The organism is Kribbella sp. NPDC051952 (assembly GCF_040680855.1).
GTDB lineage: Bacteria > Actinomycetota > Actinomycetes > Propionibacteriales > Kribbellaceae > Kribbella.
In genome coordinates this window covers 56,058-113,047 of sequence record NZ_JBFAXQ010000004.1, presented here as the reverse complement: position 1 = coordinate 113,047, position 56,990 = coordinate 56,058, and the positions used below count along the sequence as shown (strand labels likewise).

Genomic DNA, 56,990 nt, shown 5'->3' with positions numbered 1-56,990 from the left:
ACGCGCTGTACTGGGCCGAGGAGTTCCACATCGACGGCCTGCGGGTCGACGCGGTCGCCTCGATGCTCTACCTGGACTACTCGCGCCAGGACGGCCAGTGGGTGCCGAATCAGTACGGCGGCCGCGAGAACCTCGAGGCCGTGTCGTTCCTGCAGGAGATGAACGCGACGCTCTACAAGCGGGTCCCCGGTGTCATCACCGTGGCCGAGGAGTCGACCTCGTGGCCGGGTGTCACCCGGGCGACGCATCTCGGCGGGCTCGGCTTCGGCTTCAAGTGGAACATGGGCTGGATGAACGACTCGCTCCGCTATCTGGAGCACGAGCCGGTCCACCGGCAGTACCACCACCACGAGCTGACGTTCTCGATGATGTACGCGTACTCGGAGAACTTCGTCCTCCCGCTGTCCCACGACGAGGTTGTGCACGGCAAGGGTTCGCTGCTGCGCAAGATGCCGGGCGACCGGTGGCAGCAGCTGGCGAACCTGCGCGCGTACCTGGCGATGATGTGGGCGCACCCGGGCAAGCAGCTGCTGTTCATGGGCTGCGAGTTCGGCCAGGAGTCGGAGTGGTCCGAGAAGGGCGAGCTCGACTGGTGGCTGCTCGACCACACCGACCACCGCGGTCTGCAGCAGCTGGTCCGCGACCTGAACGGCGTCTACAAGGACACCCCGGCGCTGTGGCGGACCGACCACGCGGCGGAGAAGTTCACCTGGATCGACGCGAACGACGCCAGCAACAACATCTTCTCGTTCATCCGGTACGGCGACGACGGCGAACCGACCGTGGCCTGCGTGGCGAACTTCTCCGCGGTCCCGCACCACGGCTACCGCCTCGGCCTCCCGTACGGCGGCCGCTGGGAGGAGGCCGTGAACACCGACGCCCACACGTACGGCGGATCCGGGGTCGGCAACTACGGTGCGGTCGAGGCCGACGGACCGGAGTGGCACGGTATGGCGACGAGCGCGGAGCTGTCCGTACCACCCCTGGCGACGGTGTACCTGCGCTTCACCGGGTAGCGTTCGCCGGGTGACCGCCGTACCTCCACTGACCGATGGTGAACTGACCCTGCAGCTGACGCGGGACGATTCCGAGGCGGTGGTCTTCGACGTCTCGAACGGCTCGCCAGTCGGTACCGTCGAGGTGCGCCGGACCACACCGGGGGTAGGCCTGGTCGTTTGGGAACTCGACGGCGGGCCGGAGATCGCCCAGCGAGCCGTCCGGTTGGTGGCCGAGCATGCGTTCGGTGAGCTCGGGCTGGAGCGGTTGCAGGTTGAGGTCGACCCGGAGCTGCATGCCTCCGCCCGGGTCGCGATCCGGTCGGGGTTCCGGCGCGAGGGCGTGCTGCGTGGCGCGGCCCTGGTCGACGGCGAGCGCCGGGACGTCGCGGTGTACGGGATGCGAGTCGACGACCCGCGCCCCGAGTCGTTGCACGGCTGGACCGCGCTGATGGACTCCACGCTGCCCAAGAAGCGAGTGATCGCCCACGTGGTCGTGCGGGACACCGCTGGTCGCGTGCTGCTGTGTCAGGTCAGCTACAAGAAGGACCTGGAGCTGCCGGGCGGCGTGGTCGAGCCGGACGAGGACCCGGCCACCGGTGCATCCCGGGAGATGCAGGAGGAGCTCGGGGTAGCGCTACCGCTGCTCGGCGTACTCGCGATCGACTGGCTCCCGCGCTGGCAGGGCTGGGGCGACGCGGTCGAGATCCTGTACGACGGGGGCGTCCACGAGCCGTCGTTGATCGACAAGCTGCAGCCGGACGGGTTCGAGATCCGCGGGCTCTCCTGGCACTCCCCCGACGAGCTGGCCGGCCTGGTCTCGCCACTGAACGTCCGCCGGCTCCCGGCGATCCTGGCGGCGCCGTCGCAGCTGCACAACCTGAGCAACGGCTCGCCGATCACCTCGTGAGCTGGGCGACGCACCAGGCGTAGTGGCCGTCTTGCGCGTCCGCGTCGTAGACGGTCGCGGTGGTGATCGCGTAGGCGTGGCGGTAGCGGCGCATGCGGTCCCGGTCGTGGCCCAGCTGCTCGAAGCGGTCCAGGAGCAGGTTGTCGAGGCGCTGGGCGTCCGGACCGTACATGTCGAAGAAGCCCGCGGCCAGTGAGGCCTCGAAGGTGTTGTCGCCGGCTGTGGTGAGAAAGCCCCAGTCCAGCAGCGCTGCGGTCCGGGAGCCGTCCATGAGCAGGTTGGGCGGGCAGATGTCGCCGTGGACCACGCACAGGCGGTCTGGCTGGAGTTGCTCGAGCTCCGTCGTGAGCTGCTCGAGCCGGTCGTCGAAGTCCGGCACATCTCGCGCCAGATGCTGGTGCGAGGCCTCTGCCCGGCGTCGCACCAGAGCCGCCAGACTCCTGCCCCAGGAGTCCTGCCAGAACGGCTGGTTGAGGACCGGGAGTGCTTTGCTCGCGGGACCGGCGGTCGTCTTCCCCAGTGCCTCGACGATCGCCACGAAGGCGTCGAGCGCCTCGTCCTCGGGGACGTTCGTTTCGCTCAGTGGTGTGCCGGTGAGCTTGTCCTCGACGCTGACGGCCAGGCCTTGGTCGTCCGCGCTGATCGTGCGGATTCTCGGCGTACGGAAGGGAAGTTCTGGGAGCTCGTCGAGGAAGGCCTGGAGTGGGCGGACGTCGTCCGGGCGGCGGTCGAACCAGGTCTTGCGGACGGTCCCGTCGCCCAGGTCGTAGACCGCGCCTTCCATGCCTTGGCCGATGAGCTCCACCGGCGCACCCTACTCAGCGGACCAGGCGGATGCACAACGGATATCGGTACTCGTTGTGAAGCACACCGATTCCTTTTCGCGGGACGGCCGGTCTTTACCGGTGAAGACCCCGACGAGAAGGGACGGCAACGATGGCAAGCACGGAGTCCGAGGCAGTCAGGCAGCACTGGGCGAGGGCTCGGGCAGGTGGCGGGCCGATGGATCAGGAGCTGGCCGATCACCGCTGGGCCGAGCTGACCACCGAGCCGCCGGACGTGGACTATCTGTCGGTCGACGACCGGCCCGCCCTGTGGATCATTCCGCACGGCGCGGTCGAGGACCGGGTGCTGTTGTGCATGCACGGGGGCGGGTTCGTCGGCGGGTCCCGGTACTCACATCGCAAGCTGTTCGGACACCTCGCCCGGGCCGTCGGCGTACGGGCGTTGCTGTTCGACTACCGCCTGGTGCCCGAGCACCTCCACCCGGCGCAGGTCGATGACGCAACCGCGACGTACCGCTGGCTGCTCGACCAGGGCATCGAGCCGTCGCACATCGCGTTCACCGGCGACTCGGTCGGCGGCGCGCTGGCGATCACGACGCAGTTGCGCGCACGCTCACTCGGGCTGCCGCTCCCGGCCGCCGCGATGCCGTTCTCCCCCGCGGTCGACCTCGAGGCGACGGGAGCGTCGTACGACGCCAATCGGGACAGCGACGAGTTCTTCCACCGGGAGTTGGTCCTCGGACTCGTCGGGATGCACCTCGGTGCTGATGGCTCACCGCGTGATCCGTTCGCGAATCCGCTGTACGGCGATCTGACCGGGCTCGGACCCATCTACATCCAGGTCGGCGGGGACGAAGTACTGCTGGACGACGCGCACCTGCTCGCGGCGGCCGCGGAGAAGGCTGGGGTCGAGGCGAAGGTCGATGTGTTCGCCGAGATGCAGCACACCTTCCAGATGGCCGCGGGTCGCGCGCCGGAGGCCGATGATGCGATCCGGCGGATGGCAGGCTGGGTACGCCCGCTGCTCGGGTTGTCGTGACTAGACAGGTTGTCGTGACCAGACAGGGAGCTGCCTTGACGAGCGAGGCCGAGTTCGCGCAGGTGACGGAGCCGTTCCGGAAGGAGCTGCTCGCGCACTGCTACCGCATGCTCGCTTCGGTGCACGAGGCCGAGGACGTGGTGCAGGAGACGTATCTGCGGGCCTGGCGTTCGTACGACGCCTTCGAGGGCCGGTCGTCCGTCCGGGTTTGGCTCTACCGGATCGCGACCAACGCCTGCCTGACGGCACTCGAGCAGCGTGGCCGGCGGGCGCTCCCGTCCGGACTGGGTGCGCCGGCCAGCGATCTCAGTCCTGGTACGGCGCCTGCCGGTGTGGAGTTTGTGGAGCCGATCGCGGAGTCGCTGATCAGTGACCCGGCGAGCATCGTGACCACTCGGGAGAGTCTGCGGCTGGCGTTGATCGCTGCGCTGCAATACCTTCCGGCGAAGCAACGCGCCGTACTGATTCTGCGGGAGGTGCTCGCGTTCCCTGCGGCCGAGGTGGCGACCATGCTCGATACGTCGGTCGCGGCGGTGAAGAGCACGCTGCAACGGGCTCGGGCCCGGCTCGACTCGGTGACTCCGGCAGCTGGTGAGGTCTCCGAACCCACCTCTGCCGAAGCCCAGGCTCTGCTGGCCGACTACATCACCGGCTTCGAGAACTCCGATACCGCTGCCCTCGAACGCGCGCTCCGCGCCGACGCCGCGATCGAGATGGTCGGCACATCCACCTGGTTCAACGGCCGGGTGATGTGCATGCGGCTGCTCGCCGACGCGGTCGGCGCACCTGGCTATTGGCGGATGATCCCGTTCATCGCCAACGGCCAGCCGGCGGTCGCCACCTACGGCAATTCGGGTGACGGTTACGCGCCGTACGGCGTTGCCGTCCTGACTCCGACTCCCACGGGGTTGACCCATATCCACGTCTTCAGCGACCCCAGCCTGGTCACGCTCTTCGGGTTTCCGCCGTCGGTGTGAACAGGTCCGCGGTGCGATCGGCCGACGCCTGCGCCCAGCGCGTCGTGCTCATCAACCCCAGTACGACGATGCCGATGCCCAGGCCGAGCACGGGCCACCAGAGCGTGTGTTCGGCGTGGGTGAACGCCTGCGGATCCGCGGCCGTCGACCCGATGATCGCGCCGGCGATGGCGACGCCGAGCGTGGTCCCGGTCTGGCGGCCGGACGACGCCACCGAGCCGGCCAGGCCGGCCATGGAGAGCGGCATCCCGGAGACGGCCGTGTTCGTGATCGGTGGGTTGACCATGCCGAGGAAGAGCCCGAAGAACACGTAGATCGCGAGTACGACCGGGAGCGGCGTGGTCGGCGTCAGCATTTGCGATCCGAACGCACCGAGCGCCAGCGCCGAGCCGGCAATCACGAGCGGGAGCCGAGGTCCGCGCGTACCGACCATCCGTCCGGCTCTCGGCGCGGTCACCATGATCACCGCGCCCACTGGAAGGAGGCAGAGCCCAGCCTCGAGCGCCGACAGGCCACGGATGTTCTGCAGGTACTGCGTGGTGACGAAGAGGAACGCGCCGAACCCGCAGAGCGCGAACAGCGCCATCAGGATCGCGGAGCTGAACGGCACACTCCGGAACAGCCGCAACTCGAGCATCGGATCCACTCTCCTCAGCTCGTAGACCAGGAGTGCCGAGGCCGCGAGTACGGCGACTCCTAGCGCTGCGAGGATCACCGGTGCGGTCCAGCCCTGCTTCTCCGACTCGATGATCGCGTAGACGACTGAGCCCAGCATCAGGATCACGAGCACCTGACCGACCGGGTCGAAGCGCCGGGCTCGGTCGGCGCGCGACTCGGGTACGAAGAGCGCCGTACAGATGATCGCGACAACGACCACCGGCACGTTGACCCAGAAGATCGCGCGCCATCCGACGCCGTCGACAAGCGCACCGCCAAGGATCGGGCCCAACGCCAGGGCCAATCCGGACATCGACCCGAAGACGCCGATGGCCCGCGCCCGCTCAGCCCGATCCGGGAACGTGGTCGCGACGATCGCCATCGCGACGGGGTTGAGCATCGTGCCGCCGATCGCCTGCAGCGCCCGCGCCGCGATCAACCAGCCGGGCGTCGGCGCCAGACTGCACAGCAGCGAACCCAGACCGAACGCGGCGAGCCCGATCTGGAACACCCGCCGTCGCCCGACCCGATCAGCCGTCGAACCAGCCAGGAGCAGCAGGCTCGCGAGCACGAGGGTGTAGGCGTCCACCGTCCACTGCAACTGGGCGACCGAGGCGCCGAGATCCGCCCGGATCGACGGCAACGCGACCGTGACGATGGAGATGTCCATCACCACGACGACGATGCTCGCGCAACAGATCGCGAGTACGCCGAGCCGGTGGCGCCGGCTGAGCTCGGTCGGGTGATTGCGCTGTACCGCTGGAGCACTCATACCGACGACGCTAGAATTTAGAGCGTGCTCGAAGTCAAACAGCCGATCGGAGCCGCCGGGCTGACCATCGCCGACGCCGCGAAGCGGACCGGTGTCAGCGTGCACACCCTGCGGTACTACGAACGCGCCGGCCTGGTCGTCACCACGGTCGACCGCACCGCCAGCGGCCGCCGCCGCTACCACCAGCTGGACCTCGACTGGATCAAGGTCTGCACCCGCCTACGAGCCACCGGCATGCCGATCCGAACCATCCGCCGGTACGCCGAACTCGTCAAAGCCGGCCGCGGCAACGAGAAACACCGCCTCGACCTGCTCGAATCCCACCGAGCCGAGGTCCTCGCCAAACTGGCCGAACTCCAAGAAAACCTCGAACTGATAGACCACAAAATAGACGTCTATCGAGGCCGCCTGGAAGCCGGCGACGCCGACCACCTCTGGGCCCCCCGCCCCGACTGAGCCGACGCCGCTGAGCTAGCGGGTCTTGGGGTGGTTGGCGTTGTAGCGGGCTTTTTTCTGGCGGTTGCCGCAGGTGTTCATGTCGCACCATTTGCGGGTGCGGCTTTGGCTGGTGTCGAAGAAGGCGGCCTGGCAGGTCGGTGATGCGCACAAGGCCAGCTTTCCGTCGCGTTCGCCGGCGATGATGCTGATCGCGTCGGCAGCGATCACGCTGAGGGCGTCTTCCACGGACGATGCCGAGCCAAGTTGCCATCGCCGCTTGCCCTCGCGAGTCAGGACAGCCGCGGCCCGGCCCTGAGCGCTGCGGTCGTTGATGACTTGGACCGCGGCCGCGGGGAGAGCGTCCTGGATCGCGGCTGCGGTCGCGGCGGCGTGAATCGACTCCCTCAGTTCTCGAGCGAGTGCGAGCTGGGTGATGGTGCAGGACGCCACGGTGAGACCGCTCACTGCCAGCCAGTCGACGAGTCGCTGCGGCGTAGGAATGCGCTCCACAGGCGTGCCACGGCGCTCCGACAGAGTCCCCGTGAAGCTGGTCGCCAGCACGGTACCGAGGCGGAAGTCAGGGAACTCAGCAGGCATGGAACCACCTTAGCCGGTTGCACACCGCCACAAGGGCCTGATAGAACCGTCTTAGACGGTTCATAACAACTCGTAGCCGATTCCACGATGGCCAAGGAGGTCTCATGCCCCGTCCGACCAGCGACGTACAAGCATTTGAAGCCCACGCGACCGACGCCGACCTCGACGAGCTGCGCGCGCGACTGGCCGCGGCGCGGCTCCCGGAGGTCGAGACGGTCTACCGCGCCGCGCCCGACCCGCGCCGATGGGACCAGGGCGTTCCGCTCGCCGACCTCGTCGATGTCGTGAACTACTGGCGCACCGGGTACGACTGGCGGCCGTTCGAAGCGCGCCTCAACCAGCTCGGCCAGTTCCGCACGACCATTGATGGTCTGGGCATCCACTTCCTGCACCGCCGATCCGCGCGGGCAGACGCCACTCCCCTGATCCTGACGCACGGCTGGCCGGGCAGCGTTGCCGAGTTCGTCGATGTGATCGACGAGCTGGCAGATCCTCGAGACGCCAACACGCCGGCGTTCCACGTCGTGGCCCCGTCGCTCCCAGGCTTCGGGTACAGCGACAAACCGGCAACGACCGGTTGGGGGACCGAAAAGATCGCGGCCGCCTGGGTGGAACTGATGGGAAGGCTCGGATACAGCAAGTTCGTGGCCCACGGCGGCGACTGGGGAGGTGTGATCACCACGGTCCTCGCCGGAAGGTTCCCGGCGCACGTTCTCGGCATCCACTCGACGCTCGCGCAAGCACCACCTGGATTGTCGACGGACGGGCTGACGGAGGTCGAGCGCCAGTGGACCGAGGAAACCCGCGAGTTCTGGACCCACCGCGCGGCGTACGCGAAGCAGCAGGCGACCAGGCCGCAGACCATCGGCTACTCGCTCGTCGACTCACCGGTCGGGCTGCTGGCCTGGATCCTGGACAAGTTCGCCGAGTGGACGGACACCGACGACAGCCCGTTCGAGCGGATCTCCAGGGACCGCATTCTTGACGACGTCACGCTGTACTGGCTGACGCGATCCGGCGCATCGGCAGCCCGCATCTACTACGAAAGCCACAATTCCCTCGACCCCGAACTGCGGGTCGACGTCCCGTCAGCGATCACCATGTATCCCCGCGACATCGAGAAGTGCCCCCGTCCCTGGGCACAACAGCGCTACCGCCAGATAGTCCGCTGGACATCACCCAAAACCGGCGGCCACTTCCCGTCCCTCGAGGTCCCCGACTACTTCACCCAAGACCTACAAGAAGCCCTGACCACAGTCCTGTCCACCACTCGCTACCCGGCTCGCCCGCTTACCGTGTGAGGTTTATCAGGCGGTTGGTCAGGAAGCGGCGTTCGGTTTCGTTGGCGGTCAGGGTTATGGCGGTTTCGTAGGCGGTGGCGGCTTCGGCCGGGCGGCCCAGGCGGGCTAGGACGTCGGCCCGGGCCGCCGGGAGGTATGCGTACGACGCCAGCGCCGGCTCCTTGCCCAGGGCATCTAGTTCGGTGAGGACCGACTCGAGGTCGGCGCCGGGGACGAGGCTGTGGGCGGCGGCTCGATTGAGGGCGACGATGGGGGTCGGCCAGCTGAGCAGCATGGCGTCGTACATCCGGACCACCTGGGTCCAGTCCGTCTTCTCCCACGACGGCGCCGTCACGTGCAGCCCCGCCACCGCCGCCTGCAGGACGAACCGGCCTTGCCCCCTCCCCAAGGCGGCTGTCGCCCGCGATACCCCCTCTGCCAGCATTCGCGGATTCCAGCGCGACCGGTCCTGATCCGCGAGCAGCACCAACTCCCCGTCGGCACTCACCCGCGCATCCCCCCGTGCCTCCGTCATCAACAGCAACCCCAGCAACGCCTGCGGCTCCGGCTCGTCCGGCATCAACCGCACGAGCAAGCGGGCCAACTCCACCGCCCGCCCGGTCAGATCCGTCCGCGTCAGCTCCGGCCCCGCCGCCACATGCCCAGCCGTATAGACCAGGTGAACAACCGTCAGTACGGCGTCCAGCCGCGCAGGCAACTCGTGATCCGCCGGGATCCGGTACGGGATCCCCGCCGCCGCGATCTTCTTCTTCGCCCGGGTGATCCGGGCCGCCGCCGTCGGCTCACCGATCAGCAGTACGGCGGCAACCTCGCGCGTCGTCAGCCCGCAGATCAGCCGCAACGTCAACGCCACCTGCGAATCCCGGCCCAACGCCGGGTGGCAGCAGGTGAAGACGAGCCGCAACGGATCCGTCGGCTGCTCCCCGTCCCCCGGATCCTCGACCAGCAGCGGCAACTTCCGCCACAGGTTCGTCTCGCGCCGCAATCGGTCGAGCGCGAGCCGGCGCGCGACCGTCGTCAGCCACCCACCCGGATTCGCCGGGATGCCGTCGGGCCAGGTCCGCAACGCCTGGACGAACGCGTCCTGCGTGCAGTCCTCGGCCAGATCCAGGTCCCTGGTCAGCCGTACGACAGACGCCAGTACGGTCGACCAGCTCTCCCGATGCGCGGCGTCGACCACCCGAGCCACCTCAACCGCCGCCACCGAGGCAGACGGTTGAGGCGGATCGGGCTGACGGGACATGATCAGGCCGCAGTCAGGCCGGCAGTCAGGCCGACGGGGCGTCGCCGGCGCCGGTCGGCATGACCGGCCGGACCTCGACGTTGCCGGACGGGCAGAGCTTGGCGAGCTCGAGCGCCTGGTCGAGGTCACGGGCCTCGATCACGTAGAACCCGCCGAGCGCCTCCTTGGTCTCGATGAACGGCCCGTCGGTGACGAGCGGCTCGGCCCCCTCGCGCTGCTTGACCGTGCTCGCCGTGCTCGACCGCTCCAGTGCCTCCCCACCGAGGATCCGCGCCCCGGCCTTCTCGACCGCCTCGGAGAAGGCGCCGTGCAGCTTCATCGCCTGCCCCCACTCCTCTGCCGTGAGGTTGTCGTACCACTCTTCGCTGTCGAACAACAGGAACATGTACTGCGCCATCGTCGGCTCCCTTGCCTAAGGCTCTTACCGGACATCTTGCTGACGAACGACGGCGAAGGGAATCGACAGCCCGCACGGAGAAGTTTTCTTGCGTACTGTTGACCATGCACTCAACAAGCCGGAGGAACGCATGGAGCACCTGGACGTCCTGATCGTCGGCGCCGGTCTGTCCGGGATCGGGGCCGCCTATCGGCTGCAGACGCGGTGCCCGGACCGGTCGTACGCGATCCTCGAAGGCCGGGACAGCCTCGGCGGGACCTGGGACCTGTTCCGCTACCCCGGCGTCCGGTCCGACTCGGACATGTTCACGCTCGGGTTCCCGTTCCACCCGTGGAAGGCGGCCAAGGCGATCGCGGACGGCCCGTCGATCCTGGAGTACCTGCACGAGACCGCGGCCACCTACGGCATCGACAAGCACATCCGGTTCGGAGAGCACGTCGTACGGGCGTCCTGGTCGTCAGCGGACGCGGTGTGGACGGTGGAGACGAGCCAGGGGTCGTACACCTGCTCCTTCTTGTATGTGTGCAGTGGGTACTACAACTACGACTCGGGCTACGTGGTCGACTTCCCGGGCCAGAGCGAGTTCCAGGGACGGGTCGTGCACCCGCAACACTGGCCCGAGGACTTGGACTACTCCGGCCAGCGCGTGATCGTCGTCGGCAGTGGCGCGACCGCGGTGACGCTCGTACCCGCCATGGCTCGGACGGCGGCGCACGTGACGATGGTGCAGCGTTCGCCGAGCTATGTGGCGTCCAGACCGGCCCACGACGCGTTCTCCGACCGGTTGCGCGCCGTACTGCCGGAGAACCTTGCACACCGGGTGATCCGCGGTAAGAACGTTGCCTTCAGCTCAGCCGTTTACAGCGCCTTCCGGAAGTGGCCGGCCCATGCTGCGTGGTTGCTGAACAGCACAGTGGCCAAGCAGTTGCCGGACTCCATTCCGGTCGACCCGCATTTCACCCCCCGCTACAAGCCCTGGGACCAGCGGCTGTGTCTGGTGCCGGACGCGGACCTGTTCGAGGTACTGCGGGACGGGTCGGCCGATGTGGTCACGGACGAGATCGAGACCTTCACGCCGACCGGTCTACGGCTGCGATCGGGTCAAGAACTCGAGGCGGACCTCATCGTCACCGCGACCGGACTCCGGATGGCTGCCCTCGGCAACATCAAGCTGACGGTCGACGGACGGGAGGTGGATCCGCACGACACCTTCGTCTACAAGCGATTGATGCTGAGCGGCGTACCGAACCTTGCCTGGTGCATCGGTTACACCAACAACTCCTGGACGCTGCGGTCGGACCTGACCTCGCAGTACGTCTGCCGGCTGCTCAACCACCTCACCGCGACCGGCACCAGCATCTGCGTCCCGGAGATCGACCCGGCCGAGTACGACGCTCCCGCCCGCCCGGTGGTCGACCTGTCCTCCGGCTACATCCAGCGCGCCGCCGCCATCCTCCCGTGCCAGGGCTCCACCGGCCCCTGGCGCTTACGGCAGAACTACCCTCGTGACCTGATCACGCTGCGGTTCGGTCCGGTCGACGACGGCACGATCCGGTTCACAGCGCCGACGGGACTGGGACCGGTGGCTGCGGACCGACGTACGTCGCGATCGGACGGATGATCTTGGGGTCGGTGGACTGCTCGAGGATGTTGGCGGACCAGCCGATCACGCGGCTGACGGCGAATGTGGGTGTGAACATCGCGCGCGGGAGGCCGCACAGTTCCATCACGACGCCGGCGTAGAACTCCACGTTGGCGTAAAGGTTGCGACCGGGCTTGAGCTCGGCCAGTACGTCGACAATCCGCTGCTCGACGGTGGTGGCGAAGTCGACCAGGTCGCCGCCGATGCCGCGAGCGATGTCGCGCAGCATCAGGGAGCGTGGGTCCTCGGTCCGGTAGACGGCGTGGCCGAAGCCCATGATCCGGTCGCCGGCGGACACCTTGGCCCGCACCCACGCGTCGATGCGATCCGGCGTACCGATCTCGTCGAGGCTGGCCAACGCCCGGTCCGGTGCGCCGCCGTGCAGCGGGCCGGAGAAGGCTCCGATCGCGCCGGCGATCGCGGAGACGACGTCCGCGCCGCTGGATGCGATCACTCGTGCGGTGAAGGTCGATGCGTTGAAACCGTGGTCCACCGTGGAGACCAGGTAGTGCTCGATCGCCGTGGCCTCGACCGCGCTCGGCACCTTGCCGGTCACCAGGTACAGCCAGTTGGCCGCTGCGGTCAGGTCCGCGCGGGGCTCCAGCGGCCCGCGGCCCTCACGAAGCCGGTACAGCGCGGCCAGGATCGTCGGCGTCACCGCACAGACGAGCATCGCGTCGGCCTTCCTGCGGTCCGGCTCGACGTCCCACAGCGGCGGGAGCTCCCGGACAGCGGCCAGCAGCGACAAGGCGGTGCGGAGACCGGCGAGCGGATTGAACTTCGGACCCGCTGCCGCGATCGCCGGCAGGACAGCCGTGACCTCATCGGGCAGCACGCGCAGCGGTGCCAGCTCCGCGATGAACCGCTCGCGCTCGGCCGCGGTCGGGAGGTGCCCCTCGAACAGCAGGAACCAGACGTCTTCGAGCGTCTTCGACTGGGCGAGATCGATCGCCGAGTACTGCCGGTAGTGGTAGAAACCCTCGTCGCCGCGCACGTCACCGAGGGTCGTCTCGGTCACCACCACGTTGCGCAGGCCCGGCGGAACATTGATTGTTGTTGACATATCTTCAGAGTTGAAGGTTGATCAACTATTGTCAATGTTGATCCAGTCAATGTAACGGCACGACGGAGCGGGGATGACCGAGCAGAGTGACGAGAATTACCTGACCACCGCCGAGGTGGCCCACCGGTTGCAGGTGAAACCGGAGACCATCTACGCGTACGTGAGCCGCGGCCTGCTGACGAGCGTTCGGGCCCGCGGCCGCCGCGGCAGCCTCTTCGCAGCCGCCGACGTGGAGCGACTGGCCGGCCGATCCATCGAGCACTCCGGCGTGGTCGAACGCATCGAGTCGAAGCTCACCCTTCTGCAAGACGACGAGCTCTACTACCGCGGCCACTCGGTCCGAGACCTCGCGACCGAGCGAACCGTCGAGGACGTCGCCCACCTGCTCTGGACCGGCGAGCTGACCGCCCAGCAACGCTTCTTCGTACAGCGTGACTCGGTCCTGCTCGCTCGATCCGCGATGGAGGTCGTCCCGGACACCGCACGCCTCACGGACCAGCTCCGCGTGGCAGTCGCCGTACTGGGAGCTGCGGACCCCCTCCGCTTCGACCTCTCCCCCGAATCGGTCACCGCGGCAGCGGGCACGCTGATCCGGACCCTCATCTCCGCACTCCCCGGCCCGACCGCCCCGGCCGCAGACACACTCGGCGCGACACTCTGGCCGAAGCTCTCGTCCCAACCACCGCGGCCGGAGCTACTCGACGCCGTACTGATCCTTCTGGCCGACCACGGTCTGGCCGTCTCCACAGTGGCAGCACGAGTGGCCGCCAGCGCCCGAGCCAACCTGTACGCGGTCGTGTCCGCAGGCCTCGGCGCCCTCGACGGGCAGTACCACGGCGCCGCGCCGACGCTCGCCTACGAGTTCCTGCAGCGAGCCCAGAAGGACCCGCTCGGCACCTTGTCGGACCAGCTGCGATCAGGCGAACCGGTCCCCGGCTTCGGCCACAGGATCTACCAGCACCACGACCCGCGCGCCGAAGTACTGCTCGGGCTGCTCGGCGACCACCCGATCGTCGAGACGGTCACCACGATCGCCGAGCGCAGGCGTGCCTTCCCCAACAGCGATCTGGCCGTGGCAGCGCTGATGCACGCCTGCGACTTCCGGCCGGATGCCGGGGACGCGTTGTTCGCGCTGGCCCGCATGATCGGCTGGACCGCGCACGCCTTGGAGGAGTACGCGGCCCCGGCCCTTCGCTTCCGCGCGATGGGCATCTACACCGGTCAGACCAACTGACCGCCTACTTCGTGGTGAGCTTGATCAGCGTCGCGGCACCAGGGGCGAGATCGAGCGGGATCGGGGCGACGCGGCGCGAGGCGTAGTTCTGATGCGCCGGCTGGAAGATCCCGACCGAGCCGACGGTCTTGTCGTTCACCGCGACGGTGGCCCGAGCGCGATCGTGGTGGGACCGGTTCGCCACCAGCACCCAGCGGGCATCCACCCCATCGTCGCGCGAGCGGAACGTGCCGACGACAACCGGACTGCCGGTGACGGACGTGACCAGATCGGTCGGCGCGAAGGCGACCGCTCCGTTCGGCAGCGGAGTCTCGTTGGCATGACCAACCGACTCGGAGACCAGCGGCTTGAGCTCACGGCCGACCTGGTGAAGCCAGGTGGTGTTGATCTGCCGAGCGGCGGCATACCGCGGGGTGCGGCGGCCGTCGACGGTGATCAATGCCGGACCGAATCCCTCGCCGCGCGCAGCCTCCGGCGTCCAGTAGGTGAAGTACTGAATGCCCTTCGCACCGTAGGCGAGGCTGATGTTGATCTGCCAGAGCAACTCGGCGGCGGTCGGCTCGCGGTGGTTGTTGCAGGCAAGCGTCTGGATGAACACCCAGGACGGGATGTCGCCATGCAGCGCGGCGTCGCGGACGATCGCCCAGTTGTGGAAGTAGTTCGCGTCCTCGCGTCCCTCCGACAGCAACGGATACCGGTCGAACGAGATCAGCGAGGGCTTCACCACGTCAACGAAGGACTGGTAGTACGCCGGGTCGTCCGACGGCAGCAGGTTGATGTACGGCAGTAGCTGCGGCGCGAGCTCACGAGAGATCGCCAGGGCCTTCGCCAGCGTGGCGAACCAGCCCGCGCCGGGTTCGTCGTAGAAGTTGAAGCCGGCCAACGACGAGTACGGCCCGTACGCGTCCCGGGCGCGGGTGTAGAGCTCGCTCGCCTCGGCCGGGGTGACGCTGAGGAAGTCCGTGGGGGTGTCGGAGATCGAGAACCAGCGGGACATGTTCCGGATCTGGATGTCGTCCGAGATCAGCATCTTCAACCCGGCCGTGCGGGCGAGGTCGAGCTGGTACTGGAAGATGTTGCCGTCACCGGCGTAGTTGCCCGAGATGACGAAGTCGAAGCCCGCGGACTTGATCTCCGCGAACCGCTCCGCCGTACTCGCGTACGGATGCGGCGGCCAGAACAACCCGATCGGGAAGTCCGGCCCACCCGTCAGCGGCAGCACATCCGGCGACGGGATCGCGGCCGCAGCAGGTACGCCGCCGGCCGCAGAAGCAACCGAAGTCGCGGCGACCGTTGAGGCGGTGGCGGCGGTCAGAGCGGTAGCACCGGCACCGAGGAGCACGGTGCGGCGGGACGGGCCAAGGACGCGGTGCGGGCTTTGCATGGTTCTCCTCGGGAGGGCGGTCAAGCGGAGACTGCTTGGGGTCAGGTACGGCGGCGATGCGTGGAAACGGCGTCGGCCGTGGCGTCGAAGGCTTGTTCGGCCAGCGGATAGTCGCGTTGGGCGACGCCGAGATAGAGGGCATCCAGGACAATCATCTGGGCGTGCCGCCCGGACAGACCGCCGGTGCGGAAGGTGATATCGCGAGCGGCCGTCACCAGGACGATGTCCGCCGCGCGGCCCAACGGCGAGCGCGGGTAGTTGGTGATGGCAACGGTCGTCGCACCCTGACGGCCGGCTCGGTCCAGGGGTTCGAGCACCTCGACGGTCTCGCCACTGTGCGAGATGCCGATCGCCACATCGCCGATACCGAGCAGTGCCGAGCTGGCCAGCGCCGTGTGCACATCGCTCCACGTGCTGGCACCCCGCCCGATCCGGTGCAGCCGGAGCCGGAGGTCCTCGGCGACCGACGCCGACCCGGCGACGGCGTACAGATCGATCCGGCGGGCGTCGGAGATTGCCTGGACCGCCCGTCCCAGCGCAGCGACATCGAGGGCCGCGACCGTGTCCTCGAGGGCGCGGGTGTCGGCGTGCAGCAGAGTCCGGAGTACGTCGTCCAGCGAGTCGGCCGGCCCGACGTCGGAGCCGGTCCCCCGCTCCCAGCTGAGGCTGGTCCGGCCACTCTCGGCAGCGAGCGCGAGCCGGAGTTCGGCGTACCCGGACAGGCCGAGCGCGAGGCAGAACCGGGTCACGCTCGGCAGTGACGTACCGCAGCGGGCCGCGAGCTGACCGATCGTCGAGCCGGCCACCGCGGCCGGGTCCCGGAGGACCTCGGTCGCGATCCGGGTCTGCGCCGGGCTGAGCGCCGGCAGCAGACCGTGGATCCGCGCTTCCAGGCTGGGCCGCGGTGACTCGGCGACGACGGTCATGTGAATTATTCTCAGAGCATCACCGACCAGATTGCAAGAGTTCACATCCGACGAATCGTGAACCCGTCCGACTGACCACCAGCGAGCAGTACGTCGATCCCGCCGCTCAGCACGTAGACACCACCCGGGGTCACGGCAGCCGTGGTCGGTCCACTGACCGGCCAGGCGATACTCGAGACGACCCGAGCGCTGCGGTAGTGGTCCGCACTGCGCAGGACCGTGACCGCCTCCTTGCCCGGAGCACCCAACTTGTTGGTGACAGCAACCAGGCGGCCATCAGCCAATCGAGCCAGACCGTCACCACCGACGAGCGCGACACCGGTCGAGACCGCGGAAATCCTTCCACGTAAGGTGATCCGGAACAGTTTCCCGGTGTCGTAGCGAACCGTCAGCAGGAAGCCGGCCGGATCCCAGACGATGCCGTTGGCACCGATCGTGTCACTGTGCAGCCGCGCATCGCGGACCAGCACCGAGGCCCGGCCCAACGGGCTGATCCGATAGATCGCGTCGGCCGCCGGATCCGTGACATAGGCGTTGCCCAGGGCATCGATCGCGAGATCGTTCACGCTGTGCCGACCGCCGGCCGGGTTCAACCGGGTCGTGTTCAGATTGACGCGCCGCTCCAACCGGCCGGTGCGCAGGTTGTAGATGGCAACCCCGGACTGCTTGTACGTCGTCGCGTCCGACGAGCGCTCACCGTTGCCGATGTCGCCGTACGTGACCAGGAAGCGGTTCCGGACCGCGTCGACATGCAGCCCGAAGGTGGAAACGCCGGGCGCCACGGCGAACGGATGCGGTACGCCGTCGCGCCCGACGACCGAGATGCGCCCGGTCGCGAGTGAGCCGATCAGGAACGCCTGCCGGGTGGGATCCCAGGCGATCCCCTCCGGATAGCGGTCAACAGTCCGGCCGTGGATCTCCACCGGCAACCCGCTCGGCGTAGCGGCTGCCGGCGCAGCGACAGCGGTCAGAGCGAACACGACCGCGGCAACCAAATGACGAAGCTTCATTGCTCAACCTCTCCAGAAGGCGGATACGAACACAGAGACTAATCAGTGCTCTGATAGTCGTCAATGCATATATCACCGACGCTGTTCGTACGATGGACCCCATGCGGATGTCCTTCGACCAGCGGCTCGGTAGTCACCTCAAGCGGGTCGAGCAAGAACTGCAGACGGTGAAGGCGGCCGCCGTGAAGCCGGCCGGCCTCACGGTGCCGCAGTACGCCGCCCTCTTCGTCCTCGACGAACAGCCGGGGATCTCAGCCGCCGAGCTGGCGCGCAGATGTGCCGTCACTCCGCAGACGATGACGACGATCCTGCGCAATCTGGAGTCGGCCGGGATGATCGAGCGCACCCCGCATCCGCTGCACAAGCATGTGATCGAGACCCGCCCGACCCCGGCCGGACGGAAGGCCCTCGATCAGGCCGACGAGCGCGCGGCCGGCGTCGAACGCAGACTGGCCGCGGCGTTCAGCGAGGAGGAACTCGACACCCTCCGAGCCCTCCTCGCCCGCGTCTCCGAGTCCCTGACCTCAGACCCGATCCTCAAGACCTAGAACAGCGCCGCCATCAGGCGGCGGCGGGCCTTCATCACCCGGTCGTCATCGGCACCGACGACCTCGAAGAGCTCGAGCAGGTGCAGCCGCACCGCGTTCCGCTCATCCCCCGCGGTCGCCTGGATCGTGCTGATCAGCCGGCTGAACGCATCGTCGATGTGCCCACCCATCAGATCGACGTCCGCGACCAGCATCTGCGCCTCGACGTCGGTCGGGTTGTCCGCGGCCCGCGTCCGTACGTCCGCCGGCACGTCCTGCGTCCGCTTCACCAACTGCACCCGCGCCAGCCCCGACTTCGCCTCGGCGTCGTTCGGCGTCTCCTTGAGCAGCTCCTCGTACGCCGCGATCGCGCCATCGAGGTCACCCGAACCGACCGCGTCCTCCGCCTTCTCGTAGCGCGGGTTCGCCGCCGGCTCCTCGTCCTCCGCCGGCTCGGCTACGGGGCCAACCGGCTCGGCGCGCCCGGTGATGCCGTTCGCGACCGCCACGGTGAGCAGCTGGTCGAGGTACTGCCGGACCTCCGGCTCACCGAGGACACCCTGGAACAGCGGGACCGGCTGACCGCGCAGGATCGCGATCACGACCGGCACACCCTGCACACCGAACGCCTGGGCCACCTGCGGGCTCGCGTCGACGTCGACCCGGGCCAGCAGGAACTTCCCGGCGTACTCGGTCGACAGCTTGGTCAGCACCGCACCGAGCTCGCTCGCGCCCTGAGCGCGCGGCGACCACAGCTCGACCACGACCGGCGCCTGGATGGAGCGCTCGATCACGTCGGTCTGGAAGTTCGCCTCGGTCACGTTCAGCACGTACGCACCGCCGGCACCGCCACCCGCGGGAGCACCGGGCGCGCTCGCACCGCCGGGAGCACCTGCAGGCTTGCGCAGGGACGACAGATCGATCGCCCCAGGACGGGAGAAGTTCGACTGGCTCACGACTGCCCTCGCATTCGGTTCACGTTCACTGGTCTATCTTCCCCGACCGGGGTCAAGAGTGGTGCGCCCGGGTCGCCAGCAGAAGCCGGGCCAGACCGCTTCGGGTGCCCGCGACCGCGATCCGGTCGCCGGCACCGACCGTGTGGCCGTACTCCGGAGTCCAGTCCCAACCGCCTTCCCCACCCTGCCACGCCAGCACCCGCAGCCCGCCGGCCTCGTCCAGCTCGCCCAGCCGCAGCCCGACCGCGACCGAACCAGGCTCGACGGTGACCTCGGTGAGCAGGAGGACACGACGACCGGCCGGAACCGTCACCTGACTGCGCCGGTTCGCCACCGCGGCGGCGATCGCCGGTGCGACCAGCATCGACACCGACCGGCTGTGCCCGAGCCCGAGCTGCCGCTCGACCCGCTGGGCCAGGTCGTGATCGAACATTCGCATCGTGATCCGCGCATCGGGGTTCAGATCGCGGACCACCATCGCCGATTCCAGGTTGGTGATGTCCCCGTTGGTGATCGCGAGCACCGACTGACACCGCTGCACACCGGCCGACCGCAGTGTCTCCTCGTTGCTGCTGTCCCCGATCACCACCGGGATCCGGAGCCGATGCGCGGTCTGTACGCCGGGAGCGTCGTCATTCTCCTCGACCCCGACCACCGCGACACCCCGCTCGGCCAGGATCTCGATGACCCGGGCGCCGACCGTACCGAGACCACAGACGATCACGTGGTTGCGCGGCCGCCCGCGAACGCCACCGATCACCCGCGACAGCCGGGCCCCGATCAGCGAGTCGACGACGACGGCGGTCAGCAACGCCATCAGCACGATGCCGGTCAACTGCACCACGACCGAGGCCACCTTCACCCAGGGCGGCGCACCGGAGAACCGGTCGTCCTCGATCCCCGCGGACGTCACCGCACCGGCCGAGAGATACACCGCGCGCCACCACTCGATGTGGCCGAGAAAGTGGATGAGCGCGGTTCCGCAGACGATCAGGATCGCCATCACCGCAGCGATCCGCCGTACCCGCCGATCGAAGATGTCGCGCATCCCCATCAGCCAACCGGCCCGGCGTACGTCCTTGGTCCGCCAGATCGACCGGACGCCGGTGCCAAGAACGATGTCGCCGTCGGGGTCCGAGCTGGACATTGGCAACAGGTCCGGCGTCGCCGACGAGGTCGTATCGGCCAGAACGGTCAGATGCGGTGCCCGGATCAGGTCGGCCTGACCCGCGACCAGGCGGCGACCGCCGATCTCGAGCCAAGTGAGCTCGTCGTCCTCCAGTGCATCCGACACGAACGCCGGCGCGGCCAACGACGGACCGGAGATCACCAGGCAATCACCCAGCAGGGTGTGCAACTGCTTGCCCAACCGCGGGTTGACCATCTGCACGATGATGCGCAGATCGGGATCCATCTCCCGAGCAGTCAGCGCGGTGTGGACGTTGTGGACGTCATCGGTGTCCAGCAGCACCAGGGCCTGCGCGGTCGACCGCTTCCCGTCGACACCGTCGATCCCGGCTCGCCGGAGCAGGCTCTCACTCACGACGCGTACGCCGATCACGTGCGCACCGAGCTCGTTGATCCGGTCGTAGTGCCGGGACCCGGGGTTGACGATCGCGGTCACCCGTTCGCCCGAGCTCACCAGTTCGGTGACGACTCGCAGCATGTTGCGGTCCGACCCGACGACCACCACGGTGCGCCCGTCGAGCGGCTCGTCGGTGGGCGGAGGCGGTGGTGGCGGATCCGTCGGCTCGTCAGAATCGGGCGGGCTCTCGGTATTCTCCCCACTGTTCCCGAAGAACGTGACAGATTTCCCCCATCGTGGCCTCCGCACGCGCTGCCTCCAGCATGGGCTCGATCAGGTTGCCAGTTCCCCTGGCTGCCTCCACCAAAGCCGCAAGCGTACGACGGACCTGGTCCTCATCGCGGTGTGTCTTGCGCGCCGCGAGTACGCGGCACTGTTCGACCTCGACCTCGTGGGACACCCGGAGGATCTCCAGCTCGCCGGAGACGGTGTCGGTCAGCGTGTTCACGCCGACGATCTTCTTCTCGCCCTTCTCCAGTTTCTGCTGGTACTCGAAGGCCGCGTCGGCGATCTCGGCCATGAACCAGCCGTCCTCGATCCCGCGCAGGATGCCGCCGGTCATGGTCTCGTCCGGGCTCATCTCCTTGATCCGGGCAAAGATCTCCTCGGCCTCCGCCTCGATCTTGTCCGTGAGCGCCTCGACGTACCAGGACCCGCCGAGCGGGTCGGCGACGTTCGTGACGCCGATCTCCTCCATCAGCACCGACTGCGTGCGCAGCGCGATCTCGGCCGACTCCTCGCTGGGCAGTGCGAGCGTCTCGTCGAGCGCATTGGTGTGCAGCGAGTTGGTACCACCGAGGATCGCGGCCAGCGCTTCGACAGCCGTCCGTACGACGTTGTTGTACGGCTGCTGCGCCGTCAGCGACACCCCGGCCGTCTGGGTGTGGAATCGCAGCCACTGTGCCTTGTCAGTCTTGGCGCCGTACACGTCGCGCAGCCAACGGGCCCAGATCCGGCGGGCGGCCCGGAACTTGGCGATCTCTTCGAAGAAGTCCAGGTGGCTGTCGAAGAAGAACGACAGGCCGGGTGCGAACACGTCGACGTCGAGTCCGCGGGACAGGCCCAACTCGACGTACCCGAAGCCGTCGGCGAGCGTGTAGGCGAGCTCCTGGCCGGCCGTCGAACCCGCCTCGCGGATGTGATAGCCGGAGACACTCAGCGGCTTGTACGCCGGGATCGTCGCGGCGCAGTACTCCATCAGGTCACCGATCAGGCGGAGATGCGGTTCCGGTGGGAACAGCCACTCCTTCTGCGCGATGTACTCCTTGAAGATGTCGGTCTGCAGGGTCCCGTTGAGCTTGCTGATGTCGGCGCCCTGCCGCTCGGCCGCGACCAGATACATCACGAAGGCCGGGACGGCCGGGCCGGAGATCGTCATCGAGGTCGTGACGTCCTGCAGCGGGATGTCCTTGAACAGCCGGTCCATGTCCGCGGCCGAGTCGATCGCGACACCACAGTGGCCGACCTCGCCGAGCGACTTGGGGTCGTCGGAGTCGCGGCCCATCAGCGTCGGCATGTCGAACGCGACGGACAGACCGCCACCGCCGCCGTTCAGGATCATCCGGTACCGCTCGTTGGTCTGCTCGGCGTTGCCGAAGCCGGCGAACTGGCGGATCGTCCAGGTCCGGCCGCGGTACCCGGTCGCGTACAGACCACGGGTGAACGGGAACTCGCCCGGCCAGCCGATCCGCTCCATCCGCGGGTCGTCCACACCCTCGGGAGGGCCGTAGGCAGGCTCGACCTCGGTGCCGGACAGCGTGGTGAAGTCCGCTTCGCGCTTGCGCGCCGCGTCGTACCGCTGCTGCCACCGGCTCCGGCCGGCGCCGATCTGCTCGGCATCCATCAGTCAGACCTCCTAGAGGGGTGGTCCCCAAAATACTAGGACGTCCAACTATTTCCAACTGCGGACATGCGGCACTCACCAACCAGCCCTGTGCAGGACTTGTAGCCGCGCGCTGAGCGTGCGGAGCCGGCGGACGGCGAGGTTGGTGAGTGCTGGGGGTCCGGGGTTACCCCGCGAGCCGCAACCCCCGCCGCCGCGCCTGCTCCCGTGGGTCGGGGACGGGCGCCGCCTCGAGGAGGCGGATCGTGTAGGGGTCCTGGGGCGAGCGGAGGACCGACTCGCGGTCGCCTTGTTCGACGAGCTTGCCCTGGCTCATGACGGCGACGCGTTCGCAGACCTGGTCGACCACGGCGAGGTCGTGGCTGATGAACAGGCAGGCGAAGTGCAGCCGGTCCTGGATCGACCGGAGCAGCTCCAACACAGTCGCCTGGACGGAGACGTCGAGCGCCGACGTGGGCTCGTCCGCGATCAGGAGGTCAGGGTCGAGCGAGATAGCACGCGCGATCGAGACGCGTTGACGTTGGCCACCGGAGAGCTCGTGGGGGTACCGCCCGGCCCAGCCCCGCGGCAGTTCGACGCTGTCCAGCAACTCCTCGACCCGCCCACGCAGCTCACCACCTCGTACGCCACGATGCACCGCCAGCGGCTCACCCACCGACTGCCCGATCGTGGCGCGCGGGTTCAGCGAGCCAGTCGGATTCTGGAACACCACGCCGATTCGCGCCCGGGTCTTCCGCAGGTCGGACGACGACGCGCTGGTGAGCGCCTGACCGGCGACCCGGACCTCGCCCGAGGTGATCGGCGCGAGCCCGAGCACGGACTTGCCGATCGTCGACTTCCCGGACCCCGACTCCCCCACCAGACCGGTGAACTCCCCCGGCTTCAGCTCCAGACTCACGTGGTCGACGGCAAGAACCGTCTTCCCCCGACGCCCGCGATACTCGACGACGAGATCCTCTACAGACAACGCCAACGGGCCTTCGGCCGACGGGATCTCAACGGTCTCCCGGATCCCGCCTCGCGGCACCGCATCCAGCAACGCCTGGGTGTAGGGCTCGGCCGGCCGGTCGAACAACGCATGCACCTCGGCCGTCTCGACCACGGATCCCTTGCGCATGACAACGACCCGGTCGGCTACGTCGGCGACCACGCCCATGTCGTGCGTGATGATCATGATCGCGCCGGAGATCTTCGACCGCATCGCCAGCAGTACGTCGAGAACCTCCTGCTGCACGGTGACATCGAGCGCGGTCGTCGGCTCGTCCGCGATCAGCAGCTCCGGATCACAGGCGACCGCGATCGCGATCATCACCCGCTGGCACTGACCGCCGGACAACTGATGCGGGTAGTACTTGAACCGCGACTCGGGAATCTCGACCATCCGCAGGAGCTCGAGCGCCCGCTCCCGCGCCTCGCCCCGGGACAGCGACGGCTGATGCGCCCGGACCATCTCGACCAGCTGCGACCCGATCGTGAACACCGGGTCGAGCGCGCCGACCGGATCCTGGAAGATCATCGCGATCCGCCCACCACGCAACGCGGTCAGTTCACCCCGCGACATCGACAGCACATCATCGCCACCGAAGCTGATCCGGCCGCCCACGGCAGCGTTCGACGGCAACAACCCGAGCGCAGCCAACGCGGTCACGCTCTTACCCGAGCCCGACTCGCCAACGACCGCAAGGACCTCACCCGGCCGGACTCCGAAGCTGACCCCGTCCACCGCGCGATGCGTCGTACCGCCGACGCTGAAGTCGACGGTCAGCTCTTCGAAGGTCAGGACTTCGTCGCTCACTCGCCCTCCCCTTTATCCGACGCAGCATCGAGTTTGTCCTTGTATTCCTGCCAATCCACCAGCATCTTCTTGTGGTACGACGCCAGCCACTCGAAGTAGTTGCGCGCGTTCCGCAGCCGCTTCCGCGGACCGGGCATCCCTTCCGGCAGCTCGGCCAGCATGTCCTCGAACACCTGCCGCTGCTTGCCCAGCGACCGCCGCTCGCCCGCGAGGAAGCTCCCCCAGACGTCGTCCTCGACCTTGAAGTAGTGGCTGCGATCCCCCGGTACGGCGTGCCGCGCGATGAACCCGAGATCGATCAGGCGACGCGTCGTACTCGAGATCGATCCGGCACTCGCGGACAGTGCCCGGGCGAGCTCGGCCGAGGAGACGTACGGTTTGTTGCTCACCATCAGATAGCCGAGCACCCGCCCCTCCATCCGGGGCGAGCCTGCCAGCTCTCTGAGCAGGGCGAACTGTTCGACGAAGTCCGCGCGGCGGGAATCCTCCTCCCACTCTTCGTCGTCCATCAGGGCCTCCTCGCCAACGCATGCACGTCGGCCTCGGCGATCTGCGCCGTACGCCGGGCCCGGAACACCTCGACCGGCCAGCGCGTGCTGCCGCCGTACCGGACCAGCGACGGCTGCCCGTCTGCGTCCCAGCTGTAGACGACCTTCTCGCCGATCGAGCCGTAGCCTGCCGTGGGTACGACGGCCAGCGTGTTCTCGTCGATGACCTGGAGCTCCTCGAAGGTGTCGACCGGGTCCGCCGCGGCCGGGAAGAACGCGATCAGGCGACCACCGAGCAGCGCGATGTTGAGCACGCCCATCATGTTCGCGAAGCTGCCGCAGAACCGGCTCGCGTCGATGTCGCTCGGCACCTGGGTGTCGGCCGGCGGCTCGGCGGCCAGGTTGAGCAGCTTGACCACGCCGGTCGCGAGCGGGCCTGCCGGTCCACCGACGCAGTTGGTGAGCACGGACACGACGATCTGGTCCGTCGGGTCGATGAAGGTCCGGGTGATGTGGCCCGGGTACCCGCCGCTGTGCCCGACCAGCCGCCGTCCGCCGATCGTGACGATGTCCATGCCCAGCCCGTACCGGCCGATTTCCTTGCCGAAGGCATTCACCAGGCTCTCGTCCCGCTGCAGCAGTCGCTTGCTGGCGTCGGAGATCAGCTCATCCGCGCCGAAGAAGTGCGCGGCGCCGTACGTCGTCAGCTCCTCGGCGGTCGAGTAGAACCCGGTGGCCGCCGCCATCGCACGGGTGTCCACATGCGGGATGACCTCGCGTACGTCGGCGCCGTCAAGCAGACCGGTGTGCCCGGCGGCGTACTCGGCGGCCCGCTGCGGATCCCATTCGGCGCCGGTCCTGGTCAGTCCCAACGGTTCCACGATGTTGGCCGCGACATAGTCGCCGTACGACGATCCGCTCGCGGACTCGATCACCAGGCCGAGCAGGGAGTAGCCGATGTTCGTGTACTTGAAGTGCTCGTTGCGCTCGAAGACCTGGCCGTCCGAGCGGCACAGGTCGATCAGCGACGCCCGGTCCGGGAACGGCTCCATCAGCTGCCAGTAGTCCTTGTCCACGCCGTCGCGGATCACGCCGCCCTGGTGGCCGAGCAGTTCGCGGACCGTCACCGGAGCCAGTGCGGTGCCGGCCAGTTCACCGACGTACTGCGCGACCGGGTCGTCGAGACGGACCTTGCCCTGCTCGACGAGCTGCATGATCGAGGTCGCGGTGAACGTCTTGCTGTGCGACGCGATCCGGAACAGGTGGTCCGTCGCCAGCGGCGTCCCGGCGACCTCGTCACCGTGGCCGAGCGCGGTCGACAGGACGAGCTCATCACCGACCCGGATCGCCGCCTGCACTCCAGGGGTGCGGAGGTAGCGGCGTTGGTAGTCGAGCCAGCTCTCGATCGCGGGAGCGGCTTCGCGGGCGGTGTTCAGGTCGTAGGACAAGGCGGGGTCCGTTCTGTTGAGGCCATGGATGGTGGATGTCATTCAGGAGCGTCCCTTCGGGTTCACCGCATCGCGAAGTACGTCCCCGAGGGTGATCAGGCTCAGTACGGTCGCGGCGAGGAAGATGCCCGGATAGATCAGGGTGTGCGGTGCCTGCTGGAACCGCGACTGCGCGGTGGCGAGCTGCAGGCCCCACGAGATCGACGGCGCCCGCAGGCCGAGGCCGAGGAAGGTCAGCGTCGACTCGGCCACGATCACGCCGCCGACTGTCAGCGTCGCGACCGCGAGGACCGGGCCGATCGAGTTCGGCAGCACGTAGTGGCTGAGGATCCGCCGGGTCGGGAATCCCATCGCCTTCGCAGCCTGGACGTACTCCGCGTCCCGCGTGGCGCGAACCGTGGTCCGAACCATCCGGGCCAGCGCCGGCCAGGAGAACACCGCGAGTACGAGCGAGACCGACAGCACGGACCGATCGCCCAGGCCGTTCAGTACGACGATCGCCCCGAGCAGGAACGGGAAGCCTAGGAACACGTCGGTCAGCCGGGCCAGCACCGAGTCCGTCCAACCACCGACGTACCCGGCGATCGTGCCGACCAGTACGGCGATCACGAGCGCGATCAGCGTGCAGACCAGCCCGACCGACAGCGACGCGCGGGCGCCGTGGACGACGTTCGCGTAGACGTCACAGCCCTGGAGATCCTGACCGAACGGGTGCCCCGGCGACGACGGATGCGCGCTGGCCGAGATGTCGCAGGCCCGCGGATCCGTGCTGGCGAACAACTGCGGGAACACCGCCAGCAGGACCAGTACGACGAGAACGCCGAGCGGCAGCCAGAACAGCACGCGGCGCCGGACGGTCGCCCAGACGCCACGACCGCCCAGCGCATCCTCTTCGACGGCTTGCGCGAGTACCTGGTCAGTCATGGCGAATCCTCGGGTCGAGGAGCGAGTTCAAGATGTCGACGATCACGCTCGTGAGCAAGAAGATCAAGATCAGAGCGGTAGCGATCCCGACCACGGTCGGTCCCTCATGCACCCGGATCGACTCGAACAACAGCTGCCCGACGCCCGGCAGGTTGAAGATCCCCTCGGTCACGACCGCGCCACCGAGCAAGGCACCTAGGTCGATCGCGAGGTAGGTCAGCACGGGGATCGACGAGTTCCGCAGCACGTGGACGCCGATCACGCGGCGCCGGGACAGGCCCTTCGCCCACAACGCGCGGACGAAGTCCGAGCTCATCGTGTCGACCACGCTGCCCCGGGTCAGCCGGGCCACGGCCGCCAGCCCGTAGATCGCCAGAACCGTTGCCGGCAGCAAGTAAGACAGCGGCCAACCGTCGGTCACGCCGGCGATCGGCAGCATCGACAGCTTCACACCGAAGACCAGCTGCGCCGTCACTGCCATCACGAAGATCGGCACCGAAGCGATCAGGATCGTGAGAATCAGTACGCCGCGATCGATCCAGGTGTTCTTCCGCAACCCGGCGATCAGGCCGAGGCCGACCCCGATCACCACCTGTATCACCCACGCGGTCAGCGCCAGCCGGATCGTCACCGGCCAACGCGTCGCCAGCCGCTCAGCCACCGACCGCCCGCGGAAGTCCACGCCGAGGTCGCCCGTAAGCAGGTGGCCGAGGTAGCGCAGGTACTGCGACCAGAGCGGATCGTTGAGGTGGTACAGCTCCCGGATCCGCTCGACGACGGCCGGCGACAACGGCTGATCTCCACCAAGACTCGAGATCGGATCGCCCGGCAGCGCGAACACGGCCGCGTAGATCGCGAACGTGACCCCGAAGAACACGAGCACGAGCTCGATCAATCGCCTGACAGTGAAGCGCAGCATCAGCCCGCCTCTCGCCGGACAGCGTCGAGGAGCGCGAAAGTGGCGGCGTACTGGACTCCGACCAGGTCCTTGATCGGGACGGCGTGCAGCTCCTGGTCGAGGCTCGCGGCCTCCTGCTGCCATTCGCCGTAGATCTCGCGGAGCCGGTGGGCCAGTGGGTGCAGTGCGGCCGCGGCGCTGCCCCGCGCGATCTCGCCGTCGAGCGCGCGCATGAGCATGCCGCCGTACCTGAGCCGGTACATGCGGTTGTTGTCCCGCAGGCCGAAGACCTCGCTGACCGTCGCGCGCCGGCCTGGATCGATCTCCGTCGCCCGCGCTCGCTCCCGACCCGGCCGCCTGAGCAGATGAGGCAGGAATGACGCGATGCCACGGACCAGCTGGGAATCGTCGGACAGGTGCGGGCGAGCCGCCTGGAAGACCTCGTCCATCACCTGCAGGTTGCCCTCGAGCTCGTCCACCACGTCGAGCAGCACCTGCTGGTACGACAGCTCGGTCTCCGCCTGGTCGTCGGCCGACGAATGCGTCCAGTAGGGCAACTCGGCGACCAGGTTCACCGTGCCGTGCCGTTCGGCGTACGCCGCTGACGAGCTGCCCGACTCGTTCGGAGTCGGCAGCCCACGCTCCTCGGCGTAGTCGTACACCGCCTGCTGCGAAATCATCCCGAAGACCGCCGGACCGATCACCTTGGCGACCGGAGTCTCGGGCTCACCGAGATCGAGCGGAAGATCGAAGGACGCGGCGATGGCGTGCAGTTCGTCGACGAAGCCCTTGAGCTTCTTGCTGACGTAGTAGTAGACGCCGCCGACCTCGGTGTTGTGCAGCGAGACCGCGATCGTCGGCTTCAGGTCGTCGATCACCCGCATCAGCGCGAGCGTCTCGGGCATCACCTGGTCGAAGTACGCGTCCTTGTACTGGAACGGGAACGACCACTCGACCTGCTCGGCCGGCGCCGGCCGGTAGAAATGGGCCGCGTAGTGGACCCGGTCGAACGGGCCGTCGAACCAGCCCTCGTTCAGCCGGGTCCCGTCGGGATCGATGCAGCCGATGACGTTCCACCGGCAGCCGGCCCGGAGGCCGGGATCGGCACACAGATCCTCGACCAGGCGGATCGCGGTCCAGAAGCCGATCGGCTCGTTCGGGTGCACCCCGGCGTACACGAGGGCCTGGTCAGGGCCCTCGCCGATCGAGTACATCGTGATCGGGTCGCCGAGTCGCGACGTACCGATCCTGCGCCGGGTGATCAGGTCCGGGTGCTTCGCGGTCAGTACGTCGAGGCGCCGGGAGATCTCGTCGACACCTGGGAAGTGGTCCAGCTCGGGGACGCGGTGAGCCCGGTCCAGATAGGTCATCAGTTGTCCGCCAGGGTGGTGTTCTCGAGCTCGAGGCCGCCGGCGCCCTCGGTCAGCTTGCCGACGCGGTCCGAGGTCGCGTACGTGTACTTCTCGAAGAACATCGGCGGGGCCGGGAAGTCCTTGATGATCGCCTTCTGCACGTCGACGTACCCGTCGATCGCCTTCTGCGGGTCGACCTGTCCGTCGGCCTTGGCGAGCAGTTGCTCGACCTGCGGGGTGTAGTACGGGATGCAGTTCACGCAGCCGCCGGCCTTGGTGTAGAAGGAGCGCAGCGTGTTCTGCTGGCTGGCGTACAGGGCACCCCAGCGGGAGAAGTACGGGCCGCTCAGGTTCTTGTCATTGCGCAGCTTCTGGAACTCGGGGAAGTCGGTGGTCGGCGTCGCGGTGACGTCCTTGAGGCCGAGGTTCTGCCGGAGCTGGTTGGCGTAGGCGTTGTAGAGGTCGTCGAGGCCGGAACCACCCGGGTACCTGATCTCCATCTTGCCGCTGAAGCCACCGGCCTCGGCCAGCAACTGCTTGGCCTTGGTCGGGTTGAACGTGCACAGCTCACCGCAGAGGTCCTTCGGCGTCCCCGGCTCACCCGGCGGGGTCAGCGCGGTGGCAGGCTCCCAGATGCCGCCGTAGATCACGTCGCTCACGGCCTTGCGGTCGATCGCCATCGAGATCGCCTGCCGGACCCGGACGTCCTGGTAGCGCTTGTCCCACAGCGGCAGCCCGAGGTAGTTCATCCCGAGGCCCTGGAAGACGTACGCGCGGTCGCCGAAGTCCTTCTTCACCTGTGTCATCCGGCTCGCCGGGACGAACAGGATGTCGGTGTTACCGGCCTGGACGTCGGTGTAGGCCGTGGTCATGTCGGTGTACGGCTTGAAGACGATCTCGTCGATGCTGGGCTTCGGGCCCTGGTAGTCGGCGTACGCCTTGACCGCCATCGGCTCGTTCTCGGTGTAGGTGCCCTCCATCTCGAACGGCCCGTTGCCGATCGGCTTCTTCGCGAACGCGTCGAGATCCTTGTACGCCGCCTCGGGCAGCGGGAAGAACCCGCTCTGCGCCTGCGACAACTGCACCGGGAACTGCCCGTCGGGGCTCTTCAGCGTGACGGTGAACGTCAGGTCGTCGACGACCTTGAGGCCGGACAGCTGGGTGGTCGTCGGCTTGCCCTTGGCCGGGTTGAGGGCGTCGTACCCGGCGATGTTGACCAGCTGGCCGCTGTTCTCCCAGGCGTTCGGGCCGTAGGCGACCGTGTTCCACGCCTTCACGTAACTCTCGGCCGTGACCTTCTCACCGTTGTGGAAGGTCCAGCCCGGGCGCAGCTTGATGGTCCAGTGCAGGGCGTCGGTGGACTTCACCGACTCCGCGTTGCGATAGGTCAGCGTTCCGTCGGCCTTGACGAACGTGAGGCTCGAGAACAGCTCCAGGATCTGCGCGAAGGCGATCGTCTGCCGGCCAGGGTTCAGGGTCACCGGGTCGCTGACGGCGTACGAGACCGACTTCGTCCCGCTGTCGGCCGAACCGCCGGAGCCACCTCCGGAACAGCCGGCCAACGCGATGGTGCCGGCGACGAGAAGGGCAGCAGCACGCTTCATGGGATCCCTCCAGCTACTTCCCGGCCCGCAGGGGTGGGCCGGTGCATCTCTCGATGTTCGGGCCCACGAGTCTGTCTGGCAATAGGGAAGCTACGGAAGTTTCAGTACGAAATGAACTTTTAGCGTGGCCGTAACACGTGGCCGGGCCGGATTCGGGTGGACGTCAGCTGAAGTCGCCGGCGTTGTGCCGGAGCGGTTCGAGCACCGACCAGAGCATCTTGAGCTGCTCGTCGGTCAGGCCGCTGAGCGCGAAATCGGCCGCGACCAGGTCGTTCGTGGCCCGCTCGACCAGCTCCCGCCCCGCCGGCGTGATCTCGCACAGGATCGCTCGGCCGTCGTCGGGGTGCGGGGTCCGCGTGACCAGGCCGGCCGCCTCGAGCCGCCGTACGATCGAGGTCACCGAGGTGGGATGGACCTGCAGCCGCTCGCCCATCTTGCCCAGCGGCAGCGAGCCGCGGCGGGAGAACGTGAGCAGCACCAGCGCCTCGAAGCGGGCGAACGTCAGCCCGTGCTTGCGCAGGATGTCGTCCAGTTCACCGATGACGATCTGCTGGGCGCGCATCAGCGACGTGACGGCTCGCATCTGCTCGACCGCACCCCACCGCCGGCCCCACTGCCGCGAAGCCTCTTCGATGGGGTCGAACGGCAACGCCCTCTTCCTCGCCATGCGCGAAGATTAGCCCGCCGACCGGTACCAAAGTGTCCGTGCCGTCTGGGAGGGTCCCGGTATGACGTTGTCGACGGAGCAAGCCGGGTTCTATCTGGCGCACGTGCAGGCTGAGGCCGCGCGACTGGGTGAGGTCGGCCGGATGGGCCTGGAGCCCGCCGTGCCGAGCTGTCCGGGATGGACAGTGGATTCAGTACTGCGCCATGTGGCCCAGGTGTATGACCACAAGATCGAGGTGTTGCGGCTCGGCGCGCGGCCCACGGACTGGCCGCCGGACTTCAGCGGGCGGGAGACGCTCGAGTGGTTCGACGAGGCCCGGGCGGCGATCGTGGCCGCGCTGGAGAAGGTCGGGACCGCAGCCGAGACGTGGACGTTCAGCCCGCGCGACTCGACCTCCGGGTTCTGGTACCGGCGGATGGCTCACGAGAGTGTCATCCACCGGATCGACGTCGAGCAGGCCTACGACATCGTCACGCCGATCGAGGCCGAGCTGGCGCTCGACGGGATCGACGAGCTGCTCTACCCGACCCTCGGCGGGCCGTGGTGGGAAGAGGGCGACACCGAGCACCCGGTCGACGCGACTGTCCGCATCACCGCCGCCGGGCGGTCCTGGACGATCCGCTTGGACGGCACGAGTGTCGAGATCACGCAGGGCGCCGAGGGTGACGCCGCGGCCGAGATCTTCGGTGATCCCACTCCGGTTTTCCTGTGGCTCTGGGGCCGGGTCGCCGACGACGCGATCCAGATTGCCGGCGACGAGGACGTCGTACGGGCGTTCCGCGGGCGATTGGCCGAATGCACGACCTGATGTCCTTTCGCGGGTCTCGCTGTTCGTTCCCTTCCCGAGAGACCACAGTGGTCTCAGCAGAAGGAGGGCTCCGATGCCGCAGTACCTTGCACTGACCTACACCGCGGACGTGGACTGGTTTGCGCCTGAGCAGGCGGGCGAACTCGCCGAGTACCGGCAGTTCGCTCTCGACAACGCCGAGCAGATCAAGGCGAGCGCGGTCCTGCACCAGACCTCGACGGCGACCGTCGTCCGGGTCGAGGGCGCTCGCGGCGGACCGGTCGTCACGACGGACGGACCGTACGCCGAGACCAAGGAAGCGCTGACCGGGTATTACCTGATCGACGCCGAGGACCTGGAGGAGGCCGTCAAGATCGCGGCCCAGCTCCCGGCCGCGTGGAACGGTGCGGTCGAGGTCCGCCCGGTGATCCTGGCCAGGTAGTGGCTCAGCAGTACGACGCGGTCGCCGAGACGATCCGGATCGAGGGGACCCGCATCCTCGCGACCCTGATCCGGACCGTCGGCGACGTCCAGCTGGCCGAGGACGCCGTCCAGGAGGCAGCCCTGGCGGCCCTCGGCGCCTGGCCGGTCACCGGCGTACCGCCCGAGCCCCGGGCCTGGCTCACGGTCACCGCCCGCCGCAAGGCGATCGACATCATCCGCCGGGAGCAGGCCCGGGTCGGCAAGGAGCGGGACGCGTCCGAGCTGATCGAGCTCACCCAGCCCGTCGAGACCGACCTGCTCCGGCTCATATTCACCTGCTGCCACCCGACCCTCTCACCGCCGACCCGGGTCGCGCTCGCCCTGCGAACGCTGTGCGGCCTCTCCCCTGCCCAGATCGCCGGCGTACTCCTCACCACCGAGGTCGCGACCACCAAACGCCTGACCCGCGCCCGGCAGAAGATCGCCGCCGCCCGGATTCCGTACCGCGTACCGCCCGACGACGAACTCCCGGACCGCCTCCCAGCGGTCTGCGCGGTGATCCACAGCCTCTACACCGCGGGCCACGCTCCCGTTGAAGGCGAAACGGCGTACGACGTGGATCTCTGCGCGGAGGGGATCCGGCTCGGCGAGCTGCTGCACCGCCTGCTGCCCGATCAGCCGACGCCGACCGCGATCCTCGCCCTCCTGCTCCTGACCGAAGCCCGCCGACCCGCCCGGGTCGACGCGGCCGGCGAGGTGGTCACGCTCGGCCAGCAGGACCGGACCCGCTGGGACGCCGAGCTGATTGCCCGCGGTATCGCCCTGCTCAACGACTCACTCGAGCGCTCACAGCGCCAGGCGGACGCGTACCAGCTGCAGGCCGCCATCGCCGCCGAACACGCCCGCGTATCGAGCTACGCCACGACCGACTGGACGGAGATCGTCCGCCTGTACGGCCTCCTCCTGGCCGTCGCGCCCAGTCCGGCAGCCCAGCTCGGCCAGGTCGTCGCGACCGCCGAGACCGGCGACCTGACGTCGGCGGTGGCGTTGCTGGACGCCGTACCCCGGAGTCCTCGCTGGCACGCCATCCGTGCAGAGCTGTTGGCCCGACAGTCCCGCTATGCCGAGGCGGTCGCGGAACTCGACGAAGCCCTGACAACCGCTGCGGCGAACCACCCGGAGCGTGCCTATCGGGAGCGCCGCCGCGCCCTCTTCCAGCAGTACGCCGAGGGTTAGTCGGGGTCCTCGGTCCAGTTGCCGCGGTCGCTGTTGAAGATCGACCGCGGACCCGAGGACGTCGGGGCCGGACGGGCATGGCTGGTGTTCGGCGCCGAGGTGGTCGTGGCGACCTCCTGGGCGGAGTCCATCCCGATCGGTCCGGTGCCGTCGTCATCGGAGTCGTCGTCGCCCTGCACGACGTCAACGCTCGCCGACGCACGCAGACCGGTGCGCTGGATGACCCGTTGGATGGTCAGGTCGCGGTCGTCCGGACGGCTGACCCACTTGATCTCACGGAAGCCCTGGTCCTGCGCGGCCGACTCGAAGACGAAGTGGCCGTAGCCGAAGAGCCGACCGACGATCGGTTTCTGCAGCGTGATGTCCAGGATTCGGGCGATCGGGGTGGTCGCCACGGTCTGGGAGAAGACACCCCGGATCCGCATGACTCGCATGTTCGTGACCACGAATCGGTCTCGATGCTGGGTCAGGAACTGCCAGAAGGCGTGCGCGAGCAGCACCAGCACGATGACCAGCAGCACCTGGGCGCCGCCGATGTTGGTCGTGACGAGCGCGAACAGCAGGGCGGTGGCCAGGATGACCTCGAGCACGGGCACGGTGAACACCACCCAGTGGTGCCGCACCTCGTCGATGACGACTTCGCCCTCGTCCGAGATCAGATGGCGCCGGACCTTCGGGTCGAAGATCCGGAACAGGCCTATTCCGGCCATCCACTCACTCCCCTGTCACGCCCTGTCGCGCTGCTGTGTGACCCCGTACAGCCAAGTGTCCCGCACGATCGCTCGTCACGGGACACTTTGGCAGCAGATCAGTTGAACAGCGCGGTCAGGAACGTGATCACACTCCCGAACGCGTCGCCGACGGCGGAGAACGCTCCGCCTACCGCATCGGCCGCGTTCGTCGGCTGAGTGAACAGATAGAAGCCGGCAAAGGCGATGACCGACCAGATCAACAGCTTCTTCGGCATGTCACCACTCCTCGTATCGCTTGCACTCGGTCGACTGTGTTTGAATTTGTATCACGGACTGTCACCAATTGTCACTGACTGAACACAGCCCATCGCACAATGGTCACCAGCTACAAGGTCCATTCTGTAACGGATTCGGGGGCATGGCACCCATCGGCGCGCCGCCGTGAGACGCCGATCGTGCCACCGACCGTAAATCATCCCGCATTTGCCCGAATTCGGCACAACATTCGATGAACGAAAAGCAACGACACGATGTGACACTACGTGGTCGAGTGTCACAAGGCGGCGATCAATTCGTCCGCGGCCGAATACGGATCGGTGCCCCCGTCGGCGACCTTCGCCGCCAGCACGTCCAGCCGGGCGTCACCGTGCAGGTGCGCGAACCGGGACCGCAGCGCGGTCATCGCGATCGCCTCGATCTCGTCCCGGGCCCGGCTCCGCCGCCGCTCGGTCAGTACGCCGTTCGCCCGCATCCAGTCCAGTCGTTCGTCGATCGCCGCGACCACCTCGGCGACCCCTTCATTGCGTGAGGCAACCGTCTTCAGGATCGGCGGCGACCAGGCGCCCTCGGACCGTTCGGCCAGCGCGAGCATCGCCCGCAGGTCACGGGTGACGTTCTGGACGCCGTCGCGATCCGCCTTGTTCACAACGTAAATGTCGCCGACCTCGAGGATGCCGGCCTTGGCCGCCTGGATCCCGTCCCCCATCCCGGGCGCGAGCAGGATGAGCGTCGTGTCCGCCATACCGGCGATCTCGACCTCGGACTGACCGACGCCGACCGTCTCCACGAGCACGACGTCGAAACCGGCCGCATCCAGCACCCGCAACGCCTGCGGCGTGGTCCACGCCAGCCCGCCGAGATGCCCGCGCGACGCCATCGACCGGATGAACACCCCGGTATCGGTGGCGTGATCCTGCATCCGCACCCGGTCCCCCAGCAACGCTCCACCGGAGAACGGCGACGACGGGTCCACCGCGAGTACGCCGACCCGCTTCCCGGTCTCCCGGTACGCCGAAACCAGCGCCGACGTCGACGTGGACTTGCCAACGCCCGGCGAACCCGTGATGCCGACGATGTGCGCGTGCCCGGCGTGCGGCGAGAGCGCGGCCATCACCTCACGCAGCAGCGGGGACTCGTCCTCGACCAGCGAGATCAGCCGAGCGACCGCCCGGGAGTCACCCTCCCGGGCCCGCTCGACCAGCTCACCGACAGGTGCGGTGCGACGTGGCATCTAGTTGGCTACGCGGACGATCAGCGCGTCACCCTGACCGCCGCCTCCACACAAAGCCGCGGCACCGACGCCGCCGCCGCGACGCTTCAGCTCCAGCGCGAGGTGCAGCACCAGGCGGGCGCCGGACATGCCGATCGGGTGGCCGAGCGCGATCGCGCCGCCGTTCACGTTGACCTTCTCGGCGTCGACGCCGAGCTCACGGGTGGACGCGATCCCGACCGTGGCAAAGGCCTCGTTGATCTCGATCAGGTCGAGGGCGCTCGGCTCGATGCCCTCCTTCTGACAAGCCTTGACGATCGCGTTGGCCGGCTGGCTCTGCAGCGTCGAGTCCGGCCCGGCGACCGAGCCGTGCGCGCCGATCTCAGCGATCCAGGTCAGCCCGAGCTCCTCGGCCTTCCCCTTGCTCATCACGACGACCGCACAACCGCCGTCGGAGATCTGCGAGGCCGAACCGGCCGTGATCGTGCCGTCCTTGCCGAACGCCGGCCGCAGCTTCGCCAGCGACTCGACCGACGTGTCACCGCGGATGCCTTCGTCGCTGTCGACCACGATCGGGTCGCCCTTGCGCTGCGGCACCTCGACCGGGATCACCTCGTCGGCGAACACGCCGTTCTTCCAGGCAGCCGCGGCGTTCTGGTGCGAGCGGGCGCTGAACTCGTCCTGCTCCTCGCGGGTCAGCTTGAGGCCGGTGTTGTTGGCCTGGTCGGTCAGCGCACCCATCGCCTGGTCGGTGAACGCGTCCCACAACCCGTCGAACGCCATCGAGTCCACCATCGTCACATCGCCGTACTTGAAGCCCTCGCGGGACTTCGGCAGCAGGTGCGGCGCGTTCGTCATCGACTCCATCCCGCCGGCCACGACGACGTCGTACTCACCGGCGCGGATCAGCTGGTCGGCGAGCGCGATCGCGTTCAGGCCGGACAGGCAGACCTTGTTGATCGTGATGGCCGGGACGCTCATCGGGATGCCGCCCTTGGCCGCGGCCTGGCGGGCGGTGATCTGACCGCCGCCGGCCTGCAGCACCTGGCCCATGATCACGTACTCGACCTGGTCCGGTGCGACCCCGGCCTTCTCCAGCGCACCCTTGATCGCGAACCCACCGAGCTCGGCGCCGGTGAAGCCCTTGAGACCGCCCAGCAGCCGCCCGATCGGGGTGCGTGCGCCGGCGACGATGACGGATTGGTTCCGGGTGTCAGACATGTGGTCACGATACCTGCGGGGACACTGGTACGACCCGGGTCGAGCGCTGTTGATCGGGTCACACGGGCCGCGGATCGCGGGCTCGGACCCCTAGGCTGACAGCATGGATGGGCACCTTTTCGAGGCGATCGACCACGTCGGCATCGCCGTCGCCGACTTCGACGAGGCGGTCCGTCATTACGCCGAGGTGTTCGGCATGACGGTCGCGCACGAAGAGATCAACGAGGAGCAGGGCGTCCGCGAGGCGATGCTCTCGGTGGGCGACTCGGGCTCGTCGATCCAGCTGCTCGCGCCGCTGTCGGACGCGTCGCCGATCGCGAAGTTCCTGGACCAGCGCGGCCCGGGAATCCAGCAGCTCGCCTACCGGGTCCGCGACATCGAAGCCGTCTCCGCGACCTTGAGTGAGCGCGGCGCGCAACTCCTGTACGACACCCCGAAGCGCGGCACCGGTGGATCGCGCGTGAACTTCATCCACCCGAAATCGGCCGGCGGAGTCCTCGTCGAACTCGTCGAACCGCCTGCTCCGACGGCCTGAGTGTTACGGCTCGCCGACAGGGTGTGACGGCGCGCGTAATCGGACTGCTGGCTTGGTCCGGGCGGACTACTCTGATCGAGTGCTGAAGGACAGCGCCACCGATTCTCTGCACGGGGTGCCGGCCGGGTTCCAGCACGATGCCTTCGTCTACACGTCGGACGAAGGGTTCGTGCGACGCGCGGCCTCATTTGTGCACGAGGGTCTGGCGGCGGGGGAAAAGATCGTGGCTGTATTGCCACCTGACCGGCTCGCGGTACTCCGCGAGCGACTCGGTCCGGCCCACGACCAGGTGCGTTTTATCGATATGTCTGTTGCCGGGGGCAACCCTGCGCGGCTGATCCCGCTCTGGCGCGAACAGCTCGGACACGGCCCGGTCCGCGGACTCACCGAAGCCGCGTTCGCCGGCCGGAGTTCCGCCGAGTACGACGAGGTCGTACTGCACGAGGCGCTCACCGGCATCGCGTTCGCCGACGACCACTCGTTCCAGCTGCTGTGCGCCTATGAGGCGTCCGTCGGCATCGACCCGACGGCAACCCACTCCGGCGCGGAAGCCCTTGCGGACAAGACATTCCGTACGCCGCTGCCCGACGTACCGGATCGCGCCGAGCGACTCGAGTTCAGGCTGGCCGATCTCGGGCACGTGCGGGTTTGGGTGAACGGACAGGCTGCGTCGTACGGCGTTTCGCGGGACCGGCTGGACGACCTGGCGCTCGCGCTGCACGAGATCTGCACGAACAGCATCCGGTTCGGCGGCGGCAGCGGGACGCTGGCCGTGTGGGTCGCGGACGGCGCGTTGATCTGCGACGTGGCCGACCGCGGCCGGATCGACGACCTCCTGGTCGGACGCGTGCTGCCACCCCTGGACGGATTCGGCGGCCGGGGCGTCTGGCTGGCGAACCAGCTGTGCGATCTGGTCCAGCTGCGATCCGGCGACGACGTCACCCAGGTCCGGTTGCACACCCGCCTGCGCTGAGCTGACCCGATAAGACCACTGACAACGGTGGACTGGAAAAGTGATGGTGGTCTCACCGGTCGCTCGCTGTGTTACAGGGCACAGCGTCACGTGCATACTCGACGGTAAGTTCCGCTCACACTGACCGCCGTAGCAGGAGGTATGACGTGAAGCAGATCCTCGATGCGATTCTCGCCGGTGACACCGCGGCCGTCGGTGAGCTCGACGTACCGGAGCACTATCGCGGGATCACCGTGCACGCCGACGACGCGGGCATGTTCGAGGGTCTGGAGAGCAAGGAGAAGGATCCGCGCAAGAGTCTGCACCTGGACGACGTGCCGACGCCCGAGCTCGGGCCGGGTGAGGCGCTGGTCGCGGTGATGGCGAGCGCGATCAACTACAACACCGTCTGGACGTCGATCTTCGAGCCGGTCTCGACCTTCTCCTTCCTGAAGCGGTACGGGAAGTTGTCGCCGCTGACCGCCCGCCACGACCTGCCGTACCACGTGGTCGGCTCCGACCTGGCCGGTGTCGTACTGCGGACCGGGCCCGGCGTGAACGCGTGGAAGCCGGGCGACGAGGTGGTCGCGCACTGTCTGTCGGTCGAGCTGGAGTCCCCGGACGGGCACAACGACACGATGCTCGACTCCGAGCAGCGGATCTGGGGTTTCGAGACGAACTTCGGCGGCCTCGCCGAGCTCGCGCTGGTGAAGTCGAACCAGCTGATGCCGAAGCCGGCCCACCTCACCTGGGAGGAGGCTGCCTCGCCCGGGTTGGTGAACAGTACGGCGTACCGGCAGCTGGTCTCGGCGAACGGCGCGAACATGAAGCAGGGCGACGTCGTACTGGTCTGGGGCGCGTCCGGCGGGCTGGGTTCCTACGCGACGCAGTTCGCGCTGAACGGCGGGGCGATCCCGGTCTGCGTGGTGTCGTCGCCGGAGAAGGCGGAGATCTGCCGGGCGATGGGGGCCTCGCTGATCATCGACCGGTCGGCCGAGGGGTACAAGTTCTGGAAGGACCCGGTGACGCAGGATCAGAAGGAGTGGAAGCGGTTCGGGGCACGGATCCGGGAGCTGACCGGCGGCGACGATCCGGACATCGTGTTCGAGCATCCGGGCCGGGAGACGTTCGGTGCGTCGGTGTACGTGGCCCGGCGTGGCGGGACGATCGTGACGTGCGCGTCGACCTCGGGGTTCATGCACGAGTACGACAACCGCTACCTGTGGATGAACCTCAAGCGAATCATCGGCTCACACTTCGCCAACTACCGCGAGGCCTGGGAGGCGAACCGGCTCATTGCCAAGGGCATGGTTCATCCCACCGTCAGCAAGGTCTACCCACTCGAGGACACCGCGCAGGCGGCGTACGACGTCCATCGCAACCTGCACCAGGGCAAGGTCGGCGTACTGACACTCGCGCCCACCGAGGGGCTCGGGGTTAAGAACACCGAGCTGCGGGAACAGCATGCGGAGGCGATTAATCGCTTCCGGAACAGGTAGTTGTCCCCAGGGCCCGATTGGCTGGTTTCGCCCGTGTTCTGACAGGCTTAAGGTGGGGGATTCACGCTGAGCCGCCAGAAGGGAATCTCGGGAATGCCTGACGAGTCGAGCCTGCCGTTCTTCGACCGTACGGCGACCGCGGCCGGGGGCTTCCCGGTCAGCCGTCGCGGGTACGACAAGCAGGCCGTGGACGACTATGTCCGCGCGCTGGAAATGCAACTCGTCGAGGCCCGCGGCCGCGCCGATCAGCTCCAAGCAAGTACGGCCCCGATGCAGCGCCAGCTCGACGAGACCCGGCGCCAGCTCGAGGCCAGTGCGAACCCGTCGTACGCCGGACTCGGCGACCGGGCCGCACAGATCCTCCGGCTCGCCCAGGACCAGGCGTCCGAGGCGCTCGAGGAGGCCCGTCGGGAGGCCGACGAGCTGCGCGCGAACGCGGCCAAGGAGGCTGCCTCCGCGCGGGCGACCGGTGATCGTGAGGCCGAGGACATTCGCTCCGTCGCGCTGAACGAGGCGGACAGCATGCGTCGGACGGCCGAGGGTGACGCGGCCGAGGTTCGCCGTACTGCCGAGACCGAGTCGGCCGAGGTGCTGGCCGCTGCCCGGCGCAAGGCGGAGACGCTGCAGCTGACCGCCGAGTCGCAGGCGAGCACGCTGAAGAACGGCGCGCTGCACGAGGCGGAGAAGATCCGGACCGCGATCCAGCGTGAGTCCGCTGCACTGCGGGCGCGGCTGGCGGACGAGCGGGAGCAGCAGGCGAAGGAGCTGGCCGACAAGCACCAGCAGATCGCCGCCGACACCGAGAACCTGACCACCCAGATGAAGGAGGCCGCGGAGGCCTCCGAGCGGCGGGTCGCCGAGGCGACCGAGCAGGCCCGGAAGATCCGCGCCGAGGCGGAGGAGTCCGCTGAGCGGACGATCTCGCGGGCGCGGCGGGAGGCAGAGCAGTTGCTCACCACCGCCCGGACGCGCTCCGACTCCGAGCTCGCGAACGCCGCCGACGAGGCCGAGCGGTCGCGGACGATCGTCGCCCGCGAGACCGAGCGCCTGGCCAAACGCCGCGACGGCATCCTCACCCAGATCGCCGGGCTGAACGAGATCGCCAGCAACATCGCCCGCCAGGCCGCGGAGCTGGACTCCGAGACGGCGGCACCGCCGTACGTGAGCCCGTTCGCCCGGTCCGAGGCTCCTGCCACGCAGGCACCCAGCTCGTTGGACGGGCCGGGCAGCTCGTTCACCGAGCCACACGGTGCATCCGGCAACGACTCGTACTCCGGGGCAGCCTCCGGCGGCGGCTGGTCCAGCGGCTCCCTCACGACACCCCCGGAGTCCCCGGCCCCCGCCGGCCCCACGTCGACTGGCCCCGCCTCAGGTGGTCCTGCCTCGAGTGGTCCCGCTTCGGGCGGTTTCGCTTCGGACAGTGCCGCTTCGGATGGCTTCGGCTCGGGTGGACCTGGCTCGGGCGGTTTCGCCTCCGGTGGACCTGGCTCGAGTAGTGCCGCTTCCGGTGGTCTCGTCTCCGACGGTCCTGGATCGGATTTTGCCTCGAGTGGAGCTGCTTCAGGGGGTCCTGCTTCGGGTGGTTTCGGCTCGGGAAGTCCGGGATCGGGTGGTGCTGGATCGGGCGGTTTCGGGTCGGGTGGGCAGTCGCCGAGTCCGTTCGGGGAGCCGCGGGGTACGGCCGCCACGGACAACCCGTTCACGGAGCCTGAGGGTGTGACGCCCTCCGGAGCTCGGTCCGGCAGCCCCTTCGCGCCTGCGAGCCCGGCGGGTTCCTCGTCCTTCGCGGAGGATGAGTCGGACGACGACGAGATCGGTCCGTTCACCGGTGCGAGCCCGTTCGTCGGGCTCGGCGCGGGCGACGCGCGGGTCGACGAGACCCGGATCGACACCGGCCTGCGGGTCGACCCTAAGGACGCCGACGACCTCGCCAGCAAGACCGCCGGCGGACCCGCCGATCCCACCGACTCTCCCTCAGCCTCGACCGACTCCGACTCCGCGGACGCCGACGCCGACGCCGACGCCGACGCCGACGCCGACGAGGATGACGACGACCCGGTGGACTCGACCAGGATCGACGAGTTGCGCCTCGATGACCTCGCGAACGAGCAGACTCCTGTCTCGGCGGAATCGAACGGTTCGGCCACGGACAAGAAGACCGACGAGGCCAAGAAGTCCGGCTCGCGATCCCCGAAGGACAAAACGACGTGACACCACCCGGCGACGAAACCTCCACAGCGGAGCCCGGCGAGGAGATCGCCGAAGCCGCAGAGGAAGCCAAAACCGCCGCCGCGAAAGCTCAGGCAGCCGCCGACAAGAGCGAAGACGCCGCCGAACAGGCCGGTGAATCCGCCGAAGAGGCCGATGACTCGGCCGACGAGGCGAAGACGGCTGCCCACAAGGCCGACGACTCGGCCGACGAAGCCGAGGAGTCGGCGGACGACGCGAAGGCGGCTGTCCACAAGGCGGCCGCCGACGAGGACAACATCGCCGACGAACTCCTGATCGAGGAGCGGCACCCGGACGTCGGCATGGGCGTACCCGGTGCGCCGCTGCGGCGGTCGAGCCCGTTCATGTTCGGTTTCTTCGCGGCTCTCGGCGTACTCGTCGCCTGGGGACTGTGGAACGCGCTCGGCCAGGCCCGCTCGGTCCTCATCCTGCTGCTGGTCTCGATGTTCATCGCCGTCGGCCTGAACCCGCTGGTCGAGTGGTTCATGCGCCGCGGCATGAAGCGCGGCCTGTCGGTCGGCGTGGTGTTCCTGCTGATGATCCTGGCGGTCGCCGGCGTCGGCTTCGCGATCGTCCCGGTCGTCTCCGACCAGATCAACAGCCTGATCAAGAACGCGCCCGACTGGCTCGACCTGCTGCAGAAGTCGAAGTCGCTCAAGGAACTCGACAACCGGTACCACTACATCCAGAAGGCCCAGGAGTACATCCAGGATCCGGCCCTGGCCCAGCGGGCGTTCGGCGGCATCCTCGGCGTCGGCAAGGTGGTGGCCGGTGCCCTGTTCAACACGTTCACGATCCTGATCCTGACGCTGTACTTCCTGGCGTCGCTGCCGTCGGTGAAGCGGGCGGCGTACAGCCTGGTCCCGCGCACCCGCCGTACCCGCGTCTCGATCCTCGGCGACGAGGTCCTGACCCGCGTCGGCGGTTACGTCAGCGGCCAGTTCATGGTCGCCCTCTGCGCCGGCGTACTGATGTTCATCTTCCTGGAGATCATCGGCCTGCGGGAGTACGCCGTGGCGCTGGCGATCGTGGTGATGTTCTGCGACTTCATCCCGATGGTCGGCGGCCTGATCGGCGTCGTGGTTGTCGCCCTGATCGGCTTCACCTCCGGTCTCTGGACCGGAGTCGCCTGCCTGATCTACGGCATCATCTACCAGCAGATCGAGAACTACGTCGTAGCCCCCCGCATCATGCGCCGGGCCGTGGACATCCCCGGCGCCGTCACCGTCATCGCCGCCCTCCTGGGCGGTGCCCTCCTTGGCGTGGTCGGCGCCCTCCTAGCCATCCCCTCCGCCGCCGCCATCCTCCTCATCATCCGGGAAGTCTGGGTCCGCAAAGCCGACGCTTCCTAAATTCTCTTCACACAGCAGCGCCGCGTGGGACTACCCCACGCGGCGCTGTTTTGCGTCCTGCTCGCCACAGCTTCTGCTCGACAGCTGAGCTTTGGCCCATCCCTCGCAGGACCACGATGGCGATGGACTCTTACAGCAAAAGGCGCGGCCGCTCGATGTGACCTTTCCCCTTGTGGATAAGGGATTTCGGTGGGGTTCCGATTTGGCGAAGATCATGATGGGACCTAGAATAGAACACATGTTCGAAGAGGAACTTACCGCGCTGTCGACGACCGACCTACTGGAGTCGGCCGCCGAACACCGGGCCGAGATCAACCGGCTCGAAGCCCGCCTCCTCGCTCATGCCCAGATATTTGCCGACCGCAACCACCCCGACAGCTCTCCACGCTGCCCCGGCCGTCGCGATGCCGATGGCCGTGAGCGTGGGGTCGTTCTCGGTGGTGACGGCTGTCCCGAGATCGCCGAGTTCGCCCCGGCCGAATTCGGCGCCGTCCTCGGGATGTCGACGTATGCGGCCGCCGCCTATATAGGCCAGGCCCAGGCACTGCAACATCGGTTCCCCCGGATCTGGGCCAAGGTCCAAGACGGCACCGCCACACCCTGGCGCGCCCGCAAGATCGCCACCGCCTGCCACGATCTCAGCGAAGAATCCGCCGTCACCATCGACGAACGCCTCGCCCGCTGCGTCGACACCGTCACCCCACAACGCCTTGAGAACATCGTCACCGCCGCCCAGGCCCACGCCGACCCCGAAACAGCCCGCGCCAAAGCTGAGCAGAAGAAGCGCGAACGCGGCGTCCACCTCGGCCGCTCCGACGAACACGGCAACAAAACCATCTACATCCGCACCGGATCCGGCCACGCCATCCGCTTCAACGCCACCATCAACAGCATCGCCGACGCCCTCAAAATCTTCGGCGACACCCGCTCAACACAATCCCGCCGCGCCGACGCCGTCGGCATCATCGCCGACTCCCCCTACACCCAAGAACTACTAACCCAAGCCCAACACCACCTCCGCACCAACCCACCCGCCCCAGACCCCGCACCGGCCGTCAACCCCGACATCGATCATGCTGCTGCGCGTGAGGTCCCGCGCAGTCGTGCCATCACCAGGGCACCGCGAACGATCCATTCGAACGACGACGAGCTGCTCACCGACTGGACGAATCACGACGCACGGACCCCGCACGTCGAGCCCAGCTCGTACGACGAACCTGGCCAGTACGACGAGTCTGGACCGTACGATGAGGCTGACCGCGACGCGCCCCACCCCAGCGAGGTCGACCTCCCCGACCCACTCGACAACCCCGGCCCGACGCCAGCCGAGTCATTCGATCCCGGCATGTGCTTCGAACCCGACGACGGCGAGCCCATGGATGCAGCCGCCCAACGAGCTCTCCACACTCGCCTCGCCCATATCAAACACACGGCACACACCAAACGCGCGAACACTGGCACTGGCACCATCCGCACAGGCGGCGCGGGCGGCACAGGCGGACAACTACGCCCCGGGCAGACCGAGCTCTACATCCACCTCACCGACCACACCCTTGCCACCGGCACCGGCGTACTCCGCGCCGAAGCCATCGGCCCCCTCCTCGCCGACCAACTCACTGAACTCATCGGCCACGGCCCCTACACCGTCAAGCCGATCATCGACCTGAACGACGCCATCAGCGTCGACGCCTACGAAACCCCCGACCGCATCCGCGAACGCACCAAGCTCACCCACCCAGTCGAACTCTTCCCCTACGGCACCCGAGAATCCCACCAAGCCATCGACCTCGACCACATCCAGCCGTACGACCCCCTCGGCCCACCTGGCCAAACCAACACCGCCAACCTCGCGCCCCTCGGTCGTCTCAGCCACCGAGTCAAGACCCACGCCCACGGCTGGTCAGTCCACCGAATCGACCATAAAACCCTCGAATGGACCACACCCCACGGATTCACCTTCCACGTCGACCCCAACGGAACCCACCGAATCACCAGCCCTCACCCCGACTGCCCAACCTGATGCAAGCCACCGACCCCGCCACCCCACTGGCTACGATCACGCCCTGCCAGGAGACCCATCGGAACCAGGAGGCGCCTGGGAACAGGAGGCTCCTCGGAAACAGGAGGCCCATCGAGGGTGTGGGCCGCTAAGCTCACGGTCGGAACGGAGCATGCGCTCGGGCGGAAATACGTAGTCCACAGCCGGTGATAGCGGCGCGCGATCGTCCGGCGCGACCTCGGCTACCCCGTCCGCGCGAGTTCAGGGGAGTTCAGGCGAGCTCGTGCCGTGGCTGCAGTGGCTGCCGTGGACCAAGCCACCTCGGCATCGGCCCGTCCGATTATGTGGCCTGGCTGGACGACCCGGAAGGAGCACCCTATGGATCATCACGGCCAAGCGGCCGATGAAGTCCCAGCTGACGGACATGCCCCGCCCGTGCAGGTCTTGATTATCAGTGGGCCGGTCGGCGTGGGCAAGACGTCCGTGGCGCACGAGATGTTCGATCAGCTGAGTGAGCGGGACATCCCGCACGCGGTCATCGACATCGATGCCCTCGGCATCAGTTGGCCGTTCGGCAACGGCGATCCCTTCAACAACCAGATGGCCATGCGCAACCTCGCCGCCATCTGGTCCAACTTCGCCGCAGCCGGCGCAACCCACGCCGTACTCCCCCGAGTCATCGAAACCGAAGCAGACCTAACCCCGTACCGCCAAGCAATCCCCAACGCCACCTTCCAAATCTGCCGCCTGACCGCCACCCCCAGCACCCTCCGCCACCGAGTCACCCAACGCGAACACGGCACCTCCCAAGAGCCCCTAATCGCCCGAGCCCTCCACCTGGCCAAATCCCTGGAACACTCTCCCACCACGTTCACAGTCGACACCACCAACCGTCCCCTCCCAGCCATAGCCCAAGAGGCCCTAACCAAAGCCGGCTGGCTCTAGCAACAGCGCTAGACGCGCTTCCACAGTGCAGCTCGGGCCGGGGCGTGCTCGTCAGGTGAGGGTCCTTCGACGAGCTGTCCGGCTTCGATCAGCAGTACGCGGTCGCGACGACGTCCGGCCGGGTCTGTGAGAACAGCCCGAATCGTCAGCTGCGCCGGAGACCAGTCCTGTACTTTGACCGGTCTCGGGTCTGTGCCGAGTGCGGTGAGGGAGATCCGGCGCGTACCGCCGAGGATGCGCGGAGCAAAGTCCAGTTTTAGTCGCTGCCCGTCGTCGCGTTCATACACGCCGGCCAGCGCGCGGTCTACCGGCTCGGCATCGCCCCGCACTCTCGGCCTGGAGCGCGTGCCCACGTCGCGGGTCAGGCTCGAACGCAGCCGACTGCCATACGTTCGAACGTGCTCCCGAGCGGCCGGGGTCAGCTGGGCCCTCTCCGACGTCGACCAACCCCAACCCCCGCCCAGGAGCATCAACAGGTTCTGCAGCGCGAAGTAGTCGGCTCGCGTGTCCTGGGAGAGGAAGAGCCCGCCCTTCTGGAAGTACCAGACTCGAAGGCTGGTGGCGAGGTTCTTCGCCTCGGTCTCGGAGAACGACGACTCCGCGGCGTACTTCGCGAGCGGTTCGAGTCTCGCCCAGAGATCGGCGTACGCCGTGACGCGTCTGCTCCGGAGGTCGGCGTCGTAGTCCACCACCATCTTGCTCCTGGTGCCGAGATACGTAAGAACCCCGGACACCACCGCCCCGACCACAAGAGTCAACGTAGACAGCAGAACCGCAGTCATCCGTGCATCACCCCGCCCCCTTCATGCGAGGCTACGCGCGCCGCACGCAAGCGAGCTAGGGTCCGGCGAGTTTGGTTACTTCGGGGGTTGGGTTGGCGTGGAAGGCGCAGGCTCGGGGGTAGCCGGCTAGGCAGCCTCGGGTGGTCATGAGGGCTGTGTAGTAGTCGATGTAGCGGAAGCCGTACGTTTCGCCGCGGGCGAAGGCCTGGTGGCGGATAGCGGAGATCCAGCGGTAGAAGGCCTCGTCGGGGATGGGGACGTACTGGGTGGGCTGGAAGCCTTCCATGTCCTCCCAGTTCTCGGCGTGGAGGAACGTTCGTACGCCGTGTCTCGGCAGCTCGTGGTCCATCGGGAGGCCGGCCAGGAAGCGGGCGCGTTCGGTCAGCCGGGCGGCGTTCTCGTGGTCGCTGTGGATCGAGTGCTTCCAGTGGGTGATGAGCGTGTCCGGTTGCTTCTCGCGGATGACCGTGGCCAGCTCGAGCGCGACCTCGTCGGTGTCGGCGAGGAAGCCGTCGCTCTGGTCGAAGACCATGAAGTCGGCGCCGATCGCGGTCGCGAACGCCTCGCCCTCGGCGATCTTCTGCTTCTTGTACTCGGCCGGCGTCAGCCGCGGGTGACCGCGCTCCCCCGGCGTCAGCGCGACGATCGTCACGCTGGCCCCCTCCAGCACCAGCTTGGCCAGGGTGGGACCGGCGGTCAGGTCCATGTCGCCGATGTGCGCTCCGACGGCGAGCACTGTTCTGGTCACAACGGTCTCCTCACTTCAGGCCACTCAGTACGACGCCGCGGACGTAGTACTTCTGGAACAGCAGGAACACGACGAGCACCGGCAAGGTGCTGATCACCAGGCCGGCCATCACGATCGGCATGGTGCGGTCGGGATCGAGGAAGCTCTGCAGCAACTGGATGCCGACCGGAAGGGTCTGCAGATCGGGATCCGAGGACGAGATCAGCAGCGTCCAGATGTACTCGTTCCACGTCCCGATGAACGTGATCAGGCCGAGCGTGATCGCCACCGGCTTGGTCTGCGGGAGCACGATCAACCGCCACGTCTGCCACTGGTTCGCGCCGTCGATCTTGGCCGCCTCGAGCATCTCGTCCGGCAGCGAGACCATGAACTGGCGCATCAGGAAGATCCCGAACCCGCTGACCGCGAACGGCAGGATCAGCGCGACCAGGCTGGTGGTGAGACCACCGTCGCCGCCCCGGCCGAGGATGTCGTTGCCGCCGGCCAACGGCCAGTTCAGCATGATCAGGAACGTCGGGATCAGCAGCAGGAACGGCGGCAACATCATCGTCGCCAGGATGAACCGGAAGATCACCGCCCGCCCGCGGAACCGCAGCTTCGCCAGCGCGTACCCGGCCATCGACGACGTCACCAGCACCGACACCGTCACGCTGATCGTGACGATCACGCTGTTCCGGAACAACCGCACGAGCTCCAGCTGCGAGAACGCCGAGCGATAGTTGTCGAAGCTGAAGGACTTCGGGAAGAGCTTGTACGGAATCACGCCGTACTCGCCCGGACCCTTGAACGAGCTCATCACCATGTCGAGGAACGGCATCACCATCGCGACGCCGCCGATGATGACGATCAGGTACGCGAACCAGGGGAACCCGCCACGACGACGCTTCACGAGGTCTCCTCTCCGCGCCGGCGAGCGATCCACAGCTGCAGCAACGTGATCACCAGGATGATCACGAACAGCACCATCGCCATCGCACTCGCCGTCCCCCAGGCGCCGAACTTGAACGCCCGCTGGTACATCTCGAACGCCGCCACGTTCGTCGCGTTGACCGGCCCGCCGTCACCGGTCATCACGATGATCAACGCGAAGGACTGCAGCCCACCGATGAACTGCGTGATCAGCACGAACAACAGCGCCGGCCGCAGCAACGGCAACGTGATCGACCAGAACATGTGCCACGCCCCGGCCCCGTCCACCTCGGCGGCCTCGTAGTACATCTCCGGGATCGCCTTCAAACCAGCGGTCAGGATCAGTACGGCACCACCGATCGAAGCCCAGGCGTGGACGACTGTCACGGAAGGCAGGGCGTACGACGCATCCGACAGGAACCCGACACTGTTGACGCCGAGCTTGTTCAGTACGCCGTTGATCAGCCCGGCCGGCTGGTACATCATCTTCCAGACGTTGCCGATAGCCACCACCGTTGCGACCACCGGCAGGAAGTACAGCACCCGCCAGAAGCCCTGGAACGACAGCCGATCGATGCAGTAGGCAACCAGCACGGATCCGAAGGTTGCCAGCAGCACCGACCCGAAGGCGAACAGCAACGTGTTCACCAGGATCGGCTTGACGAAGGACCCGTCGAAGCTCAGTACCTCGCGGAAGTTCCCGACCCCGGCCCACTGGATCGTGCCCAGGTCGAACCCGCCCCAGTTCGAGAACGCCAGCACGATCGCGAAGATGAACGGCAGGATCAGGAACACGCAGAAGAACAGCAGCACCGGCGTGAGGAACAGGTACGCCGCCCGTCCCTCCCGATGCAGCCGACCGGTCTGCCGGGCCGGCGCCGCGACGGCACCTGCCCGGCTGACGAGGGTCGTCATTGCGGTTTGACGGCCTTGGCCGCTTGCGCCAGCGCGTCGTCCGGATTCTTGCCATCAGCAAGGACCGTCATGATCGCGTTGTGCAGCGCGGTCTTCGCCTCGTACGCCCCCGGCTGGTTCGGTTCCGGCATCGCGTACGTCGTCGCGTCGTAGATCGGGGTCAGGTTCGGGTCGGTCAACGACTTCCGGTACGTCGCCTGGTCCGCCGTACGGGGCGGGATCAGTCCCTGGTCGGCCAGCCACTTGCCGGTTGCGGTGACGCCGCCGTCCGTCTTGTGCTCGTTGAGCCAGCTGAGGAACTTCCAGGCCTCGTCGGCGTGCTTGCTGCGCTGGTTCACGCCCATGAAGAACCCGTACGCCAGCGACCCCTTGCTCCCCGCGGTCGGTCCGGGGATCGCGGTCACCCCGACGTCGGAGGAGTACTTGTCCTTCATCTGGGTCTTCAGGCTGCCGATCCACCAGCCGGCCTGGATCGCCATCGCGACGCCACCGCTGCGGAACTGCTTGGTCGGCGAGATCGAGGTGTTGGACGCCTTCGCGGCCGCGAGATCGCCCTCGAACTTCAGCGCCGCCTTGCCTTCCGGGGTGTCGAACTGGGGTGCGCCGTCCGGACCGAGGAAGGTGCCACCGGCCGAGTCAAGCAGGGACAGGAACGGGTGTACGGACTTGTTGTCGCCGTCCTGGATCAGGCTCAGGCCCTCGACCTGGATGTTGCCCTTACTGTCCCGCTTGACCGTCTTGCGAGCCGCGTCCGCGAGCTCGGCCCAGGTGGTCGGCGGCTTGGTGATGCCCGCCGCGGCGAGGATCTTCTTGTTGTAGAAGAGCACGTAGGTGTTCAGCTCGGTCGGGTACCCGAGCAACATGTCGCCGGTGGTGACCGCGCCCTGCGCAGCCGGGCTGTAGTCGGCCTTGATCTTCTTGGCGATGTCGTCCGGCACCTTCGCCACGACGTTGGCCTTCTGGAGCTGCCCGCCCCACAGGCCGTACGCACTGACGATGTCCGCACCGCGGCCACCGGTCTGCCGGACCGTCAGCGTCGTCAGCAGGTCGTCGAACTTGACGACCTCTGCCTTGACCTGGATGTTCGGGTTGTCCTTGTTCCACTCGGTGATCATCTTGTCGAGCCCGTCCTTCGACGGCCCGTCGCTGTAGTGGCTCAGCAGCGTGAGCTGGACCTTGCCGTCGCCACTGCCCGAGCCACTGCCCGAGCCGCTGCCGCCACCGCAGGCCGCGGCGGTCGCCAGCAAGCTCGCTACCACAGCCAGTCGGAGTCCACGTGAGATGCGCATTTAATCCCCTACCTTCGCCCGGAGGATGGTGAATGTGCGGGTGATGCTGAACCCCGTCTTGAGATAGAGCTGCCCGGCCGCCGACTGCTCGCCGGTCCACAGGAACCAGGCACTGTGCGCGCCGAGGGCAACCATCCGCTCGAGCGTCAGGTGCAGCAGCACCTTGCCGAGCCCGGTGCCACGCGACGCGGGCAGGACGCCGAACGGCCCGAAGCGATCGATCACACCCTCGTAGGTGCCGTGCATCGCCCAGCCGAGGATCCCGCGGCCCGGATCACGGGCCACCACGATGCGATCCACGGGCATCCCCGCGACGACGGCCTCGCGGATCGCGCGGGCCCAGTCCGGGTTGAAGTCGTCACCGGCGATCGTGATCAGCGACGTCAGCTCGTCGCCGGTCGGTGTGCCGAAGGTGTAGCCCTCGGCCGTCAAAGCCTGGATCCGGTCCCGCACCTCGGCCGGGATCTCGTACCCGACCAGGCTCCGGTCCATCGCGACCGCGTCGTACTGGCGCTGGAAGCCGAGGTCCGGGAGCAGTCGCGCGGCCGCCGGATACCGGTCGGTGTCGAGTCCGGGGAGGAAGTAGTTCGGTGTGTACGACGAGAAGAAGACCTCGGACCGTCCGCACGAACGCAGCCAATCCATTGCCGCGGTCAACAATTCCCGGCCGAGTCCGCGACCCCGGTGGGCCGGGTGCACGAAGAAGAACGGGATCCAGCCGCTCGCCGGTTCCAGGTCGTCGGAGTCGACGGCGATCAGACGTCGTACGGCGTACGCGGCACCGACAATCTGATCGTCGACGATCGCGACCTTGAGGCCGGCGGCGTCGAAGTTGCGGTCGAGCAGGAACAGGTCCCGGAAGCGCTGATAGCCGATCGGATCCGTCGGCGCCGCCGCGGTCCACACCTCCGCCAGCCGGGGACCATCGCCGACCTCGAACGAGCGAATCATCACAAGCTCCCGTCATAGAGCAGTACGCCGGGCCGCACCCAGCCCGCCGGCGTGGTTGCCGCAGGCAAGAGATCCAGCGGATCGTCGCCCGCCTCGAGCGCCTTGCGGAGTGAGTCCGAACCCCACAACTTGTCGAGCGACGGGAGCAGACCGAAGTCGTCCGGATAGAGCTCCCGCAGTGTCCGCAGCATCACCAAGGCAGTGCGGACCGGCTCGTAAACCGACTGGTCAACCACGTGCAGCTGTACGCCGGACACCGCCTGACCCGCGTACTTGCTGAAGACCGGCTCGAACCAGGTACGCCGGAACACGACGCCCGGCAACTCCCCCAGCGCCGGGATGAACCGGTCGTCGACGTACGGCGCCCCGATCGTCTCGAACGGCCGCGTCGTACCGCGGCCCTCGCTGAGATTGGTGCCCTCGAAGAGGCCGGTGCCCGGGTAAACGAGGGCGGTGTCGCGCGTCGGCATGTTCGGCGACGGAGGCACCCAGGGCACCCCGACCGCGCCGGCGCGGGTCCACCCCTCCATCTCGACAACCGTTGCCGTGCCCAACTGAAGTGCGAGCTCACCGATGGTCAGACCATGCCGGAGCGGGATCGGCGCGCGACCCACGAAGCTCTCGAAGCCCGGCTCGAGCACCGGCCCTTCGACGCGTACGCCGCCCAGTGGGTTCGGCCGGTCGAGGACGATGAACGGCTTGCCGAGGCGGGCAGCCGCCTGCTGGCAGTCGTACATCGTCCAGATGTAGGTGTAGAACCGCGTCCCGATGTCCTGGATGTCGAAGAGCAGCGCGTCGACACCGGAGAACAGGTCGTCGAGCTCACGGCCCTTACGGCGATACGTGTCGAAGACCGGCAGCTCGGTGTCCGGGTCGACGCCCTCGGCCTCACTCGCGCCGGCTTGTGCAGTACCGCGAAGGCCGTGCTCGGGTCCGAACAGCGCGGTCAACTGCAGACCCGCGTCGAGAAGTCCGACCGAGGCCGGCGTGAGGTCCGGCAGGACGCCGGTGAAATTAGTGATCAACCCGAGCCGGCCGTCGCCCACAAGCCCCGGCTCTGCGATCAATCGCTCCACGCCAGTCCGCACCGCCATGGGTGGAAAACTTACCGACGTGCTCCGATGAAGGTCAATGGATTACGGACAAACGTTTTCCTGAATGAGACAATGGCGAGTGCTCAGGGCAGGAACGGCGTCAGCACGGCGAGGAAGTCGTCGAGGCGCTCGGCGTGGACCCAGTGGCCGGCTTCGGCGACCTCGGCGTACTGGACGTGCGGGAAGTACGTCGCGATCGTCGCGCGATGGTCCTGCTGGACGTAGTCGGACTTGCCGCCGTAGACGAAGAGCGTCGGGCCGTCGTACTGCCGGCCTTCGAGGCCGGACGGCCAGCCGGAGATGGCCGGGAGAGCAGCCTCGATGACCGGGAGGTTCGGCCGCCAGCGGGCGCCGTCGGCATCGAGGATGAGGTTCTGTAGGAGGAAGGCGCGGGTGCCGGGATTGGGGACGGCGGCAACCAACTGCGCGTCGACGTCGGCACGCCGGGCAATCGAGGAGAGATCAGCGGTCCGCATTGCCTGCGCGTACTCGACGAAGGCCGGCGGGTAGGCAACTGGCGCGGCATCGACGACCACCAGTCGCTCGACCACGGCCGGGTACTGCAGCGCGGTCAGCATCGCGGTCTTGCCGCCCATCGAGTGACCGACCAGCGCGACCGGCCCGACCCCGAGCGACTCGATCGTCTCGCGGACGTCGTCGGCCATCTCCGGGTAGCTCATCGTGTCCGTGTGCGGCGACGTGCCGTGGTTGCGCAGGTCGAACGCGAAGACCCGGTGCTGGCCGGAGAGCCGCCGGGCCGCGGTCATCCAGTTGCGGCCGGAGCCGAACAGCCCGTGCATGACCACGACCGGCGTACCAGTCGCGCCGTACGACGTCACCGGAAGCTTCATCAGGCAAACCTTTCAGCGGCGGCGTTGCCAGCAGGCGGTGTGCCAGTGGCGTCGCTCGTCGAGGGACTGGGCGCCGCCGAGCGCGGCGAGCAGGCTGGGGTTGTCCGGCCAGACGACGACATGCGGCGTCGCGGGCCGGATCTGCTGGTCGCAGCCGGGGCAGCGGTACGGCTTCGACGACGCGGAGCCGGACACGCGGCGGACGTTCCACTCGCCGTCGGACCGCTCCTCGCGCGACTGGTTACCACCGAGCCGGGGCCGGTCGCCGACCGGCCGCTGCCACTTGGAAGGTCTTCTGCGCGACATAGCCCTTCCAGGCTAGCCGTATGAGCTAGCTCACTCGCGCGCGACGGCGTACGCCGCGGTGCCGATCAGCTCCATCGACACCTGCAACCGTTGCAGGCTGACGTTCTTCGCGATCGTGTCCTCGGGCGAGTGGTACGGCGGCTCGAGGAACGCCGGCGAGATCTCACCACGCCACGAGAAGTTCGCCGCCGCGATCCCGACCTCCTGGAACGACTGGTGGTCCGACGCACCACGCAGGACCGGGCCGACGATCTGCGGGTCGTACCCGAGCCGTACGCCGGACGCCCGGACCGCATCGGTCGCCGTGTTCGCGAGTCCGGTGAACGACAGCAGCCAGTACGTGATGGCCGGGTCCCAACTGGTGGCGACCATGTCGTTCTGGAAGACCGCCTTGTACCGATCGCGTTGGTCCTGGGCCAACTGCGCGACGTGGTACCGGGATCCGATCAGCCCCTGCTCCTCCGAACCCCACAGCGCGAACCGCAGGGTGGCGTTCGTGGGGAGGCGGCTCATCACCCGGGCCAGTTCCATCGTCAGCACGGTCCCCGAGCCGTCGTCGTTCGCACCCGGCGCACCGATGACCGAGTCGTAGTGACCACTCACCATCACGATCGGCCCGTTGGTGCCGGACTTGCCGCGACGCTCGCCGATCACGTTGTTCGAGATCAGTCCGCGGTGGGCCGTCGTACTGATCCGCAGCGGCAGTGAGGTCACCACCGCGAGCGCCTCCCGGATCAGCCGCTTCTGCACCTGGGCGACACCGATCACCGGGATCGGTGCGTCGGTCAGACCGGCGGGCGAGAATGCCGAGGCCCGGCGTGGGAACACCTGGTCGGCGGGCAACAGGATGACTCCGACAGCACCCCGCGCCACGGCCTCCGCGACTAAGGCCGGGCGCGATGCTGCCACGTCATCCGCGATCACGATCGAGCCGGCCACGTCAGCCGGCCAGACCGGTGCCGTCGCGGCTCCGACGTCCCGGACCGGTCCTTCGACTGTGACGTCGAGCTTGCCGCCAGGAGCGGCGCCGGCCTGCCAGCACAGGTCGTTCGGCAGCACATCGCGTACGTCGGTGATCTGGGCAAGGAACTTGTCCGCGACCGGGAACGGCTCCAGCCGGGTCCGGTAGCCGAACCTGTCCAACTGATCGGCGATGTAGTCGGCCGCACGCTTCTCACTCGTGGTCCCGCCGATCCGCGGACCGATGTGTTCCGACAGGACCTGCAGGTGACGCAACGCGCGGTCGGACGACAGTCCCGACACGATCTGCCGGTCGTACTTGTCCAGCTTCGGGCGGGTGACCGCACCTGGTCGCAGGTCGTCCGCACCCCAGGCAGGGGCAGCGGGGAGAGCAGTCGCGGCGGTGACCCCGGCAACGGCGCCGAGCAGGCCGCGACGACTCAAACCGGATCTTTCGGTCATGAAGGTCTCCTCAAAGGTGGGCGGCCCCGAGGAGTGAGAACCTAACCGATCTGCGACTGAGTCGCCTAGAGCTCGGCTAGCGCTGGTTGCGAAGTTCCGCGCCGACCGCGTGCATATGCCGCAAACCCATCAGGTACGAATCAATCAGAGTCGTGCTGACATAGGGCATTCCGACGCTTTCGCAGTACGACCGGACGATCGGCTGGGCGAAGCGGAGGTTGGCGCGCGGCATGCTCGGGAAGAGGTGGTGCTCGATCTGGTAGTTGAGCCCGCCCATCATCCAGTCGGTGACGATCCCGCCGTTGACGTTGCGCGAGGTGAGGACCTGCTTCTCCAGGTGACCCCAGTTGGTGTCGTCGTCGGGCATCTCCATGCCCTTGTGGTTCGGGGCGAACACGCTGCCGAGGTGCAGGCCGAAGACCATGTGGTGGATCAGTGCGAACAGCACCGCCTGGCCCGGCGACATGATGATGAACAGCGCCGCGAAGTACAGGCCGAGGTGAGCGGCCATCAGGCCGAGCTCGGTGCGCTGGGTGCGGCGACGCTCGAGCAGGAAGCGGATGCTGGAGACCTTGAGGTTGAAGCCCTCGAGGGTGAGCAGCGGGAAGAAGATGCGGGCCTGGTTGCGGGTCAGCCAGCCGAACAGGCCTTCGCGGCCCTCGGCCTGCTCCATCGTCCAGACCAGGATGCCCTCGCCGACGTCCGGGTCCTTGTCGGTGTGGTTCGGGTTCGCGTGGTGCCGGTTGTGCTTGTCGTTCCACCAGGCGTAGCTCATCCCGAGCAGCAGGTTCCCGTGCAGCATGCCGATCCAGTCGTGCAGCTTGCGGGAGGAGGCGATCTGCTGATGGCCGGCGTCGTGCCCGAAGAACGCGGCTCGGGTGGTGAAGATGCCCAGCGGGATGGCGAG

The 56,990-nt window shown here is 67.8% G+C and carries 54 protein-coding genes (2 of these 54 cut by a window edge); 19 read left to right on the top strand and 35 right to left on the bottom strand.

Annotation, left to right across the window (positions count from 1 at the left end):
- Positions 1 to 1,016 carry the 3' portion of a 1,4-alpha-glucan branching protein GlgB gene (glgB, locus tag AB0L70_RS09875; protein ID WP_363682055.1) on the top strand. It extends 1,159 nt beyond the left edge of the window, so the window shows 1,016 of its 2,175 coding nt (coding positions 1,160–2,175); its start codon lies off the left edge, out of view; its stop codon occupies positions 1,014 to 1,016.
- Positions 1,017 to 1,026: 10 nt separating this feature from the next.
- Positions 1,027 to 1,905: a GNAT family N-acetyltransferase gene (locus AB0L70_RS09870; RefSeq protein ID WP_363682053.1), complete on the top strand. Its 879-nt coding sequence runs from the start codon at positions 1,027 to 1,029 to the stop codon at positions 1,903 to 1,905.
- Here AB0L70_RS09870 and AB0L70_RS09865 read toward each other — a convergent pair.
- Positions 1,895 to 2,710, bottom strand: coding sequence for a phosphotransferase (locus tag AB0L70_RS09865; RefSeq protein WP_363682051.1), 816 nt, complete (start codon positions 2,708 to 2,710; stop codon positions 1,895 to 1,897). The genes AB0L70_RS09870 and AB0L70_RS09865 overlap by 11 nt on opposite strands.
- A 197-nt stretch (positions 2,711 to 2,907) precedes the next feature.
- On the opposite strand from AB0L70_RS09865, the gene AB0L70_RS09860 reads away from it, so the two are divergent.
- Both AB0L70_RS09860 and AB0L70_RS09855 read left to right on the top strand, forming a co-directional pair.
- Positions 2,908 to 3,729, top strand: coding sequence for an alpha/beta hydrolase (locus AB0L70_RS09860; RefSeq protein WP_363682049.1), 822 nt, complete (start codon positions 2,908 to 2,910; stop codon positions 3,727 to 3,729).
- Between the two features lie 14 nt (positions 3,730 to 3,743).
- Entirely contained in the window at positions 3,744 to 4,706 is a 963-nt protein-coding gene (locus tag AB0L70_RS09855; RefSeq protein ID WP_363682047.1) for an RNA polymerase subunit sigma-70, read from the top strand.
- Here AB0L70_RS09855 and AB0L70_RS09850 read toward each other — a convergent pair.
- Positions 4,675 to 6,135 carry an MFS transporter gene (locus tag AB0L70_RS09850; protein WP_363682045.1) on the bottom strand — a complete coding sequence of 487 codons (1,461 nt, stop codon included), beginning with the start codon at positions 6,133 to 6,135 and terminating at the stop codon, positions 4,675 to 4,677. The two genes, AB0L70_RS09855 and AB0L70_RS09850, sit on opposite strands and share 32 nt — an antisense overlap.
- A gap of 24 nt (positions 6,136 to 6,159) precedes the next feature.
- On the opposite strand from AB0L70_RS09850, the gene AB0L70_RS09845 reads away from it, so the two are divergent.
- Complete coding sequence (locus AB0L70_RS09845; protein ID WP_363682043.1) at positions 6,160 to 6,591, top strand: MerR family transcriptional regulator; 432 nt, start codon at positions 6,160 to 6,162, stop codon at positions 6,589 to 6,591.
- A gap of 15 nt (positions 6,592 to 6,606) precedes the next feature.
- On the opposite strand, the gene AB0L70_RS09840 is transcribed toward AB0L70_RS09845, so the two are convergent.
- Entirely contained in the window at positions 6,607 to 7,170 is a 564-nt protein-coding gene (locus AB0L70_RS09840; protein ID WP_363682041.1) for a CGNR zinc finger domain-containing protein, read from the bottom strand.
- Positions 7,171 to 7,274: 104 nt separating this feature from the next.
- Here AB0L70_RS09840 and AB0L70_RS09835 point away from each other — a divergent pair, with 104 nt between their 5' ends.
- On the top strand, positions 7,275 to 8,471 hold the full coding sequence (locus tag AB0L70_RS09835) for an epoxide hydrolase family protein (RefSeq protein ID WP_363682039.1): 1,197 nt from the start codon (positions 7,275 to 7,277) through the stop codon (positions 8,469 to 8,471).
- Here AB0L70_RS09835 and AB0L70_RS09830 read toward each other — a convergent pair.
- Together AB0L70_RS09830 and AB0L70_RS09825 are read right to left on the bottom strand one after the other, a co-directional pair.
- On the bottom strand, positions 8,461 to 9,675 hold the full coding sequence (locus AB0L70_RS09830; protein ID WP_363682037.1) for a DUF6596 domain-containing protein: 1,215 nt from the start codon (positions 9,673 to 9,675) through the stop codon (positions 8,461 to 8,463). The two genes, AB0L70_RS09835 and AB0L70_RS09830, sit on opposite strands and share 11 nt — an antisense overlap.
- A 64-nt stretch (positions 9,676 to 9,739) precedes the next feature.
- On the bottom strand, positions 9,740 to 10,111 hold the full coding sequence (locus AB0L70_RS09825) for a YciI family protein (RefSeq protein ID WP_363682035.1): 372 nt from the start codon (positions 10,109 to 10,111) through the stop codon (positions 9,740 to 9,742).
- An 88-nt stretch (positions 10,112 to 10,199) separates the two neighbouring features.
- On the opposite strand from AB0L70_RS09825, the gene AB0L70_RS09820 reads away from it, so the two are divergent.
- Positions 10,200 to 11,732, top strand: a complete 1,533-nt coding sequence (locus tag AB0L70_RS09820) for an NAD(P)/FAD-dependent oxidoreductase (protein ID WP_363682033.1) — start codon at positions 10,200 to 10,202, stop codon at positions 11,730 to 11,732.
- On the opposite strand, the gene AB0L70_RS09815 is transcribed toward AB0L70_RS09820, so the two are convergent.
- Complete coding sequence (locus tag AB0L70_RS09815) at positions 11,668 to 12,816, bottom strand: citrate/2-methylcitrate synthase (protein ID WP_363682031.1); 1,149 nt, start codon at positions 12,814 to 12,816, stop codon at positions 11,668 to 11,670. The two genes, AB0L70_RS09820 and AB0L70_RS09815, sit on opposite strands and share 65 nt — an antisense overlap.
- 73 nt (positions 12,817 to 12,889) lie before the next feature.
- Between AB0L70_RS09815 and AB0L70_RS09810 the strand changes: the two genes are divergently transcribed.
- Positions 12,890 to 14,050 (top strand): citrate/2-methylcitrate synthase, encoded by a 1,161-nt coding sequence (locus tag AB0L70_RS09810; RefSeq protein WP_363682029.1) that lies wholly within the window; start codon positions 12,890 to 12,892, stop codon positions 14,048 to 14,050.
- A gap of 4 nt (positions 14,051 to 14,054) precedes the next feature.
- Here AB0L70_RS09810 and AB0L70_RS09805 read toward each other — a convergent pair whose 3' ends face one another.
- The 3 genes from AB0L70_RS09805 to AB0L70_RS09795 are packed head-to-tail and all read right to left on the bottom strand — an operon-like array spanning position 14,055 to position 17,370.
- On the bottom strand, positions 14,055 to 15,434 hold the full coding sequence (locus tag AB0L70_RS09805) for a hypothetical protein (RefSeq protein WP_363682027.1): 1,380 nt from the start codon (positions 15,432 to 15,434) through the stop codon (positions 14,055 to 14,057).
- Positions 15,435 to 15,475: 41 nt separating this feature from the next.
- Positions 15,476 to 16,360, bottom strand: coding sequence for a MurR/RpiR family transcriptional regulator (locus tag AB0L70_RS09800; RefSeq protein ID WP_363682025.1), 885 nt, complete (start codon positions 16,358 to 16,360; stop codon positions 15,476 to 15,478).
- Between the two features lie 41 nt (positions 16,361 to 16,401).
- Positions 16,402 to 17,370 carry a hypothetical protein gene (locus tag AB0L70_RS09795; protein ID WP_363682023.1) on the bottom strand — a complete coding sequence of 323 codons (969 nt, stop codon included), beginning with the start codon at positions 17,368 to 17,370 and terminating at the stop codon, positions 16,402 to 16,404.
- A 101-nt stretch (positions 17,371 to 17,471) separates the two neighbouring features.
- Between AB0L70_RS09795 and AB0L70_RS09790 the strand changes: the two genes are divergently transcribed.
- Complete coding sequence (locus tag AB0L70_RS09790) at positions 17,472 to 17,918, top strand: MarR family transcriptional regulator (protein WP_363682021.1); 447 nt, start codon at positions 17,472 to 17,474, stop codon at positions 17,916 to 17,918.
- Here AB0L70_RS09790 and AB0L70_RS09785 read toward each other — a convergent pair.
- From AB0L70_RS09785 to AB0L70_RS09735, 11 genes are all read right to left on the bottom strand, one after another.
- Complete coding sequence (locus AB0L70_RS09785; protein WP_363682019.1) at positions 17,915 to 18,853, bottom strand: tetratricopeptide repeat protein; 939 nt, start codon at positions 18,851 to 18,853, stop codon at positions 17,915 to 17,917. The genes AB0L70_RS09790 and AB0L70_RS09785 overlap by 4 nt on opposite strands.
- Positions 18,854 to 18,905: 52 nt before the next feature.
- Positions 18,906 to 20,687 carry an NAD-binding protein gene (locus tag AB0L70_RS09780; protein ID WP_363682017.1) on the bottom strand — a complete coding sequence of 594 codons (1,782 nt, stop codon included), beginning with the start codon at positions 20,685 to 20,687 and terminating at the stop codon, positions 18,906 to 18,908.
- A complete protein-coding gene (locus AB0L70_RS09775) occupies positions 20,608 to 22,281 on the bottom strand; it encodes a methylmalonyl-CoA mutase family protein (RefSeq protein ID WP_363682015.1) in 1,674 nt (557 codons plus the stop codon). The genes AB0L70_RS09780 and AB0L70_RS09775 overlap by 80 nt, the downstream gene beginning before the upstream one ends.
- 166 nt (positions 22,282 to 22,447) lie before the next feature.
- A complete protein-coding gene (locus tag AB0L70_RS09770; RefSeq protein WP_363682013.1) occupies positions 22,448 to 24,076 on the bottom strand; it encodes an ABC transporter ATP-binding protein in 1,629 nt (542 codons plus the stop codon).
- Positions 24,073 to 24,585 (bottom strand): MarR family transcriptional regulator, encoded by a 513-nt coding sequence (locus tag AB0L70_RS09765; RefSeq protein WP_363682011.1) that lies wholly within the window; start codon positions 24,583 to 24,585, stop codon positions 24,073 to 24,075. Before AB0L70_RS09765 ends, AB0L70_RS09770 begins: the two co-directional genes overlap by 4 nt.
- Entirely contained in the window at positions 24,585 to 26,054 is a 1,470-nt protein-coding gene (locus tag AB0L70_RS09760; RefSeq protein ID WP_363682009.1) for a serine hydrolase domain-containing protein, read from the bottom strand. The genes AB0L70_RS09765 and AB0L70_RS09760 overlap by 1 nt, the downstream gene beginning before the upstream one ends.
- On the bottom strand, positions 26,055 to 26,936 hold the full coding sequence (locus tag AB0L70_RS09755; protein ID WP_363682007.1) for an ABC transporter permease: 882 nt from the start codon (positions 26,934 to 26,936) through the stop codon (positions 26,055 to 26,057).
- A complete protein-coding gene (locus AB0L70_RS09750) occupies positions 26,929 to 27,855 on the bottom strand; it encodes an ABC transporter permease (protein ID WP_363682005.1) in 927 nt (308 codons plus the stop codon). The genes AB0L70_RS09755 and AB0L70_RS09750 overlap by 8 nt, the downstream gene beginning before the upstream one ends.
- Entirely contained in the window at positions 27,855 to 29,204 is a 1,350-nt protein-coding gene (locus AB0L70_RS09745) for a M14 family zinc carboxypeptidase (RefSeq protein WP_363682003.1), read from the bottom strand. Before AB0L70_RS09745 ends, AB0L70_RS09750 begins: the two co-directional genes overlap by 1 nt.
- Entirely contained in the window at positions 29,204 to 30,790 is a 1,587-nt protein-coding gene (locus AB0L70_RS09740) for an ABC transporter substrate-binding protein (RefSeq protein WP_363682000.1), read from the bottom strand. Before AB0L70_RS09740 ends, AB0L70_RS09745 begins: the two co-directional genes overlap by 1 nt.
- 163 nt (positions 30,791 to 30,953) lie before the next feature.
- The gene (locus AB0L70_RS09735; protein WP_363681998.1) at positions 30,954 to 31,457 is read right to left on the bottom strand and encodes a MarR family transcriptional regulator; all 504 of its coding nucleotides are present in this window, start codon (positions 31,455 to 31,457) and stop codon (positions 30,954 to 30,956) included.
- Positions 31,458 to 31,518: 61 nt separating this feature from the next.
- Between AB0L70_RS09735 and AB0L70_RS09730 the strand changes: the two genes are divergently transcribed.
- The 3 genes from AB0L70_RS09730 to AB0L70_RS09720 all read left to right on the top strand — a co-directional run bounded on the left by AB0L70_RS09730 (position 31,519) and on the right by AB0L70_RS09720 (position 33,903).
- A complete protein-coding gene (locus tag AB0L70_RS09730) occupies positions 31,519 to 32,265 on the top strand; it encodes a maleylpyruvate isomerase family mycothiol-dependent enzyme (RefSeq protein ID WP_363681996.1) in 747 nt (248 codons plus the stop codon).
- 73 nt (positions 32,266 to 32,338) lie between these two features.
- Entirely contained in the window at positions 32,339 to 32,686 is a 348-nt protein-coding gene (locus tag AB0L70_RS09725; RefSeq protein ID WP_363681994.1) for a YciI family protein, read from the top strand.
- Complete coding sequence (locus AB0L70_RS09720) at positions 32,686 to 33,903, top strand: DUF6596 domain-containing protein (RefSeq protein WP_363681992.1); 1,218 nt, start codon at positions 32,686 to 32,688, stop codon at positions 33,901 to 33,903. The genes AB0L70_RS09725 and AB0L70_RS09720 overlap by 1 nt, the downstream gene beginning before the upstream one ends.
- Here the strand turns inward: AB0L70_RS09720 and AB0L70_RS09715 are convergent.
- The 4 genes from AB0L70_RS09715 to AB0L70_RS09700 all read right to left on the bottom strand — a co-directional run bounded on the left by AB0L70_RS09715 (position 33,900) and on the right by AB0L70_RS09700 (position 37,305).
- Positions 33,900 to 34,613, bottom strand: a complete 714-nt coding sequence (locus AB0L70_RS09715; protein ID WP_363681990.1) for a PH domain-containing protein — start codon at positions 34,611 to 34,613, stop codon at positions 33,900 to 33,902. The two genes, AB0L70_RS09720 and AB0L70_RS09715, sit on opposite strands and share 4 nt — an antisense overlap.
- Before the next feature lie 98 nt (positions 34,614 to 34,711).
- Complete coding sequence (locus AB0L70_RS09710; protein WP_363681988.1) at positions 34,712 to 34,870, bottom strand: hypothetical protein; 159 nt, start codon at positions 34,868 to 34,870, stop codon at positions 34,712 to 34,714.
- 278 nt (positions 34,871 to 35,148) lie between these two features.
- Complete coding sequence (gene meaB / locus AB0L70_RS09705; protein WP_363681986.1) at positions 35,149 to 36,105, bottom strand: methylmalonyl Co-A mutase-associated GTPase MeaB; 957 nt, start codon at positions 36,103 to 36,105, stop codon at positions 35,149 to 35,151.
- Positions 36,106 to 37,305, bottom strand: coding sequence for an acetyl-CoA C-acetyltransferase (locus AB0L70_RS09700; protein WP_363681984.1), 1,200 nt, complete (start codon positions 37,303 to 37,305; stop codon positions 36,106 to 36,108).
- A gap of 103 nt (positions 37,306 to 37,408) precedes the next feature.
- Here AB0L70_RS09700 and mce point away from each other — a divergent pair, with 103 nt between their 5' ends.
- The 7 genes from mce (at position 37,409) to AB0L70_RS09665 (ending at position 46,816) form a co-directional block, all read left to right on the top strand.
- On the top strand, positions 37,409 to 37,840 hold the full coding sequence (gene mce, locus AB0L70_RS09695; RefSeq protein ID WP_363681982.1) for a methylmalonyl-CoA epimerase: 432 nt from the start codon (positions 37,409 to 37,411) through the stop codon (positions 37,838 to 37,840).
- Between the two features lie 79 nt (positions 37,841 to 37,919).
- On the top strand, positions 37,920 to 38,813 hold the full coding sequence (locus tag AB0L70_RS09690) for a sensor histidine kinase (RefSeq protein WP_363681980.1): 894 nt from the start codon (positions 37,920 to 37,922) through the stop codon (positions 38,811 to 38,813).
- 146 nt (positions 38,814 to 38,959) lie between these two features.
- On the top strand, positions 38,960 to 40,291 hold the full coding sequence (gene ccrA, locus AB0L70_RS09685) for a crotonyl-CoA carboxylase/reductase (RefSeq protein WP_363681978.1): 1,332 nt from the start codon (positions 38,960 to 38,962) through the stop codon (positions 40,289 to 40,291).
- 93 nt (positions 40,292 to 40,384) lie between these two features.
- The gene (locus AB0L70_RS09680; RefSeq protein ID WP_363681975.1) at positions 40,385 to 42,502 is read left to right on the top strand and encodes a hypothetical protein; all 2,118 of its coding nucleotides are present in this window, start codon (positions 40,385 to 40,387) and stop codon (positions 42,500 to 42,502) included.
- The gene (locus AB0L70_RS09675) at positions 42,499 to 43,872 is read left to right on the top strand and encodes an AI-2E family transporter (protein ID WP_363681973.1); all 1,374 of its coding nucleotides are present in this window, start codon (positions 42,499 to 42,501) and stop codon (positions 43,870 to 43,872) included. The genes AB0L70_RS09680 and AB0L70_RS09675 overlap by 4 nt, the downstream gene beginning before the upstream one ends.
- 91 nt (positions 43,873 to 43,963) lie before the next feature.
- Complete coding sequence (locus AB0L70_RS09670) at positions 43,964 to 45,892, top strand: DUF222 domain-containing protein (RefSeq protein ID WP_363681971.1); 1,929 nt, start codon at positions 43,964 to 43,966, stop codon at positions 45,890 to 45,892.
- A 414-nt stretch (positions 45,893 to 46,306) separates the two neighbouring features.
- Complete coding sequence (locus tag AB0L70_RS09665) at positions 46,307 to 46,816, top strand: hypothetical protein (protein ID WP_363681969.1); 510 nt, start codon at positions 46,307 to 46,309, stop codon at positions 46,814 to 46,816.
- A gap of 8 nt (positions 46,817 to 46,824) precedes the next feature.
- Here the strand turns inward: AB0L70_RS09665 and AB0L70_RS09660 are convergent, their stop codons facing one another.
- The 11 genes from AB0L70_RS09660 to AB0L70_RS09610 all read right to left on the bottom strand — a co-directional run.
- Entirely contained in the window at positions 46,825 to 47,598 is a 774-nt protein-coding gene (locus tag AB0L70_RS09660) for a hypothetical protein (RefSeq protein WP_363681967.1), read from the bottom strand.
- 55 nt (positions 47,599 to 47,653) lie between these two features.
- Positions 47,654 to 48,346 carry a PIG-L deacetylase family protein gene (locus AB0L70_RS09655; protein WP_363681965.1) on the bottom strand — a complete coding sequence of 231 codons (693 nt, stop codon included), beginning with the start codon at positions 48,344 to 48,346 and terminating at the stop codon, positions 47,654 to 47,656.
- Positions 48,347 to 48,356: 10 nt separating this feature from the next.
- Complete coding sequence (locus AB0L70_RS09650; RefSeq protein ID WP_363681963.1) at positions 48,357 to 49,235, bottom strand: carbohydrate ABC transporter permease; 879 nt, start codon at positions 49,233 to 49,235, stop codon at positions 48,357 to 48,359.
- Entirely contained in the window at positions 49,232 to 50,170 is a 939-nt protein-coding gene (locus AB0L70_RS09645) for a sugar ABC transporter permease (protein WP_363681961.1), read from the bottom strand. The genes AB0L70_RS09650 and AB0L70_RS09645 overlap by 4 nt, the downstream gene beginning before the upstream one ends.
- Positions 50,167 to 51,459, bottom strand: coding sequence for an extracellular solute-binding protein (locus tag AB0L70_RS09640; protein ID WP_363681959.1), 1,293 nt, complete (start codon positions 51,457 to 51,459; stop codon positions 50,167 to 50,169). The genes AB0L70_RS09645 and AB0L70_RS09640 overlap by 4 nt, the downstream gene beginning before the upstream one ends.
- Positions 51,460 to 52,410 (bottom strand): GNAT family N-acetyltransferase, encoded by a 951-nt coding sequence (locus tag AB0L70_RS09635; protein ID WP_363681957.1) that lies wholly within the window; start codon positions 52,408 to 52,410, stop codon positions 51,460 to 51,462.
- Positions 52,410 to 53,504 carry a DUF1343 domain-containing protein gene (locus tag AB0L70_RS09630; protein WP_363681955.1) on the bottom strand — a complete coding sequence of 365 codons (1,095 nt, stop codon included), beginning with the start codon at positions 53,502 to 53,504 and terminating at the stop codon, positions 52,410 to 52,412. Before AB0L70_RS09630 ends, AB0L70_RS09635 begins: the two co-directional genes overlap by 1 nt.
- Positions 53,505 to 53,587: 83 nt before the next feature.
- A complete protein-coding gene (locus tag AB0L70_RS09625; RefSeq protein ID WP_363681953.1) occupies positions 53,588 to 54,355 on the bottom strand; it encodes an alpha/beta fold hydrolase in 768 nt (255 codons plus the stop codon).
- Between the two features lie 12 nt (positions 54,356 to 54,367).
- On the bottom strand, positions 54,368 to 54,661 hold the full coding sequence (locus AB0L70_RS09620; RefSeq protein ID WP_363681951.1) for a hypothetical protein: 294 nt from the start codon (positions 54,659 to 54,661) through the stop codon (positions 54,368 to 54,370).
- 30 nt (positions 54,662 to 54,691) lie between these two features.
- Positions 54,692 to 56,083: a M28 family peptidase gene (locus AB0L70_RS09615; protein WP_363681949.1), complete on the bottom strand. Its 1,392-nt coding sequence runs from the start codon at positions 56,081 to 56,083 to the stop codon at positions 54,692 to 54,694.
- Positions 56,084 to 56,159: 76 nt separating this feature from the next.
- Positions 56,160 to 56,990: the 3' portion of an acyl-CoA desaturase gene (locus AB0L70_RS09610; protein WP_363681947.1), read on the bottom strand. Its footprint extends 192 nt past the window's final position; only the last 831 of its 1,023 coding nucleotides appear in the window; its start codon lies off the right edge, out of view — the gene reads right to left on this strand; it ends in the stop codon at positions 56,160 to 56,162.

What these genes read in the sequence shown, in the direction of transcription:
- AB0L70_RS09860 (WP_363682049.1), top strand. Translation starts at nt 2,908, where the DNA reads ATGGATCAGGAGCTGGCCGATCACCGCTGGGCCGAGCTGACCACCGAG.
- AB0L70_RS09850 (WP_363682045.1), bottom strand. Translation starts at nt 6,135, where the DNA reads ATGAGTGCTCCAGCGGTACAGCGCAATCACCCGACCGAGCTCAGCCGG.
- AB0L70_RS09840 (WP_363682041.1), bottom strand. Translation starts at nt 7,170, where the DNA reads ATGCCTGCTGAGTTCCCTGACTTCCGCCTCGGTACCGTGCTGGCGACC.
- AB0L70_RS09835 (WP_363682039.1), top strand. Translation starts at nt 7,275, where the DNA reads ATGCCCCGTCCGACCAGCGACGTACAAGCATTTGAAGCCCACGCGACC.
- AB0L70_RS09825 (WP_363682035.1), bottom strand. Translation starts at nt 10,111, where the DNA reads ATGGCGCAGTACATGTTCCTGTTGTTCGACAGCGAAGAGTGGTACGAC.
- AB0L70_RS09815 (WP_363682031.1), bottom strand. Translation starts at nt 12,816, where the DNA reads ATGTCAACAACAATCAATGTTCCGCCGGGCCTGCGCAACGTGGTGGTG.
- AB0L70_RS09810 (WP_363682029.1), top strand. Translation starts at nt 12,890, where the DNA reads ATGACCGAGCAGAGTGACGAGAATTACCTGACCACCGCCGAGGTGGCC.
- AB0L70_RS09805 (WP_363682027.1), bottom strand. Translation starts at nt 15,434, where the DNA reads ATGCAAAGCCCGCACCGCGTCCTTGGCCCGTCCCGCCGCACCGTGCTC.
- AB0L70_RS09800 (WP_363682025.1), bottom strand. Translation starts at nt 16,360, where the DNA reads ATGACCGTCGTCGCCGAGTCACCGCGGCCCAGCCTGGAAGCGCGGATC.
- AB0L70_RS09795 (WP_363682023.1), bottom strand. Translation starts at nt 17,370, where the DNA reads ATGAAGCTTCGTCATTTGGTTGCCGCGGTCGTGTTCGCTCTGACCGCT.
- AB0L70_RS09790 (WP_363682021.1), top strand. Translation starts at nt 17,472, where the DNA reads ATGCGGATGTCCTTCGACCAGCGGCTCGGTAGTCACCTCAAGCGGGTC.
- AB0L70_RS09775 (WP_363682015.1), bottom strand. Translation starts at nt 22,281, where the DNA reads ATGGATGCCGAGCAGATCGGCGCCGGCCGGAGCCGGTGGCAGCAGCGG.
- AB0L70_RS09765 (WP_363682011.1), bottom strand. Translation starts at nt 24,585, where the DNA reads ATGGACGACGAAGAGTGGGAGGAGGATTCCCGCCGCGCGGACTTCGTC.
- AB0L70_RS09760 (WP_363682009.1), bottom strand. Translation starts at nt 26,054, where the DNA reads ATGACATCCACCATCCATGGCCTCAACAGAACGGACCCCGCCTTGTCC.
- AB0L70_RS09755 (WP_363682007.1), bottom strand. Translation starts at nt 26,936, where the DNA reads ATGACTGACCAGGTACTCGCGCAAGCCGTCGAAGAGGATGCGCTGGGC.
- AB0L70_RS09750 (WP_363682005.1), bottom strand. Translation starts at nt 27,855, where the DNA reads ATGCTGCGCTTCACTGTCAGGCGATTGATCGAGCTCGTGCTCGTGTTC.
- AB0L70_RS09745 (WP_363682003.1), bottom strand. Translation starts at nt 29,204, where the DNA reads ATGACCTATCTGGACCGGGCTCACCGCGTCCCCGAGCTGGACCACTTC.
- AB0L70_RS09740 (WP_363682000.1), bottom strand. Translation starts at nt 30,790, where the DNA reads ATGAAGCGTGCTGCTGCCCTTCTCGTCGCCGGCACCATCGCGTTGGCC.
- AB0L70_RS09735 (WP_363681998.1), bottom strand. Translation starts at nt 31,457, where the DNA reads ATGGCGAGGAAGAGGGCGTTGCCGTTCGACCCCATCGAAGAGGCTTCG.
- AB0L70_RS09730 (WP_363681996.1), top strand. Translation starts at nt 31,519, where the DNA reads ATGACGTTGTCGACGGAGCAAGCCGGGTTCTATCTGGCGCACGTGCAG.
- AB0L70_RS09725 (WP_363681994.1), top strand. Translation starts at nt 32,339, where the DNA reads ATGCCGCAGTACCTTGCACTGACCTACACCGCGGACGTGGACTGGTTT.
- AB0L70_RS09715 (WP_363681990.1), bottom strand. Translation starts at nt 34,613, where the DNA reads ATGGCCGGAATAGGCCTGTTCCGGATCTTCGACCCGAAGGTCCGGCGC.
- AB0L70_RS09710 (WP_363681988.1), bottom strand. Translation starts at nt 34,870, where the DNA reads ATGCCGAAGAAGCTGTTGATCTGGTCGGTCATCGCCTTTGCCGGCTTC.
- meaB (WP_363681986.1), bottom strand. Translation starts at nt 36,105, where the DNA reads ATGCCACGTCGCACCGCACCTGTCGGTGAGCTGGTCGAGCGGGCCCGG.
- AB0L70_RS09700 (WP_363681984.1), bottom strand. Translation starts at nt 37,305, where the DNA reads ATGTCTGACACCCGGAACCAATCCGTCATCGTCGCCGGCGCACGCACC.
- mce (WP_363681982.1), top strand. Translation starts at nt 37,409, where the DNA reads ATGGATGGGCACCTTTTCGAGGCGATCGACCACGTCGGCATCGCCGTC.
- AB0L70_RS09680 (WP_363681975.1), top strand. Translation starts at nt 40,385, where the DNA reads ATGCCTGACGAGTCGAGCCTGCCGTTCTTCGACCGTACGGCGACCGCG.
- AB0L70_RS09660 (WP_363681967.1), bottom strand. Translation starts at nt 47,598, where the DNA reads ATGACTGCGGTTCTGCTGTCTACGTTGACTCTTGTGGTCGGGGCGGTG.
- AB0L70_RS09645 (WP_363681961.1), bottom strand. Translation starts at nt 50,170, where the DNA reads ATGACGACCCTCGTCAGCCGGGCAGGTGCCGTCGCGGCGCCGGCCCGG.
- AB0L70_RS09640 (WP_363681959.1), bottom strand. Translation starts at nt 51,459, where the DNA reads ATGCGCATCTCACGTGGACTCCGACTGGCTGTGGTAGCGAGCTTGCTG.
- AB0L70_RS09635 (WP_363681957.1), bottom strand. Translation starts at nt 52,410, where the DNA reads ATGATTCGCTCGTTCGAGGTCGGCGATGGTCCCCGGCTGGCGGAGGTG.
- AB0L70_RS09630 (WP_363681955.1), bottom strand. Translation starts at nt 53,504, where the DNA reads ATGGCGGTGCGGACTGGCGTGGAGCGATTGATCGCAGAGCCGGGGCTT.
- AB0L70_RS09625 (WP_363681953.1), bottom strand. Translation starts at nt 54,355, where the DNA reads ATGAAGCTTCCGGTGACGTCGTACGGCGCGACTGGTACGCCGGTCGTG.
- AB0L70_RS09620 (WP_363681951.1), bottom strand. Translation starts at nt 54,661, where the DNA reads ATGTCGCGCAGAAGACCTTCCAAGTGGCAGCGGCCGGTCGGCGACCGG.
- AB0L70_RS09615 (WP_363681949.1), bottom strand. Translation starts at nt 56,083, where the DNA reads ATGACCGAAAGATCCGGTTTGAGTCGTCGCGGCCTGCTCGGCGCCGTT.